Here is a 57671-nt window from a genome sequence, read left to right on the forward strand (position 1 = left end):
TGGTGAGAGAGACGAAATGGTCCGTTTTCTCGAGAATAAACAGTTTATTCCAATGAATGGACGGACTTCCTGCGATATACGTTTGAAACGCATCGGGCTTTGTTAGCAGCACCTGCAGCACGAAAAGCCCTCCGAGCGAATGGCCAAAGATTGTTTGTCTATTTTTATCAATCTGGTAATCTCGTTCTATCTCCGGTTTTAAATCCTCTTCAATAAATCTGAAAAAGCCCTCCGCTCCGCCATGCTCCGGCCATTCTCTGCCGTCGGGCCTTTCCGGCAGCTTCGATTGGGCTGTTGGCATTGTAAAATCCCGGTGGCGTGCTGAAGAGAAAGGCTCCGCTGTCTCATAGCCAATGCCGACGATCACTGCAGGGATCACCCCGGTTTTTTCGGGTCGGCGTCCCTGTAATCGAACGGCTTCCGTCATCGTTCCGAAGACAGAATTGGCATCCAGCAGATAAATCACAGGATAACCAGCGGGTGGCGGCGGCGTACTAGGTTTCGAGATAAAAATGTGATAGGTACGGTTTTCATTGCGTGAAGACATCATACGCACTTCCGTACCAGGAATCGTAAATGCGTTTGATGTCCCGCCATTTGTCCGGTCTGTTGTTTGCTCTTTCATGCAGTACGACATTCCTCTCCTTAAACTAAACCGCAATGTATGATAATGATTTTCACTATCAACTAGACACCTCAAATAATAGGTTTTCTTCCAAAGAAAGTCAACTTTTTCCCGAATAAAAAAGGCACCTTGATCAAATAAGGTACCTGAAGACTATCAATATGGAAGTAAAAACCTAATAAAGATGCAGATTGTCCTATTTGAAATAGAACCTTAATCCCATGTAAACCTTTGATTTTGCCAAGGATCGCCTCTCATGTGATAGCCATTCCGCTCCCAAAAGCCAGGGTGATTTTCTTTCGTAAATTGGATGCCGCGCAGCCACTTGGCGCTTTTCCAAAAATATAGATGCGGAAATACACCCCGCAGCGGAAAGCCGTGTTCAGGGGTTAAAGGTTCGCCATTATGCGCATAAGCCAGAAGGGAAGTTTCCGCTAAGAAATCATCAAGCGGCAGATTGGTCGTCCAGCCCTCTTCAGCATGTAAAATGACGTAGCCCGCTTCTTCTTTTACACCCGCTTTTTCCGCTATATCACAAGCCCGCACGCCTTGCCACACATTATCAAGCCTTGACCATCCCGTGACACAATGAATGTCATTTTTCGATTCATACCGTGGAAAGGCTTTGACATCTTCAAAGCTTAGCAGCATCGGATGGTCAACCAAACCGTACACTTGAAGATTCCATTTCGTCATATCTTCGTAATATGGGACATCTCCGGTATGAAGCACAGGAAATGAAGTGGTGACGTTTTGATTTGGCGGCACTCTTCCAGATTGATCGGACTGTCTTGTTTTTCCGAAATACATATGGGCCTCCTTTTTGTTAACCTAATTTAAAATCATGTTGACAATCTTTTTGTTCTTTATTACTCTATGATTGTGTATGTCAACCTAAGGGGGAACAACGATGAAACAACGTAAACTTCGTGCGGGAGATATGGCGCTGATTGGCATGTTCGCCGCACTTATGGCTGTCGGGGCCAACATTACATCAGTAGCACCCTTTTTACAAGTAGCCGGCATTCCGCTTTCGATGCAGCCGTTTTTCTGTCTCTTGGCTGCTTTGCTTCTTGGCAGCAAACGAGCAGCGATTGCCATGATTGTATATGCACTTGTCGGATTGGCCGGAGCGCCTGTGTTTGCTCAATTTTCAGCAGGCTTCGCACCGTTTGCAGGGAAAAGCGGCGGGTTTATTATCTCATACATCCCGGCAGCATTTGCAGCGGGATGGTTTTTAGAACGAAACATTCAGCCAAGTAAAATTCGATTTCTCATTGCTTCACTTATCGGAACGGCGATCATGTATCTCATCGGCACTACCTATATGTATCTTGCACTGAAGCTGTGGATTCATACGCCAGTGAGCTACGGCACGGCTTGGGGCTTTATGATTTGGTTTATGGTAAAAGATACAGCGCTGGCTGTGATACTGTCGTTTATCGCACCAGCAATCTACCGCTCTATTCATAAAGCAACCGGCTTTAACAGAAATCACATATCGTCCATGTAAAGCCGTTCTATTGGACGGTTTTTTTATCATAACGAGAAAAGGCTCCCCAGTAAAGGGGAGCCTTTTTCCTATAAAACAAGCGCTGCAATCCAGCCAAAGATGACAAGCGGAATATTATAAAATATAAACGTCGGCACACAAGTATCCCAAATGTGGTGATGCTGGCCGTCCGCACTCAAACCTGAAGTCGGTCCAAGCGTACTGTCACTGGCAGGTGAACCGGCATCGCCAAGCGCAGCAGCAGCCCCGATAATCGCAATCGTTGCCATCGGGCTGAATCCTAGCTGCATGCATAGAGGCACAAAGATGGTTGTGATAACAGGAATCGTCGCAAAAGAAGATCCGATTCCCATTGTAATTAATAAGCCGACAATGAGCATCAGCAATGCGCCCAAGGACTGACTGTGTCCGATAAAACCGGCTGACGTTTTGACCAGTGACTCGACATCTCCGGTTTTCGTTAATACGTTTGAAAACCCGGCTGCAACAAGCATGACAAAGCCGATAAAGGCCATTAAAACCATTCCATCAGTAATCAGTGAGTCCGCTTCATCACGCTTCATCACACCGCTGACAAACAGAACAATCAGACCAGCGAGCGCCCCCATAATCATTCCTTCCACTCCCAAAGTCTGAGATAAGTAAAGCTGGACGCCGAGTGACACAACAATGGCTAGAACCGCGATACCAATACTTTTTCTCGTATATGGCGATGCTTCTGCACCTGAAATGTCTTTTGTTTCATATTGTTTCGGTTTACGGTATACGATCACTGATAAAATAAGGCCGACAACCATACCTGCAACTGGAATAATCAGTGCGTACGGAATGTCAGCAAGCGGAACGTTTAACCCGGCATCCGCCATATTGTCCTTCAGCATACCTTGGAAGATTTGGCCGAAACCGACCGGAAGCAAAATATAAGGAGCCGTTAAGCCAAATGTAATTACACACGCGATCAGACGGCGGTCCATTTCAAGTTCATTAAAGATTTTCAAAAGCGGCGGAATCAGCACCGGGATAAACGCGATGTGAACCGGAACGACGTTTTGCGAAAAACAAGATACAATTAAAATAATCAGCACAATCAGCACCTTAGACAGTGCTTTTTTTCGAGAATCTTCTTTATTTCCGATTAATTTAACGGAGGCTTCCACCATTGCGTCCGGAAGACCTGTTTTCGTCAAAGCGGCGGCAAACGCGCCAAGCATGGCATAGCTGACTGCAACGGTGGCATTTCCGCCGAGACCGTCTGTAAAAGCTTTAACCGTTTCGCCAAGACCGAGCCCGCCTGTTAACCCGCCGGCCAAGGCGCCTATAATTAATGCGATAACAATATTGACACGCAGCAGGCTTAATACAAGCATAAGCAGGACTGCGATGACGACTGCATTCATGATGATACCCCTCCAAAAATCCTTTAGTTTGCTAATGTAGTAGATAAATAAAGTACGAACGTATCGTATCATAACCGATCCACTTTAGTCAACTAAAGATTTCGGAAGAAAAAATCCCTGCCGCATCATACAGCAGGGATTTTTCATTACTCGTTTTTATCTTCTTCCAATGTAAATCGCTCCGCAAGTGTAGCCAGTGTTCTTGCCATAACGCCAGTAGCCCCGGCCGGTCCGAAGCAGGTTGCTTTATTGGCAGTCGCTGTGCCTGCAATATCAAGGTGAACCCAAGGTGTTGACTCAGCGAATTCACCAAGAAACGTTCCCGCCATAATCGCATGTCCCTCGCGTCCCGGTGAATTGTTGAGATCCGCCATTTGGCTGCTTTTCACGCGTTTTTTATCCTTCTCTGTTATCGGCAGCTGCCAGATAGCCTCGCCGCACTCTTGTGCAGCATCAGCTACCTGCTGGTAAAAGCTTTGATCATTTGTCATTGCACCGGTTGTTTCTGTTCCTAATGCCACAACGACGCCGCCGGTAAGCGTAGCTACATCGACAAGAACTGACGCGCCATGCTGTTTCGCGTATGTAATGCCATCTGCAAGCACTAGCCTTCCTTCAGCATCCGTATTAAGGATTTCTATTGTTTTTCCGCTTAAAGATACGATCACGTCATCCGGCTTCATGGCCCCGCCGGAGATCATATTATCGGTTGATGGAATAACGCACAGCACGTTTTGCTCAGGACGAAGCTCTCCGATCGTTTCCATAGCCCCGAGAACCGCAGCTGCTCCTCCCATATCTGATTTCATGCCGACAATTCCAGATTTCGTTTTAATGGAGTAGCCGCCTGTGTCAAAGGTAATTCCTTTCCCGACTAGTCCGACGACGTCTTCCCATTCCTTTTTGCCCTGGTATTTCAACACAATCATTTTCGGCGGTTCGGTGGAGCCTTGGTTTACCGCAAGTATTCCGCCCATACCGAGCTCTTCCATCTCTGATTTCTCCAATATTTCACACTCAAAATCATATTTCGCCGCAAGCTCTTCAGCATACGAAGCGAGGTCAGTCGCTGTCAGCATGTTTCCCGGCATATTCACAAGCGTTCTAGCCGAATTTGTCCCTTGTCCGTATGCCTGGCCGACGCGAAGCCCGGCCTGCACTTCCTGTGTATCTTCATCTGTTACAACATACACGGCTTCAATTTGTTTGTCAGGCTCATTTGATTTGTGCTTATAATCCTGCACCTCATAGGAAGCAAGCAGGCAGCTCTCAGCTAAAGCATGCGCGGCATCGGCTGGAGGCACGTCTTCCGAAATAAACGTATCAAGCAGAACAGCAGTTTCTTGTTTTCGATCTTTATGAATGGCTTGAAAAACATGAGCAAAACGTTCCTTCGCCTGTTCAAACGAATAATTTGCTTCTCTCCCCAGACCAACGAAATAAATCCGTTTCATACCCGCAGAAGATGGAGGGAATACTTTTGATACTTGATTCGGTTTCGCAGAGACATCACCCTCTTTTAAAAGCTGTGTCAGATGGCCTTCGAGCATTTCATCAATTTCCAACGCTTTTCCTGTCAGCTGGCTTTTTTGAAAAAGCCCGACCACAAGGGTTTCTGTATGCTCTGATTGTTGAACCGCATAAAACATGAGGCTTACACTCCTAACGTAATGGGTATTTGTAATGAACAATGGTATAATAGGAAAAACATTCTTTCCACTATACTTATTTTAACAAACAACAGTCTAAGACTTGCTTTTTTCTTTTGAAACACGAAGGATTTTTCAAATAGAAAGGATGTCGCCGATGGAACTTTTAACGAATTTTCCTTTATTATCAAGCCTGGCCGCAATTATTTTTGCTCAGGTCATCAAAGTGCCCATACAGTTTATCGTGTCCAGAAAACTGGACTGGTCGCTGGTCACAAGCACAGGCGGCATGCCCAGCTCTCACTCCGCAGCGGTCACTGCACTTTCAACAGGCGTAGCCTTGGAGCATGGATTAGACTCCTCACTCTTTGCGGTTTCCGCCATTTTCGCCGTCATAACCATGTTTGACGCAACTGGCGTCAGACGTCACGCCGGTGAGCAGGCAACAGTCATTAATAAGCTTGTCATTGATTTTAACCGTTTCGTAAATGAAGCGAAGGACTTCCCTAAGGCTGCAGAGAAAGAAAAGCAAAAAAAGCTGAAAGAGCTTCTCGGACATCAGCCGATCGAAGTCTTTTTCGGAGGACTAACAGGTATTTTACTGACATTGGTACTCGCTTACTTTTTCATGTAAAAAAACGCTCCTGCTTTCGCTGGAGCGTTTTATTCTTTCACAGTTTTATATTGATTTCTGAACACTTGCAAAGATTTTGTTTCATTGAGCTTCTCAAGCTCATCCTCGGTAATTTTTCCCGTTCCCTTTTTAATCACATATACATCAAGGGTTTTTTTACCCCATTCATTGTATACATCTTTGACTGTCTCAAAGTACAGATCAAGGCGGTTACCCTTAATAGCCGATCCTGTGTCGGCAACAACTCCGAGACCGTAGTTCGGAATGAATAAAATTGTTCCGATCGGGAAAACGGACGGGTCAGCAGCAACCGTGGAATATAAATCCCGTTTCACTTTCACACCTGAATATGTAAGCCCGTATAATGGATCACCGGGATTTTTGCCCGTCGACTCAGCTCCTGCTGTGTAGCCTGTTGCTGTTACTCTTTGGACTGGATATTCATCCCAATCAAATGCCTCTTCTAACGGTTTTGTCTTATCCTCAGCCGCGGACGTGGTTTGTGTTTGTTTCTGCTGCAATGCTTTTAATGTCAGTCCTGCATGCTTCAAGTGCTTTTCCTGATGTTCCTGCACCCATTTTGACAAGTCCTTCGCTTCAATTCCTGACACTGATAAAAATGTCGTGCCAAATGCAAGCAGAAATAAACAGGTCATCAGCAAACGTCTGATCATATTCACATCATTCACCTCTCCTCCGAATCATTGTTCCCAAGTGGAGAGAGCATTATTCAAAATGATGAATGAGCTGAACGCATAAAAAAAGCTTTCTTTAGAAGAAAGCGGCATTTAAAACATTTGATATCCTCTTTTTCTGAGCATGTTGATCGCTATACCGGACACGATGGCGCCGGCCAAACCGCTGACTAAAATCAGCACATCAGCAGCCGCTAATGATAAGACACGATGAAACAGGCTGGCAAAGGATTCTCCCGGCGACTGGACATAGCTGATCAGCTTTTCTTTGCTGATAATGAAAAGGCATACAATCGGATAAATCACAGCCATAATCCAAGACATTCTCAGCAGCATGTTTAATAAGAAACCGATTCCAAAAAACAAGACAAAAAACAAAACAATCGAGATGATTACGACTGGCAGACTAATCAACCTATTCCACCCCCCTGCGTTGTTTTTAGTGTAACGCGGGGGTGGAAATAAAGTCAACGGCTGGAAAAAGAATGACTGTCTTTTCCTGTCCCCTGGCAAGACGGACAAGTCTCTGAACCGCCGAGAATCAATTGAAAATATCCTTTTCCTGAACAAAATGGGCATGCATGTGAAGCGGTTGTCGTTGCAGTTTTCATCTAATCATCACCCTTTTTCTTAATTTTCTGATAATATACCATATCAAGCTGTCAACAATAAAGTCAGATCATGTGACAAATCTTTTGATGTAAGCGGAAACATACTTATTTTCCTCTCGTTCTCTTTTTATTTTGGCGTTTTTTAATAAAGAAAACCCGCTTCCGCGGGTTTTTAGAAAAACTTGAACTTGCCTTTTTTCAATGTCAGTCCGAGTCCGCCAATCATAAACAGTGAGCGGTTATCAATGACTTTTTTCATAAACGAAGCAGGCGTGCCTTTCAGCTTTCTGCCATAAACAACCCCAACCGCGTTATGCTCGCCAAGAGAAGCCACTGTTCCCTTAATGTCCGGCTTGAATTCCTCAAGCTCTCCGCCTTTAATAAGCCTGCCAAGGTTTTTAGCGACCGTTATGCCCTGCTGCATTGCAATTTGCGCAGTCGGCGGATACGGGCGCTCTGTATCTTCATTCATAAACAGCGAGCTGTCGCCGAGAATAAAGACATTGTCATGTCCCGGGGCGCGGAGATCAGGGTTGACTTTGACTCGGCCGCGCATATTCTCAAAACCGGCTTCCTCCACAATCGGATGACCGCGGACACCTGCCGCCCATACAACGGTTTGCGATTTGATCTGCTCTGGTTCCTCATCTTTTTTGCCGACTCTGACTCCTTCCGGTGTACATTCTTGTACAGCCGTGCCGATCTTGAACTCAACTCCGTTTTCCTCAAGATAATGTACGGCATAGTCAACAAGTTCCGGATCAAAGCCCGGCAAAACGGTCGGCGCTGCTTCCACACAAATGATGCGGACAAGGCTTCTGTCAACGTCATATTCCTTACAGAGCTCCGGCACGCGAGCAGCCAGCTCGCCAAGAAATTCAATTCCCGTAAATCCGGCACCGCCAACAACGATCGTTAACCTGTCCGGCCGCTTTTCCGCTTCCGTATTGTAAGTCGCAAACTGCAGCTCAATATGTTCCCGCAGCAGGCGCGACGTGTTGATGTTGGCAATCGGAAACGCATATTCTTTTAAGCCTTTAATGCCGAACGTTTCAGGCACGGCGCCGAGCCCGATGACTAAATAATCGTACTGCAGTTCTCCATTCGCAAGCACAACTTTTTTCTCATCAATTTTGATTGCCTTTACGGTATCCTGTACAAAATTCACCCGTGACTGGTTGATTACATCTTTTATCTGATAACGGCAGCGGTCATGATGGAGCGTACCCGCGCTCGCTTCATGCATCCATGTCGTTTCATAATGATAATTGTGTTTATTTACAAGCGTAATGTCAGCATCATTCGGCCCGACATACTTCGTCAGCCTTGTCACCGTCATCAATCCGCCATATCCTGCACCTAAAATCACGATTTTGGGCTTATTCAATGCCATCACATCCACCTTCTCTTTTTTTGCTTTTGTTAGACCCATAATAAAATCATCATTTGTGTTAGCTTCAGCTTATTGGCGGGATTTTATGAAATATATTGAAAAGTTTTTTGTGAAGTCCTTACCCGTAGCACTATTATCATGTTTATCCGGCTGGCCCAAGAAACATTCAGAAAAAGATCATTTCATTTGGTTATTATCGTAGCGGCCTGCGGAAATATTTTCAAGAACGGATGGGCACGTTAGATCCTTACGATTTTTTCTGCTGACTCGTCAATTTGAACGGCAATATGGTATAATTAATAACAATTTTCATTTAGGAGGCAATTTTCGTATGCGAGAGGATACAAAGGTTTATGATATTACAATTATAGGCGGGGGACCGGTCGGCTTATTCACCGCTTTTTACGGCGGGATGAGACAGGCAAGCGTCAAAATTATCGAAAGCCTGCCTCAGCTCGGCGGACAGCTTAGCGCCCTATACCCTGAGAAGTATATATATGATGTAGCGGGATTCCCGAAAATCCGTGCGCAAGAGCTTATCAATAACCTAAAAGAGCAAATGGCAAAATTCGACCAAACCATTTGTCTGGAGCAAGCGGTTGAATCTGTTGAGAAACAAGCGGACGGCGTGTTTAAGCTTGTAACAAATGAAGAAACCCACTACTCTAAAACGGTCATCATCACTGCAGGAAACGGCGCATTCAAACCGAGAAAGCTGGAACTTGAAAATGCCGAGCAGTATGAAGGCAAAAACCTCCATTACTTCGTTGATGATCTGCAAAAATTTGCCGGCAGACGCGTTGCGATCCTTGGCGGTGGAGATTCCGCGGTTGACTGGGCGCTTATGCTTGAGCCGATCGCAAAAGAAGTATCGATCATTCACCGCCGCGACAAGTTCCGTGCGCACGAGCACAGTGTGGAAAACCTTCATGCGTCGAAGGTTAATGTCCTGACACCATTCGTCCCTGCGGAGCTGATCGGCGAAGACAAAATCGAACAGCTAGTGCTTGAAGAAGTGAAAGGCGACCGCAAAGAGATTTTAGAAATTGATGACTTAATCGTCAACTACGGTTTCGTTTCATCTCTTGGACCGATCAAAAACTGGGGTCTGGACATCGAGAAAAATTCCATTGTCGTAAAATCAACAATGGAAACAAATATCGAAGGCTTCTTTGCAGCAGGTGACATTTGTACATACGAAGGAAAAGTCAACCTGATTGCCAGCGGCTTCGGCGAGGCACCGACAGCAGTGAACAACGCCAAGGCTTACATGGACCCGAAAGCCCGCGTACAGCCTCTTCACTCAACAAGTCTTTTTGAAAATAAATAATAAAAAAGGAGCTTGTGTCTGCGACACAGCTCCTTTTTTATTTGAAGATATTTATATAATTCAATGCAGTTCCTACAACCAGCGCAATCACAAGGGCTGCGACTACCCAGATCATTGCCATAATAATGCGGTCCTGAATCTTTTGGGACTTCGGTATTTTTTCTTCGTTTTGGGCCATTTTATTCGCTCCTTTCCCATGTCCATGCCAAAAGAAAGCTTGGTGCTGAACGACCAAGCTTTGCTGAACGTATATCATTCGCGTTTTGATCCGCTCTCTAAGACCATTCGTTAAAACTATGATACCTAAACTCACCCTGCATGACAAGCTTCGGCACTTGCACCACACCTGCCAGCAAATCATAATGTTTGACATCCTAAATAAAACAGAGTACATTATAGAAGGCGAACATTTCATATATTATACTTTTAAATATTCGTTTTTAGGAGTGAAAAACATGGAAAACGTATTTGATTACGAAGATATTCAGCTAATTCCTGCAAAATGCATTGTAAATAGCCGTTCAGAATGTGATACATCCGTACGTTTAGGCGGACGTACATTTAAATTGCCCGTCGTCCCTGCCAATATGCAGACGATTATAGATGAAAAACTAGCGATTTCATTAGCCGAAAATGGCTACTTTTATGTGATGCACCGATTTGAACCTGAAAAACGGATTGATTTTATTAAAGATATGAACGCACGCGGGTTATTCTCTTCTATCAGCGTGGGCGTCAAAGATGAGGAATATGAATTTGTCCGCCAACTGGCAGAAGAAAATCTGACTCCTGAATACGTGACAATTGACATTGCTCACGGGCACTCAAATGCTGTCATTGAAATGATCCAGCACCTTAAAAAACATTTGCCGGACAGCTTTGTTATTGCTGGCAATGTCGGAACGCCGGAAGCGGTCAGAGAGCTTGAAAATGCGGGAGCGGATGCCACTAAAGTCGGCATCGGACCGGGAAAAGTATGTATTACGAAAATCAAAACCGGCTTCGGCACAGGCGGCTGGCAATTAGCAGCGCTGCGCTGGTGTGCCAAAGCAGCCAGCAAACCGATTATCGCGGATGGCGGCATCCGCACCCATGGCGACATCGCAAAATCAATCCGATTCGGCGCAACGATGGTCATGATCGGTTCACTATTTGCCGGACACGAAGAATCGCCAGGCCAAACGATCGAAAAAGACGGAAAGCTTTACAAGGAGTACTTCGGCTCAGCCTCTGAATTCCAAAAAGGCGAAAAGAAAAATGTCGAAGGCAAAAAAATGCATGTGGAGCATAAAGGCTCAATCAAGGATACACTGATTGAAATGGAGCAGGATCTTCAATCTTCTATTTCTTATGCAGGCGGAACAAAGCTTGACGCCATCCGCAATGTGGATTATGTGATTGTGAAGAATTCCATTTTTAATGGGGATAAATATTAATCATAAAAAAACGCCAAGTCAGCGGTTCTCCGCTTGAGTTGGCGTTTTCTGCTACTTCTTCAGCAAAGTAAGCTTATATTTGCTTTTTGAATTTATTTTCCATCAGTTCTGCCATTTGTTTTGCATTTGGATTTTCTTCATTTTGCAACTGTTCAATAATGTTCATATAATCCGTTTCATTTCGGTTCTGGCTTAATTTATATGCCGCTTGAATATCTTCCACCTTAATCTTAAATCCAACGATACCTTTCAATTCACGTTCTAAGAGTTTTGGAGAAAGCTTATCCCATAAAACAGGATTGTCACGATGTTTTTCGTATTTCTCCAGCATGATTGTTAATTCTTCTGCTAATTCATCTTTCTCTAACATACTTGCTTTTCCATACATGTGGACAGCCTGATAATTCCACGTCGGAACATTTTCGCGCGAATACCAGGAAGAAGAAATATAAGCGTGCGGTCCCTGAAACATCACAAGTACATCTTCACAGGCTTCAAACGTTCTCCACTGAGGATTTCCATAAGCGAAATGCCCCGTGATATAGTAATGATCGTCTTTTTTATTGAATCCTAACGGCAAATGTGTGGCAATTGGTTTTCCTTGTTCTGTTGTGACAACCGTACCAAAGGAGTTTTCTTGTACAAAATTCCAAATTTCTTCAGCATTTGTGACTTTAAAATATTTTGGAATATACATCATCATCCACCCTTCGAAAAATGTTATATGAGTGTTTTAGCCATGATTAAATCCGTTTGCTCTTCATCACCCATATAAAAAGAGTGGGCGCCGGTCTGAACAAACCCCATTTTCTTATAAAAGGCAATGGCATTTTCATTTTTTTCCCACACACCTAGCCAAATGTTCTTTTTATTACGTTCCAGCGCAATTTCTATCGCTTTATTCAGCAGATGTTTGCCAAGCCCATGTTTTTGAAAGCTGTTCTTTATATAAATTCTCTCGATTTCAAGTGATTCAGCACCCATTTCTTCAGACTGAGCATCATCGATATTGACCTTTACATATCCAGCGATTTCATGATCAAAGTAAACAAAAAAGAATTGCGAAGACATATTGGATAACTCTTTTTCCAGCTGCTCAGTGTTAAATGCGCTTTCTAAATAGGCTTTCATATTTTCAGGTGAGTTCTGTTCTTTAAAAGTGTCATTGAATGTTTCAATACTCAATTGTTGAAGTGTTTGTAAATCTTCCCGGCTGCATTTTTTGATTTTTACACTCATTGTTCGGATTCAGCCCCTTTATTTAAAATTCAATTGTCTTGTGTCCCTTTTTAATATATTTAAACACGGAACAGATACTGGCCTTGTTACCATTCCAAAAATCTTCTTCATCATCAACTCCCTATCGTGATTTTGTTGTAAATGCAATAAAATATACTCCGCATTAAATATAGCGTAACTTTGCTGTATTTACAACAAAAATCAAACAACAAAGCAGCGTTTCTCATGCCGAAGTTCCCGGAACTCTCTGCATCATTTCCCCATAATAAAAACGCCTCCCTTAACGATGATTTATCGCTAAGAAAAGCGTCAGTAATAGTTGCTATCCGTTTTTAGTGCCTAGCACTCTTCAGGCTTGCCTGCATTCGTTGCTGTTCTGAACGAAGAACCGCAGCCGCATGAAGCGATGGCGTTTGGATTGTCGATGGTGAAGCCGCCGCCGAGCATGGATTGTTTATAATCAATCACAGTGCCGTTCATGATGTCAAGGCTTTCTTTGTCAACTAGAACAGTGATGCCGTGCTGATCAAACACACTGTCTGATTCACTCTTTTCATGCTCAAAGCCCATGCCGTAAGAAAGTCCGCTGCAGCCGCCCCCTTTGACGCCTACACGCAGAAACGCGTTTTCTTCTTCATGCTCTTTCATCATATCTTTTATATGCAAAGCTGCTGCTTCTGTAATTGTTACCGGGTTGCTCATCATTGTGAACCTCCTTTTAAAAACCGGTTGCTGTCTTTTATTATAAACATGATCGTTCCAATTCTCAAACAAGGTGTTTTACAAGAAATAGACACCCTCACAAACGGTTTCAGCCGGCCCTGTCATCATTACATGGCCGTTATCTTTCCAGTTTATCACCAAATCCCCGCCTGCTAAATGCACCGTGATGTCTTGATTTCGCTTTGATACGCCGTTTAATACAGATGCGACCGCCGCTGCACATGCTCCTGTCCCGCATGCCTGAGTAATCCCAGATCCCCGTTCCCAGACGCGGAAATGCAATTCTTGTTCATTCACGGTTTCAACGAATTCCACATTGATGCCTTCCGGAAATCTCGGATCTTTCTCAATCACCGGCCCCAGTGTCGTTAAGGGTGCCTGTTCAATGTCTGCGATCGGAAAAACGATATGCGGATTTCCCATTGAAACGGCAGTGCCTGTTAGTTCTACTTCACCAAATGCCATCGTTTCATTGATTGTGTGCTCTTCCCCGCCGTCAAGCATCGGAAGCTCGGATTTTGTCAAGCGCGGTTCGCCCATATCGACAGTGACCACATTCACTTTTCCGTTTTCGACTTGAACCTCCGCTTTTACAAGCCCGGAGAGAGTTTCAATCAGAAAAGATGTTTCCTCAACCAGCTTATGCTCATATGCGTATTTTGCGACGCAGCGCAGGCCGTTGCCGCAGTTTTTCCCTTCAGACCCGTCATTATTAAAAATCCGCATTTTGACAGGCGCTTGGTCTGATGGGCATATCAGGATCATTCCGTCGGATCCGATCCCTGTATAAACAGAAGAAACCTGAATTGCAATCTCTGACAGTTTTTCTTCTGGAAGCTGTTCTTCAAATTGATTCACATAAATATAACTGTTTCCCAGGCCGTGCATTTTGGTAAATCGAAATGAGTTCATAGGTGCCTCCAACTTTTTTTCTTTTTCTTAGTATAAAAGCTATTATAAGCGGACACAATACAATTATCCCCCGTTTTTCATACATAAAAGCTCCTTGCACTGACGCAAGGAGCTTTTATCGTTTATATAAACATGCCGGCAATGGCTGCGCTGAGCAGATTGGCTAATGTTCCCGCAAGAACAGCCTTCAGGCCGAGACGCGCGATATCTGAACGGCGGCTGGGTGCTAATCCGCCCAGCGTACCAAGCATAATCGCAATTGATGAAAAATTGGCGAATCCGCATAACGCGAAACTGATAATGGTAGCAGTTTTCTTAGAAAACTCGCCGATGTGCGGACCGAAGTTAGAATAAGCGACAAACTCATTCAGCACCAATTTCTGGCCGATATAGCTTCCCGCCTGCAATGCTTCATGCCAGGGCACGCCAATCAAAAAGGCGATAGGAGAAAACACATAGCCGAGAATGGATTCTAATGTTACGCCTTTTAAACCGAACAAGCCGAAAGCCCCGCCGAGAATACCGTTTACTACAGCGATTAACGCAACAAACGCAAGCAGCATCGCCCCAACGTTTAACGCAATTTGCAGTCCTGTTGACGCTCCCTTTGCAGCTGCGTCAATGACATTGGCTGCGCCTTCGCCTTCATCCATTTTGAAATCGCTTTTTACGGTTTGCGTTTTTTCCGTTTCGGGTATAATCAATTTACCAAAGACTAGTCCAGCTGGAGCAGCCATAAAGCTGGCCGCCAGCAAGTATTCAATCGGAATACCGAGAAGCGCGTACCCAAACAAGGTAGATCCCGCTACTGCCGATAGACCGCTCGTCATAATCGTAAACAACTCAGAGCGCGTCAGCCCGGCAATCAGGGGTTTGATCACTAACGGAGATTCTGATTGTCCTACAAAAATATTGGCAGCAGCCGCCAGAGATTCCGTTTTGCTTGTTCCAAGGAGCTTCGACAATCCGCCGCCAATGACACGGAAAACGAGCTGCATGATTTTCAAATGATATAAAACTGCAATCAGTGCTGAGAAGAAAATGATAACGGGCAGTACACTTAATGCAAATGCCGGACTGTCTCCGACCTTTAGAAGCGGTCCAAAAATAAAACTGATGCCTTCATTCGCATAGTCAATCAGAAGCTGTACACGGCTTGAAAACCATAAAAAAACAGCGCGTCCCGCTTCCCATTTCAACACGATGTATCCAAACGCCACCTGTGTGCATAAACCAACGATGACGGTTCTTATCTTAATATTGCTTTTCTTTTCTGAAAATAAAAACGCGATAGCAATGATCGCAACTGCGCCCAGCAGCCCCCACAGAACATTCATGAATACTCGTACACCTCTTAAATTTTATTTAAAAAAATATCTTTTATACGATAACAATAATATTTTTTGATGTCTACACATTTTTTTAGTTCTTTTGTACGGCAAAATAAAAAAGGGCCTGTCCAGACCCTTTTCTTTAAAACATTGGATTTTCTTCAATAAAGGTATATATATTCTCAACAAGCTCAGCAGGCGTTTCACCCATGACGACTTCTCCGTTTACCAGAGCGAAAAGCGATTCCATGCATGTCCCGCAGTAGCTTAAGCAGCCATATTCAAGGACATCAAGGTTGGGATCCTTCTCCAAAATCGCCCGGGCTTCCTGAGAGCCGTGAGCCAGATTGCTGACACAAAATTCAATCATTGGATTCATGCGGTTTCACCTCACATATGTCCATTATCGCGAATTTTTCACTATTCGTCAAAGACAACGGATGATTCAAAATTTATTATCGTAACATATTATTTCTCAAATAACGTTTTACTAATTTGTGTTTTCAGGCTAAATTGTAGGTTATTTTGAAACTATTATTGTGATTTTAGATCAAATTCGATATAATTCTAGATGTTATTTTACATAGTTCGTATTTTCTTCAATGTATCTATCATACTCTTCGGATTAAAGGGGAATTCAAATGAAAAAATTGGTCTTGATCGGCGGAGGTTACGGGAACATGCGTGTTCTTCATCGCTTATTGCCAAACCAGCTGCCTGATGATGTTTCAATCACGTTAATTGACAGAAATCCTTATCACTGCTTGAAAACAGAATATTATGCCCTTGCCGCAGGCACAATTTCTGACCATCATATCAGAGTGTCATTCCCAGAGCACCCTCGCCTGGATGTCCAATACGGTGATATCACATCAATTGATATTGTACAAAAACAAGTGCTGTTCCAAGATCGTGAACCGATTTCTTACGATGACGCCGTAATCGGGCTCGGCTGTGAGGATAAATATCACAACGTGCCGGGAGCGCCTGAATTCACCTACAGTATTCAAACTATCGATCAGTCCCGCGAAACCTACCAAAAGCTGAATAATCTGAGCGCTAATGCCACCGTCGCCATTGTCGGAGCGGGCTTAAGCGGCGTTGAGCTTGCAAGTGAATTGAGAGAAAGCCGTGATGACCTGAACATTATTTTGTTCGACCGCGGTAATCTCATTTTATCAAGCTTTCCCGAGCGTTTAAGCAAATATGTGCAAAAATGGTTCGAAGAGCACGGTGTCCGCATTATTAACAGGGCAAATATCACAAAAGTAGAAGAAGGCGTTGTGTATAACCACGATGATCCGATTTCTGCAGACGCCATCGTGTGGACAGCCGGCATCCAGCCAAACAAAGTCGTCAGAGACTTAGATGTGGAGAAGGACGCACAAGGGCGTATTGTATTAACGCCTCATCACAATCTTCCAGGTGATGAACATCTGTACGTTGTCGGCGATTGCGCCAGCCTTCCTCATGCACCGAGCGCCCAGCTGGCAGAGGCTCAAGCAGAGCAGATTGTCCAAATCTTGCAAAAACGCTGGAATGGAGAAGCCCTGCCTGAATCAATGCCTCAGTTTAAGCTGAAAGGCGTGCTCGGTTCACTCGGAAAAAAAGCCGGCTTCGGGCTTGTTGCTGACCGTCCGCTGATCGGCCGTGTTCCGCGTATGCTGAAATCCGGCTTGCTGTGGATGTATAAACACCATAACGGTTAATGATAGAGAAGAACCGCTGATCAAGTCAGCGGTTTTCTGTATATCCATGCTTCTCCATTTCCTCATAAACGTCTTTTAATTTTGGATTGCCTTCACCGACAATTTTGTCTTCTACGAGCACAAGCGGATAAAAATACTCGTCATTTCTGATTTTTTCCGCAAGCTCTTTCACATGTTCATTGTCAGGCGGCTCATGAATATCGATGTATTGCATCTCAAAAGGCTGATTTGGATATTTTCTTTTCAGCGCAGCCTCAAGCCACTCGTATGTATCCTTGGCTGTCGGCATATTGACACAGCTCGCACAAACGGTTTCTGCCCCGTACACGCTTAGCATGACTGGTTTCATCACTTGTAAACGCCCCTTCTCCTATGTAAGTCCTTTCTTTTAAGTATACAGAGCCTAAGGGCGTTTTTATAGAAAAAAACCGTTTTTGTGTTGAAGTCTGAATGTGCTATAATAGGGAAAGCAACTTTGCAAACCAAACAATAGATTTTTATTGTTACACTGAATATAATGGTTTTATGACGACGAAAGGAGCGAATGTCATGACTGAAGTTGAAATGAAAGAACAGGTGCAGGAAGTACTGGACAAACTTCGTCCGTTTTTACTTCGTGACGGCGGTGACTGTGAGCTTGTAGACGTAGATGAAGGTATCGTTAAGCTTCGCCTTCTAGGCGCATGCGGCAGCTGCCCAAGTTCAACGATTACGTTGAAAGCCGGAATTGAGCGCGCTCTTCTTGAAGAAGTGCCGGGTGTCGTTGAAGTAGAACAAGTCTTTTAATAAAGCAGCCAGGCTGATATTTGATCAGCCTGGCTTTTTTATTAGAGATAGTTGTCAAACCATGAGCTGATATAATTCAGGCGCTTGATCCGCTGTCTTGGGTGTCCGGTGCGTGATAAATTGTGCGATGCATTCGGAAAACGGACAAGCTTGGTTTCCTTGCCCATTTTTTTCAGAGCGATAAACAGCTGCTCCGCCTGCTCGATCGGGCATCGGTCATCCCGCTCGCCATGCAGAATCAAAAGCGGTGTCTCCACGTTTGCTGTGTATTTTAAAGGTGACCGGTTCCAGAGCTTTTCTGTGTCCTCAAACATGTCATGCTCAAGCTGCCAGTCTGTAAAGAAAAAGCCGATATCACTGACGCCGTGAAAGCTGATCCAATTTGATATCGAGCGCTGGGTGACGGCAGCTTTAAAGCGGTTCGTCTGCCCGACGATCCAGTTGGTCATAAAACCTCCGTAGCTTCCGCCCGTGACACCAAGCCGCTTAGGATCAATATGCGGATCTCGCTTGATAGCCTCATCCACAGCTTGCATCACATCGTCATAATCCTTTCCTCCATAATCCCCTCTGACCGCATTCACAAATTCCTGCCCGTAGCCGTGGCTTCCTCTCGGATTGATATAAACGACCGCGTATCCTTTCGCCGCCAGCACCTGAAACTCATGAAAATATGTATGTCCGTACATCATATGCGGACCGCCGTGTATGTTGAGAATAAGTGGATATGTTGTCTCACCTTCCATTTGTGCAGGCTTCATCAGCCAGCCGTTCACCATCACGCCGTCTTCTGTAGCATATTGAATCTCTTCAGGTATTGATATCATATGCTCACTGACAAACTTGTCATTCGCGCCAGTCAGCTGTTTCTCTTCCTGTCCAAGCGGGATACCGTAAAGCTCACTCGGTCTGTCCGGCTTAGTCACACTGGCAATAAAGTGCTGTTCATCAGGTGAAAGAGAAAAGCTATTGATGTATTCTTTTTCCAGACGAATCGGATATACAAGGCCTTCAATCGAAATATAATAGATGCCCGTACTGCCTTGATCTGTGCCGATGACATAAAACCCTTGGCTGTCCTTTGTCCAAATCGGGCGCTGTTCAGCACCACCGATCAATGAATCTCCAATCAGCGCATCCGCTAAATGAACGTCCAGCATCTCAGTCAGACATGTGAGGCGGCCTTGTTCGATATCATAGAGCCACGCCTTTGAGAGCGTTGCATTCTGATATTCCTTTTCATTTCCAAGCAAAGCAAGATACCTTCCGTCTGGTGAAAATGAACTAGATCCGAATGAGCCGCGATGAGGTGTAACCTGCTTAAGATCTCCAGACTCCAGTGACATCATGTAAACATCATGCGGCTTGCTGGCATCATCTGTTTCAGTTAAATTAGCTGAGAAAACAAGCCATTTGCCGTCAGGAGAAAAAGCAGGATCACCATGATCAGCTTTGTGATTTGTCAGCTCCTTCATCTCACCCGACTTTACGCTGACAAGCACAAGCTGGGCATACGCGCCTCTCGTCAGCCCTTTGCCGTCCCGTTTGTAGGAGAGGCTTTGCACCTCAACAGGTTCATAGCTGTCTTGCTCTGTTTTTTCTCGGTCATCAATGCTTTCTCCCTCTCCTAAACTGACAGTGACCAGAATCGATTCGCCATCCGGGGACCATATTGGCTTTGACACGCCATATGGGATATCAGTCAGTTTTCTTGCTTCTCCGCCTTCAGCGCTCATGATATAAAGCTGTGCCGCATCGCCTTCTCGATCAGAAATAAAGGCTAGCGTACGCCCGTCCGGAGACCACCTTGGGTCGGTGCTTCGCTTTTCTCCATGTGTCCAAGGAACAGATCCACCCGTTTTCGTTTCATAGATCCATATATTTGATGTATACGAATCTTTCTCTTGATTTACTTGTGATTTTACATATGCGGCACGGGTGCCGTCTGGGGCGTATTGAGGATCGGTCACAGAGACAATCGCTGTGATGTCTTCTGCGGTTATCAGCTTTTTCATATTCATCTCCTCCTTTTTACATGTATTTCGTTTTTCTAAATAAAAACTCCTTTATCTCCAGCAAAAAAAGCGCCCTCCGCTGACGCTGAGGAACGCTTGGCATAATCTATACACTTTTTACTTGATATAAAGGATTTCGCTCTATTATACTTCCCTCTTTTGGGACGGTCAAAGCGTCTACTTCACAATGAGGGAAATGAAGCGCGAGCTGTTCTTTTAGCTCTTCTCCCTTTCCTTTTTCGGTCATGACGAGAATCGTTGGGCCTGCTCCGCTGAGAGCCGTTCCATATGCGCCCTTCATCTCGGCGACGTGCTCTACTTTTGACAGCTCAGGCACAAGCATCGCCCGGTACGGCTGATGGAACATATCCTTCTTCATGATTTTCCCGACGAGCGGCCAATCCTTGGACATGATCGCAGCAATGAGGATATTGCTGACAGCACTTGCTTTTACGGCATCGGCATATGGAAACTCCTTCGGAAGCACGTCTCTCGCGTCTCTTGTCAGCACTTCATAAAAAGGAATGACAACGACTACGTCAATGTCAGCATTCGGGACGCGGATCATTTGGGTCTCGTCATCCTCATGCAGGCCGATCACAAGTCCGCCGACGAGAGAAGCGCCAGCATTGTCCGGGTGTCCTTCTTCTAGACTCGCTAAATGCAGCTTGTCCGCTTCAGACAGCTTTAAGCCGCATAATTCATCAGCCAGTTCAATGGCCGCTACAATCGCCGCGGCGCTGCTGCCAAGGCCGCGTGCAAGCGGGATGTCGCTCCACACCTTCACATGGACAGGGGGCATTTCTTTTCCGTACAAATCTGCGGTCCGTTTAGCCACTTGATAGATCAGGTTATCTGTACCCGCCGGAATTCCGGCGACTGTTTCTGTTTCAGCCTCAAAAGACCATTTGTCGCTTTCAAAGACGGTCAGCTTCAAATATCTGCTGAGTGCCATTCCGACTGAATCAAAGCCGGGGCCTAGGTTAGCTGTGCTTCCGGGAACAGTGACAGAGAACAGCATGTCGGCTTCGTTCATACACGGGCCGCTCCTTTTACATATTCAAGGATGCTGTCTTCATCAGTCGGCAATGTGACAGGCTTGATTTCTGAAATGTCGACCGCTGTGTTCGGATCTTTCAGTCCGTTTCCTGTTAACACAGCTACGACCTTGCTGCCTTTCGGAATTTCTCCGGATTTCACCTGTTTCAGCACTCCTGCGATAGACGCGCAAGAACCTGGTTCTGCAAACACGCCTTCTACACGGGCGATCAACTGATATGCGTGAAGGATTTCATCATCAGTGACTTCGTCAATTTTCCCATTGGATTCCTCGGCTGCCTTTACAGCTTTGTCCCAGCTTGCCGGGTTTCCGATACGAATGGCTGTCGCTATTGTTTCCGGATTTTCAATCACTTCATTGCGCACGATTGCCGCCGCACCCTCAGCTTCAAAGCCGCGCAATTTCGGAAGGCCTGTGCCGTTTTTCTCATGATATTCCTTGAAGCCCTTCCAGTACGCAGTGATGTTTCCCGCGTTTCCGACCGGGATCGCTAAAACATCAGGCGCTTCCCCCAGCTGTTCGCACACTTCGAAGGCAGCAGTTTTTTGACCTTCAATGCGGTAAGGGTTGACTGAGTTGACAAGGGCAATCGGTGATTTCTCACAGATGGAACGGACAATTTTAAGCGCATCGTCAAAGTTTCCGTCAATTGCGATAATCTCGGCTCCGTACATGACAGCTTGAGCGAGTTTTCCAAATGCAATTTTTCCGTTCGGGATGATGACAATGCATTTCATGTTAGCACGGGCTGCATATGCTGCCGCAGCAGCGGAAGTGTTACCTGTTGACGCGCACATAATCGTGTCATTGCCTTCTTCTTTTGCCTTTGCCACAGCCATAACCATTCCGCGATCTTTAAATGATCCCGTAGGATTGACGCCTTCCGTTTTGACATGAAGCTCAATTCCGAGCTGCTCAGACAGCTTCGGCAGGTGAATAAGAGGTGTGTTTCCTTCATGTAAAGTTAGCGCCGGTGTTTGATCTGTTACAGGTAAAAATTCTTTATATTGCTGGATAAGTCCTTTCCACATTAGCTCCAACCGTTCCCTTCTACACGATATGTGCTTTTGACTTCTTGAACGACTTCCAAATCATTTAGGTTTTGCAAAATATCACTGAAATCAGCTTCTGATGTATGATGTGTGACAATTACGATTTCAGCTAACTCATCATGGCCTTTAATTGGCAGCTGAAGGATTTTTTCAAAGCTCACGCCCCGCTCTGAGAACACAGATGTAATTTTCGAGAATGAACCAACCTCATCTTTTACATGAATTCTTAAAAACTGCTGTGCATAAATGTCAGACGGCGATTTCATGTTTTTCTCATATTGCGGTCCGACAAAGCTGTTGCCGGTTACACCGAGGCGCATATTTTTCATGACAGCGACGAGGTCAGAAACAACGGATGTCGCTGTCGGCATGCTTCCGGCTCCCGGCCCGTAGAACATCGTCTCACCGACAGCCTCGCCGTATACATAAACAGCGTTAAACTCATTATGAACAGCAGAAAGCGGATGGTGGTCAGGAAGCAGTGTCGGCTGTACGCTGACCTCGATTTTGCTGCCGTCACGCTGAGCAATCCCGATCAGCTTCATTGTATAGCCGAGGCGTTTGCTGAAGCTGATGTCCTCGTCTGTAATTTGGGAGATCCCCTTTACTTTGACGTCTTCCAGATCCACGTTCATCGAGAAGCCGAGGCGCGCCAATATCGCCATTTTCCGTGCGGCGTCAAGCCCTTCCACGTCAGAAGTCGGATCAGCTTCGGCAAAACCGAGATCCTGCGCTTCCTTGAGCACTTCCTCGTATGGGCTTTTCTCTTTGATCATTTTGGTTAAGATAAAGTTTGTTGTGCCGTTCACAATTCCCATCATTTTTGTAATTCGATCAGATGAGAGGCCTTCCTCTAACGTGCGCAGAATCGGAATCCCGCCGGCAACACTGGCTTCAAAGTAGATATCGCATCCATTTTCCTTCGCTTCAGCAAGCAGCTCGGAGCCGTACACAGCCATTAAGTCCTTGTTTGCTGTGACAACATGCTTTTTCGATCTCAGCGCGTCGACCAAATATTGTTTTGTCTGCTCAACGCCGCCGATCACCTCGATGACGACATCAACATCTGGATCATCAATGACATCATACACTTCTGTTGTAAGCACTTCTTTCGGCAAATCTACTTCTCTCTTTTTCTCTACATCTTTTACAAGCACTTTTTTTATCGTAACCGGACAGCCGACCTGATGCATAAGCTTATCCTGATGGTCTTGAATAATTTTAACGACACCGCTTCCGACGGTACCTAAACCTAAAAGCCCTACACGAATCGCTTTCAAAAAAACTCCACCTTTCTTTTAATTGTCCTCTTGAAAAAGACAATTGTTAACTCAACACAGACATATAAGTTACAAACATTATATAAGCCCGCTCCTGTTTTGACAAGACAGCATTAGGGTGAATTTTGCGAATGTAAACGCTTAACGTATTGATATGACAAGATTCTTTATTTTCTAATTATTTTTGTCAGATTTTCTCCTCACCCTGAGCTGCCTTTGCCGAGCCAGCTGACGCGTGGAACAAACAGCTTCTGCGCCCTCATATTCATGAATTCCTGCGCTGTATTGAGAAATTGTTCATAACGCCCACAGTCATTAAGAATGAAGTCAAGCTGTTCTTCAAAATAATGCTTTTCTGATTCTGATGACATGTAATAGCTTTCCACGATTTCAAAATAATGAAGCGGGAAAAGCAGGCGGCTGTATAAAAGGCGTTTCGAAAATGAAGACAGCGGTGTGACTTGCTCGTATTCCTGTAAAAAGAGAAAGCCCTGCTGATTAAAATCTTGTCTGTGATGCAAAAACGTATGCCTCATATATTCAGCCAAATCACGGGAAGCGTGGTCAAACACCCAATCGGCCGGAATCCTGATCAATGATTCCGGTGACCATGTATGCCTTTCCATCCGCTGATGGCATATCGTTCCTGAATCAGCGGCTTGGGGCTTGTCATCCAGCTCAGTGTCCACTAAATATTGTATCGCGTTTTCTGACAGTCCTAAATAATAGGGAAATGATTCGATCATTTTTTTATCGAATGGCTCATGCGGAGGGGTCTGAACCTTTCTCTGCCAAAATGCTTCCAGCTGATCAATTCGTTTTCCCCACAGATCCTTCCACTGGCCGATTCTTCCGGCTGCCTTCACCTCATACGGATATCCTCGGCCTTTTCGGTGAAATTCCGCCAGCTCCGCTCCAATGGAGAACGCCCTGTTTGAATAAGGGGGGGCCGCCTTCAGCAGAGCGTACGTTTTTCCATCATGTTCAAATGTCAGCTCACCTTCTTTTGTAAAGATAAAAACCGAAACGTATGGGTCACTTTGTTCTTGTAAATACTGACTCATGTAATAAAGCTCCACCAGCTCTGTATCTGAGAATTGGGAAACGGGGACAATCAGAAAGTATGAATTAGGCGTCTGAAAGCATTGATATGTGTGCTGGTACATGGAAAGCTGCCTGATGTGAATGCCGTATTTTTCTTTTATTGTACCTTTCACCAAGATCACCTGCCTGTTGAATTAGGGCTCATCACATCGTAGTCATACACAGCCGGAATTATGAATACATATTTTAATCCGAAGAAGGCGCAAGAAAAAGTCGTAAACTTCTCAAGCATTTTGTATAAACTAGTAAAAAAGATTGGGTGAAGCTGATGTCAGAAAACGAACAATTCAGTCAGATGGAAGCTAAAGCAAGAGCACGGATGAAGGAGCGCGGCGTTGAGGTATCAGACATTGCCGAGCTTGTCTTTTTTCTGCAGAAAAAATATCATCCGGATTTAACCATTGATGAATGCACGCTGAACGTCAATCGTGTTCTCGCAAAACGCGAGGTGCAAAACGCGATTTTAACGGGCATTGAATTGGATGTTCTTGCTGAGCAGAAAAAACTGTCTGAACCGCTGCAAACGATGCTGGAAATAGATGAAAGCCTATATGGAGTAGATGAAGTTCTGGCATTTTCCATTGTGAACATTTACGGATCGATCGGGTTTACGAACTACGGTTACATCGACAAAGAAAAACCCGGAATCCTTAAACGATTGAATGATAAATCAACCGGTGAATGCCATACTTTTTTAGATGACATCGTCGGAGCGATTTCCGCTGCGGCTTCAAGCAGACTTGCACACCGCGCGCGGCATACAGAATAAGGGCACCCTTTTAGGGCGCCCTTTTTTCAAATGTATGGAATCCATTCAGTCAGAGAGTCAATGGCGTGAGTCGGTTTTTCCATATCGTCTGTCATATGTTCTCTTTTCGTTACGCCGGTGTGAACGAGCAGCGTATCCATACCCGCGTTAATGCCGGCCATAATATCAGTGGCGTAGTTGTCGCCGACCATGAGTGTTTCAGACACATCTGTGCCGAGAACGCGCATCGCCTGCTCCATAATAATTGATTCCGGCTTGCCGATAAATACAGGCTGTACACCTGTAGATACGGTTAACACCGATGTCAGTGAGCCGTTTCCCGGCAGAAGCCCTCTTTCAGTCGGAATCGCAATATCTCCGTTAGTGGAAATAAAGCGGGCGCCATTTCTGATTGCCAGGCAGCCGACAGCAAATTTTTCGTATGTAATGGAACGGTCGATGCCAACAACGACAAAGTCCGCGGTTTCTCCGCCAAATGTCAGGCCGTTTTCTTCAATCGCCTGGCGGATTCCTTCCTCCCCAATCACATACACAGACGCGTCTTTTTTCTGCTGTGCAATGTGCTGGGCAGTTGCCATGCTGGTCGTGAAGACCTGCTCTTCTGTTGCCGGAATATCAAAAGACACGAGCTTGTCCGCTACCTGCTTCGGTGTGCGCGAAGAGTTGTTTGTCACGAAAAGATAAGGAACGCCGCGATCTTTCAGCGTTCTGACAAATTCACACGCTTCCTCGATTTTTTCCGTGCCATTGTACATCGTTCCGTCTAAATCAATTAAATACCCTTTATATGTTTTCATATCCAACACTCCTGTGGCTTTCCAGTTGTTATTTAAACGCGGAAACAGGTCCTAGCTCTGTTTCCAAATAGCTTCTGATCCGTTTCGGGAAGTCCTGAAGAGCTGTTTGATGCGCCTTGATCAGCCTGTAAAGCTCACCGCTGTCAGCGAGCAGATACTGTTGAACCAACGTTTTGCGGTAGGCGATCAATTTCTTGAGCTCAGCACCCTCTTTTTCCGTGACAACTTTCTCATCAACCAGTATATCCATTATGTCGTCATAGCTGCCCGGGTCCCGCATAATAAAGCCGTCAATCATGTCATTGCCTGTATCCAAAATGCATTCGATTAACAGATGGCCTATACGCTGAAGTGCCAATTCCCCAATTTCAGACTGCCAGTCTGTTTGTGAGTCAAATAGCGCCAGCTGGTGCTCGAAGAACCCTAGTGTTTTCTCGATTTTGCTTCTGTCAACAAAATACATGACAGCATCCCCTTTGTGTATATTTATTTTCTGATCCGTTTCAAGACAAAATACGCACAGCCGAAATTGCAGTATTCGTAAATATATTCATCTAATGTGCTGATTTTCGTTTCGAAGGTTGCCTTTTGATTCTGGTCGTCAAAGAAGCCCTTGAGCCTTAGCTGACCGTATCCCCAGTCTCCCACAATATAATCGTATTTATTTAATATATCGGAGTAGCGGGCTTTAAAAGCCTCTTCGTTGAAGCCGTCTTTGAAATTGTGCACCAATTCAAATTCGGCATTTTGAATAAGAATCATGATCTCACCTCTTTTTCACTCATTCCTATCATAATTCATTGCCCCGTCCCCATCAATTGCTAAAGAATAAATCATGCGATTTGGCTACCCTACACATGAGGAGGGATTGATAAATGAAACGAACCGCTGTCAGCCTCTGCCTGCTGACCGGACTATTATCCGGGTGCGGAGGCGCAGGATTGGATAATGCCCAAAATGTCCGGAATCAGACGCAGAATCAAACCAAACCCATTCATGTGTCGGACCGCAACGAGGCTTTTAACAGGCATAATGAGAACGAACAATTTGGCTATGTCCGCTATCAAAAAGAACAATTTGACGGAGACCAGCAGAAAACGCCGGTGATGAACCGGGAAGAAACCGCTCACATGATATCAAGTTTAACGGTTCAGCTCCCCCATATTCAAGATGCTGCGACATTGGTGACTGACCGAGAAGCGCTTGTCGTATACAAAACCGATTCTAAAAACCGGGAGCTGACCGCCGATCAGGTGAAAAAAACAGCGGCTTCCGTGATACCGCGATACTATCACGTGTATATTTCCGATAATCCAAACCATATGCAGTCCGTCGAAAATTACAGCAATCTCGGCTCTGGTTCAAGGGATATCAGAGAGATCATGTCGGGGACGATTCAAGAAATGAAAACCTCCCCGCAAGGAAGCCCTGTCTCAGAGAATGAAAATGCCAATGGAGAAACGCGTCAGGACATGAAAATCGATAGGAATGACAAAAACGCCAGATGATCTGGCGTTTTGGCATTAAGCTTGGGCTTGACGCTTTTTAGATGCTTCGTTTACTTGTTCATCCGCATGGTAAGAGGAACGGACAAGCGGACCGGCTTCACAATGGCTGAAGCCTTTTTGCATCGCGATTTCTTTTAATTCTGCAAATTCATCAGGATGGTAGTATTTTTGGACTTTCAAGTGTTTCTTCGTCGGCTGCAGATATTGGCCGATTGCCATAATATCCACGTTGTTCGCCAAGAGGTCGTCCATTACTTCAATAATCTCTTCTTTTGTTTCGCCGAGCCCAATCATGATACTTGATTTTGTCGGAATGTCAGGCTGCATTTCCTTCGCACGGCGCAAAAATTCCAATGAACGGTCGTACGTCGCACGCGCGCGGACTCTTGGCGTCAGGCGGCGAACCGTTTCGATATTGTGATTCAGGATGTCTGGGCGTGTATCCATTAAGGTTTTTAGGTTATCGTAGTTTCCGCCCATATCAGACGGCAGCACCTCAATTGTTGTGAACGGGCTTTTTCTGCGGATCGCACGGACAGTTTCCGCGAAAATGCCTGCCCCTCCATCTTTCTGATCGTCACGCGCAACAGCCGTAATAACCGCGTGCTTCAGATTCATAAGCGCGACTGAATCCGCTACGCGTTCCGGCTCTTGCAGGTCAAGCTCAGTTGGAAGGCCTGTTTTGACAGCACAGAAACGGCATGCTCTTGTACAAACAGAACCTAAAATCATAAATGTCGCTGTACGTCTGACAGCCCAGCATTCATGAATATTCGGACATTTTGCTTCTTCGCATACGGTATGAAGGTTGTTTTCCCGCATGAGTTTTTTGAGCCCTGTATAGTTTTCATTTGTATTTAATTTAATTTTAAGCCATTCGGGCTTTCTGAGGTGTTCGTCTTTCTTTGCCAATTCCCATCATCTCCAATATCCAATATACTCAATTTCTGACACGAAACATTCTGAAAACGAGAAAGGTGCAGATTTTAGTTCTGCAACAAAAATAATGTTTTTCTAACTAAAGAAAGTCTTTTCTTTAGACACTTTAACATAGGAAAAATTTCTCGACAAGGGAAGATGATTACTGACATTTTTAAGCCGGGTTGCCGCAAACTATGTGTATTCAATATGAAAGGAGATTATTTTGTGAAAGTTTTGTTATCCGCTCTTCTTCTCCTTTTGTTTGCATTTGAGCCTTCTGCGTCTGGAAAAAAACTTTCAGATCCAGTGCTGTCGAAACGGATGGAATTATATCATAAAATCGAAGCTGTGACGCAGATCCCTTGGTATGCGCTCGCCGCTGTTGATCAATACGAAGAAAACGTGCGGAGCAACCGGAAAGATCTGCCTGAAAAGGCGGGAATCATCAGCATCTATATACCCGATGACATCTGGAGCGGGCCTGAAAACCCGAATCCGAAAGACGATGCGCCGTTAAGCATTAAAGTGTTTGACGGAATCGGAATGGATGGCGATGGAGACGGGAAAGCCGAGGTCAGCAACGATGAAGATATCTTGTATACGTTCAGCCAATACTTACTGTCGTATGGCACAGATGAAGACAACATCCGGATCGGGCTTTGGAATTATTACCGGCGTGATCAGACAGTGGGGATTATATCTGAATTCATGAAGCTGTTTAAAGCCTACGGCCATATTGATCTGGGCGAGCATGCATTCCCGCTTCCGATCAGAACCGATTACAGCTACCGAAGCACGTGGGGAGATGCCCGCGGCTTCGGTGGAAGGCGGATTCATGAAGGTACGGATATCTTTGCCCATTACGGCCTTCCTGTCAAATCCACATGTTACGGCGTAGTTGAAATGAAGGGCTGGAACCGCTTCGGAGGATGGAGAATCGGCATCAGGGACATTAACAATACGTATCATTATTTTGCCCATCTCAATGGGTTTGCCAAAGGGATTAAAACAGGACAAATCGTTGAGCCTGGCCAAGTGATCGGATCAGTCGGCAGCTCCGGATACGGCCCGCCGGGAACCGCTGGGAAGTTCCCGCCGCATCTGCACTATGGCATGTACAAAGATAACGGAAGAACCGAATGGTCATTTGATCCATACCCGCATTTGAGGGCGTGGGAGCGATATGAATACCAAAAAAAGAAGTAACAAAAAGCCGCCTCTTCGACAGGCGGCTTATTTGCTGCTTTTTTCTTTTTTTGAATCAGCACCGTCTTCTTCTTTGCTGCTCGGGAGCTGGACAGAAGGCGTGACACCCGAGTCGCCGCTTCCATTATAAAACTGCGGCACTTCGCCCTGCACTGCTTTAATCGATACAGGAACATTATTTGTGACGACAGCTGTTTTGCTGGCAAATGGAATGATGACCTTCACTTTAATTTCGACAAAGATGCTGATATCAATAAGTGCGTTATTTATGCCATACGGCTTGATTTTGGTTTTGACATCTGTAAAAGCGTCACCGATTAAATTGAACCGGACCGGGATTTTCGGCCCGAGGTTTCCAAGAAGGCTGTTGCCGGTTACCTGTCCCAGCGGAATGTTGATCATAATGTTTTCACTGGCGCCGCTGTGTCCGGTATGGGTTTCCATCTCTTTCAAATGAGCTTGAAGCTGCTTTGTCACTTTTGTTTTCACACTGTTTACAACCTGTGTATTAAAATCGATTGTCGTTAAGTTTCCGTTTTCATCAGAATTCATTTGAAACATATCTTTCATATTTTCACTGTCAGACATATAGTCCTCAATCGAATCCTGGATCACCTCTGTCGCTATACGCTTCGTTTCCATCTCGCCGATGTCCATTAAAACAGGTTTGATCGAGCCATTGATCATCCAAAGGCTGACCGTTGTTGACAGGATAAAAAAGACAACGGACAGGAGCATCACGTAACGGAAAGGCAAAGGTCCTCTCTTGCGAAAAGGGCCGCGATATCTTGGCAAGAAAATCCCCCCTTACATATCACAATGTATGCTTGTAAGAGGGGACATAGTAATAGCCGGAGCCAATTTATTTTATTTCACCATTTTTAAAAGCGCTTCTCTGCCGCTCATACCGACTTTGATGCCAAGATCTTCCGCAGCGTACGTGACGGATTCTAAAGGTGCGTCTAACAGCTGGTCAATGGTGCGGACACCAACTGCGCGTCCCGCCACAATGCCGCGCTCCTTTAATTTTTCATTCAGCAGCGCCACATCCAGCGCACCGCACATAATATATCCGTGATCATTGGCGACGGCCATAAAATTCGTTTTTGGAAGTTTCACTGTCACAGCTGTAAAAGGCTGTCCTTCTATCATGATCGGTGTCAGGTTTACCACGTCAACCACTCCCTTCATTCATCACTTTATGATGAAGGGCACAGCTTGTTGTGGGCTGACTGCCTTATTGCGCAAGCTTCCAAGCAAGCAGATCACGCAAAAATTCCGGCATAAAATATTCTTTTTCTGCAGCGTCGCGAATCAACGGAAACAGTTTGCCGAGCGTAAACATATCAAGCACCGCAACGGAGTATTGTTTATGTTTTTCAATATCTTCCCCGTTCAGTGTGATCCGGGTGACGTGGGTGATCCCGTCATCGAGCCGTTTCGTTTCTACCTCAACGCCGGCATACACCATTTTCCCCATCACTTCTCCGCGGAAGCCAAGTCCTTTGATCCGGAGCTGCTCCATTTGTTCGGAAGCGGCATGGACAATGGTTTCCTTCAATTCTTCTCCCGTCAGGCGGACAGCCACCGGGTTGATCGGATGCGGACAGATGCGGTGCAGATCCAGCTTTGTCACAGGACCTGCTTTTAGCGGACCGAGAATGACACCTGAATTGACCATACTGATGTCCGTCTCGCACCATTCCTTTAAGGCGTATGCCAAAAGCAAAGGCAGCTCTGATTCTTCAAACCACTTCACCTCAGCATCTTGTGCAAGCTCTGCAACGGCATCGGACAGTTTCTCCTCGGCTTCACGTTCTTTTTCATTGAGAAACGCTTTTGTTTCTGCGGATTCTCCTGTCCATTCCGCCATGTTCTGCACAGAAGCCGTTTTGCTGATGATGCTTTGCTGTACGCTGTCCACCGTGATTTCTACACAGCCGACATAATGCCCGTATTTCTCGGCGCTGGCCAGCAGTACCCCATTCACCACTTGTCCATCTTCAAGCAAATGATGGGTATGTGATTCGAGGATTACATCAATCTCAGGCACCGCTTCAGCCACTGCCTGATCATCAAGAATGCCTAAATGTGACAGCAGAACGATAATATCAGCCTGCCCTTTCACATCCAGAATGGTTTCCTTTATGCTTTCAAGAGCATCCGTTACTGTCCATCCCAGCTTGTCATATACAGGATAATACGGCACAGTTACACCTAAGAAAGCAATGGACATACCGTTTTTCAATGATTTGATATGGTAAGGCACCGCCCAGGACGGACGGTTTCCGTTTTTATCAAACAGGTTAGAGACGATGACAGGAAATTCAGCATGATCATATAAGGCAGCAAGCTCTTCATGCGGAAGCGTAATCCCTTCGTTATTGCCGATCGCCGCTCCATCAATGTGAAGGCGGTTTAAGAGATCGACATTCGCTTTTCCGAATGTCGCCTCTGTCACGAATTGAAAACGATCAAGATGATCGCCAATATCAAAAACGAGCGTCTCTTCGCCGTCTGACTGATGCTCTTTTCTTTTCTGCTCGATATAATCTACAATTTTCGGCCAATTTTCAAAATGGCTGTGCAAATCATTTGTATGATATAAGCGGAGCTTCTCCTTCATAATATCTCTCCCTAATCGTTCAGCTGAAAATGCCTTCATAAATGAGCTGGCAGCCGATCAAAATCAATACGATCCGCATGATCATAACGATCGTTTTCGTCTGCATTTTTCTGTTGATGGCGGCGCCAAGCTTTCCGCCGAACCAAGCGCCGGGCACAAGCGCGAGGGCGTACAGCCAATTGACGTGCCCGGAAATCATATGTGAAACAGACCCTGTCATAGAAGACAGGAAAATAATAAACATGGACGTTGCCACCGCAACCTTCGGCGGAAACAGAAATAACAGCATCATCGCCGGAACCATCAGTGATCCGCCGCCTATACCGAAAAGTCCGCCTAAAAAACCGACAACAAAGGCAATGGCAATACCCACAGAGGCCTGATATGAGTACGTATAAGGCTCACCGGCATCATCCTGAAATGTCCGGATAATTCCTTTGTGCGCTTTGTTGATTGGCCGGGCTTTCGCTTTCAGCATTAAGGATAATGAAATCAGAATCATAAAAATGCCAAACCAAACGGAAAACGAGTTTGAATTGAACAGCTTTGACACGTAAGCCCCGATCATGCTGCCGGGACCTGAACCGATAAAGAAAATGAGCCCGCTCTTATAATCAACTGTTTTATATTTAATATAAGCCAAAGTTGAAGAAAGGCCCGTAAAAATAATGACCAAAAGCGAAGTTCCAATCGCAACCTGCGGCGTCACATCCTGAAACAGCTGCGTCACTGTGCTTAAAAACATCAGAGACGGCACAATGACAATTCCGCCGCCAAGCCCGATCAGACTTCCTACCGTACCTGCGATTAATCCCAGTACGACCAAAATCACAAACGACATCAATAAAAACCTCTTTTCTAAAATAAATCGAGCTGTCTCGGAGCAAGTCCGCTGTACTCGATATCAAGCAGTTCAAGCATCTGCTTGCCATTATCCGCAGCGTCACCGCCGGAATTATTGTTGAACAGGACAAAAACATCCTTACATTGCTGCTGCAATTCATTCAGGTGCTTTTTCCAATCCTCCAGCTCCTGTTGGTTGTAGCGGTATAAGTACCTGACCTCCCGCCAGTTTTTCCCGCCATCAGGCTTCATCCAGCCCTGCTTGTTGCGTCCGTGAAACCTGACGAGCGTTTTGTTTTCATCGGTCGCGCGCAGCACGGTCGGAACGCTGCCTTCTCCGATTTGCGGTTCATCACAGACACTGTGAATCCAGCCTTCCGCTTTCATAAATGAAAGCGTCTGCTCATAAAATGGCGGCGAGAACCAGGAACGGTTTCTGAATTCAAGCGCGCAAGGAATATCTCCCATTTGGTGCTTGCACCATCTCAAATAGGCGACATTCTCCTTCTTGCAGTCAAACCACGGCGGAAATTGAAACAGCACCATGGCGAGCTTATTGCTATGTAAATATGGCGTTAAAGACACCTTAAACGCATCAAACATCTCCTCTTTTGAGTCAAAGGGAATTTCGCCGCGCTGATGCCCTGTCATGCCCTGATATGCTTTCACGATAAATTGGAAGGTTTCGGGCGTTTCCTTCACCCACTTTTCATTATTGCGCGCCGGCTGAATCGCGTAAAAGCTCGCGTCTAATTCCACGATCGGAAAATGGGAGGAATAGGCCTGCAATTTTTTCTGGCTGGCCGTTTTCGGCGGATAGATGCTGTCATGATCCCCCCACCCCGTCAGTCCGATATAAATCACACTCATTCACCTCTCTTCCAGTTTATCACACGTGTTTTCAGGTTTCCTTGGAAATGCTGTTCATATGGCGGGAAAATGCAGAACGAAGATGCTGATATTGTTCCTCATTCGTATCTAAAAACGCCTCTTCTCTTGAGGAAGGAATATGCTGATATTCAATAGGCGCCTGAAACTGCTCACTCGTAAAATCGTACATCACACCATTGATGCTGTTGTAAAAATGCCAGCTCTCACCGACTTTTGTTTTGAAAATCGTGCCGCCGAAATGGTCTTGAATCACCAATGCCGTCACGCCGCATTGGCCGCATGACGGGCATTCTTCCGTCCATTTAGAGCTCGAATGACGCGACCAGGATTGCTTAAGTATGTATTTGACATGCTCCATTGCCTCCGCCTCCTTTAAAAAAAGATACCACGTTGATGAGATTTTAAAAACTAGAACGGAGGAAATCAAAAAACCCGGCGGTAAAATCCGCCGGGCTTACGAAGGAACGACCAGAGCTCCGTCAATTTCAGTGACTTTTTCCCCATCATTGTACACGCACCGGCCTTTGCTGTAAGTGGCCGAAATGCTGCAGGGAAATGTATGTCCTTCGTAAATGCTTTTTTTATGCTTTGCAAACATCGATTCTCTTGTAACAGTGTACGGCTCCATGCTGACGAGCACGAAATCTGCATCACACCCCGCCTCAAGCCGCCCTTTTTTCTGAAGGCCGAATCGTTTTGCAGGGGCCGCCGCTGTCCATTCTGCGATGGTTTCAAACGGAATCTGATGCTCAAGCGCCAGTTCCAGCATTCCTAATAAAGTGAACTGCCCGCCGCTGATTCCACCCCATGATAAAAACATGTTATCCTCCCGCTTCAAGGATGGACGGCAGGGGGAATGGTCTGAGGAAACCATGTCAATGTCCCCGGCAATGAGCGTCTCGATCAGCGTCTCTTTTGATTGCCGCGACCGGAGCGGAGGCGCGCATTTTGCGACAGAGCCCCTTTGCCGTAAATCGTCATGGCTGAACAAGACATAATGCGGGCATGTTTCAACCGAAACATCAAGACCTTCCTGTTTCGCCTCTCTGATCAGCCGGACCGCTTTCGCCGTGCTGATATGGACAAAATGAACCGGACAGCCTGTCACCTTCGCATACTGAATCGTGCGATACACCGCTTCAACTTCTGCTTCCTCCGGGCGGGAGGCGGCGTACGCATCCGCATCCACCTTTCCTTTATTGGCCAAAACCATCTGCAAGTAGCTTGTGATCGCGTCGCTTTCCGCGTGGAGAGCGAGGATTTTTCCTGCAGCCGCGATTTCTGCCATGCCTTTGAGCAATGTCCGTTCATCAACAGAGCGGAACTCATCAGTGCCTGACTTTGATAAAAACGCTTTAAACCCGATCGCTCCCGCTTCAGCCATCGGACGGATGTCCTCGATATGGCCTGGCACAAGGCCGCCCCATAGCGCAAAATCCACGGCAGATTTTTGCCTGCCTAGCTCAGCTTTTGCGAGAAGATGCTCTGCCGTCACGGTTGATGGAATACAGTTGAGCGGCATATCAAAATAGGTGGTGCAGCCGCCTGCGGCCATCATTTGAGAACCTGTTTCAAACCCCTCCCAATCCTCCCTGCCCGGTTCATTAAAATGAACATGGCAGTCTATCACACCAGGAAACACGTATTTCCCGTCTGCCTGGATGATTTCCGTCCCGCTTGCTTCAATGTCAGAACCTATCTCGGCAATGACACCGTTTTGAACTGCAATCTCAGCTTCTATAACGCCATCTGGCGTAACTGCCTTCGCACCTTTTATCACCATATCGTAAGCCATATTGATCCCCCCATGTCCGGATGACGATTTTTCATGTCAGTTTATGTAACACAACCAGTTCTATTTTCAACAGTTTACTGCTACTATGATCGTATTACATCAGCAAAACCGCTAGAATTCCTATTGAAAATTATTCACCTTAACCAATGTTTTTATAGAAAAGGAGAATGCGCTATGAATATTTTTGATGTGATGAAAATACCGGCTTTTGAAAACGCCAATTTAATCGCTGGAAAAGCAGGAGGGGAAAGAGAGGTTCAGCATGTCAATATGATGGACGCTCCGGATATCGCAGACTTTTTGCATAAGAATGAATTGCTCGTCACCACCGCCTATCACCTGAAGGATCACCCGCATCAATTATCTGAACTGATTCGGCAAATGGCAAAACGCGGCTGCGCGGGCCTCGGCATTAAAACAAAGCGCTATCTGGAAGATATCCCGAAGGAAATCATCGAACTGGCCGATTCATATGCGTTTCCGATCATTGAACTTCCAGAACACATCCGCCTCGGCGATATTGTAAATGCCACACTCAGCCACATTCTCGATATGCGTTCTAACGAGCTGCAGCAAGCCATTTACGCGCACAAAAAATTCACAAACCACATTATGAGCGGCAAGGGGCTGCAATCCCTCCTTAAAAAGGTGTCAGACCTCCTTCAGCTTCCCGTGCTGCTGCTTGACCAGCATGCCAAAATGCTGTCCGCGTCTCATCAGATTTCAGTTGAGACTGAAAAGCTGAAAGGCACCCTGAATACCGTATCCGGGCCGTTTTTCACTTGTTTCTCTACAATCTCAGATCAGAAAACATATTCTGTCCTGCCTATTTATAATCACGAAAAAAACTGCGGATACCTGCTGATACCGGACATGGTCCAGGCCGGCGATAAAGGATTGATCCTCACGATTGAACAAGCGGCCAACGTCATTTCCTTTGAACTGCTGAAGGAAAATGCGCTGAAGCAGTTCAGCCGGCGGGCTCGCAATGAGTTTTTCAACAATTTTATTGAACGGTCCTTTTCTTCAGATGACGAAATCAAAAACCGGGCGAAAGAATTCAAGCTGCGCTGGGATCAAAAATACATGTGCATTGCCGGCAAACTCGATCGGAATGATGAATCAATCAGTTTTACAGAAAATCAGCTCGCTTCCGACAGCGTATTCGAATTTCTTGAAGGTGAACTATCAGCCTTCCCGTTTCCGCCTCACTTCTTTATGAAAGGAAATGTCGGCATTATTCTAATCGAGGCGACAGACAGCTGGAGTGAAATGCACGCCTCGGTGATCAGCTTTTTAGAACAGTTTCAAACACAGGTCAGCGCTCAATTTAAACGAACCGTGTCCTTTGGCATCAGCAATATATGCCAAAAGCTCATTGATGTTCCCGACGCTTTCACAGAAGCTTCTGATGCTCTGCAATCGGGGCATTTGTCAAGAAGCACAGCATTTATCCAGGTGTATCACGCCAAAGATGTGCCTGAGCTTCTGCGCTTGCTCCCAGTTGAGGATTTGAAGAAATTTTACAACTCCACGCTTCAGAGCCTCGCTGAAAAACAGCAGGAGGATCAAAGCCTGCTTCATACGCTTTCCGTCTATTTAGAGACACACTGCCAAATTTCAGAGACGGCAAAGCGTCTGTACGTTCATCGCAATACGGTCATATACCGCCTTGAAAAATGCGAAGAGCTTCTGGGTAAAAGCTTAAAAGATCCTGAAACAACGATGCGTTTGCGGCTTGCCTTACGTATGCAGCGGCTGATCAGCTAACGTTTGTCACATTTTCCTACAAAATGAATCATTTTTCGTCACTTTCAGCAATCACACCTGTCTTTTTCAGCTACTGTATCCAATGACACCCCTCGGCCGGCACGATATCATGTTACTAAAGTTCACATACAGGGAGGGACTATGGTGAAAAAAAGATCGTTTAAGGTGTTTACGCTTGGCCTGCAGCATGTGCTCGCCATGTATGCAGGTGCGATTTTGGTGCCCCTGCTTGTCGGCAGGGCGCTGAATGTAACAACTGAACAGCTGTCCTACCTATTGGCGATTGACCTGTTAACGTGCGGCGTCGCGACGCTTTTGCAAACCTTGCGCGGAGCATACATCGGCATCGGGCTTCCCGTCATGCTTGGCAGTTCATTTGTGGCCGTCACCCCGATGATTGCAATCGGCAGCAATTACGGCATTCACGCGATTTACGGTTCCATCATCGCGGCCGGTGTGTTCATCTTTTTGTTTGCGCGTTTTTTCGGCAAGCTGACTGTGTTATTTCCTCCTGTCGTAACAGGTACCGTTGTGACCTTGATCGGCCTTTCACTTGTTCCGACAGGTGTGAAAAATATGGCTGGCGGCGAAAAAATAAACGGCAGCGCCAACCCGGAATACGGTTCGCTCGAAAACCTTCTTCTCTCTGTCGGTGTCCTTGTTCTGATCTTAGTCCTCAACCGCTTTCTCAAAGGATTTGCCCGAACACTGTCCGTTCTGATCGGCATCGCCGCCGGAACAGCCGCAGCAGCGATCATGGGCAAAGTCAGCTTTTCTTCTGTTACAGAAGCACCGTTCTTCCAAATCCCGAAGCCTTTTTACTTCGGAGCCCCCACGTTTGAAATCGGTCCGATCTTAACGATGCTGATCGTCGGAATCGTCATTATTGTGGAATCAACCGGCGTTTTTTACGCAATCGGAAAGATATGCGGCAGACCTTTAACTGAAAAAGATCTCGTCAAAGGCTATCGAGCGGAAGGAATCGCCATTCTCATCGGCGGGCTGTTCAATGCCTTTCCTTATAATACCTTTGCGCAAAACGCCGGCTTATTGCAGCTGACCAAAGTGAAAACAAGAAACATCGTCGTTACCGCAGGCTGTATCCTTGTCTGTCTCGGGCTGATTCCGAAGATTGCCGCCCTTGCATCTGCCGTTCCTGCTGCTGTACTTGGCGGCGCGACCCTCGTCATGTTCGGCATGGTGATTGCCTCTGGCGTCAAAATGCTGAGCACAGCGGATCTCAAAAATCAATACCACCTCCTGACCATCGCATGCTCAATCGCACTCGGCATCGGCGCCAGCACGGTCCCCGGGATTTTTGCTGAATTCCCCGCTCCGATTAGAATTCTGGTCAGTGACGGCACCATCACCGGAAGCCTGACCGCCATCTTTTTGAATCTTTTTTTCAGCTTGCGCGGCAAAAAAGAATTAACAGCACAGCAAACAGAACTTCCGGTATTAGAACGTACACTCGTATTAGAAAAAGAGGTGTAAAAAAGATGAAGGAACAGCACAATGCCTTACAGCTGATGATGCTGGGGCTTCAGCACATGCTTGCCATGTATGCGGGAGCCATTCTCGTTCCGTTGATCGTCGGAGCGGCGATCGGGCTGAATGCGGGGCAGCTGACGTATTTAATCGCGATTGATTTGTTTATGTGCGGGGCGGCAACTCTTTTGCAGCTCTGGAGAAACCGATATTTCGGCATCGGCCTTCCCGTTGTGCTCGGATGTACGTATACCGCAGTCGGCCCGATGATTTCCATCGGCAGCACTTACGGTGTCCCAGCGATATATGGTGCCATTATCGCCGCAGGACTGATTGTCGTCTTAGCCGCGGGCTTCTTCGGGAAGCTTGTCCGTTTTTTTCCGCCTGTCGTAACCGGATCAGTCGTCATGATCATCGGCATCAGCCTGATTCCAACGGCAATGAATAACCTGGCCGGAGGTGAAGGAAGCAAAGAATTCGGCTCACTCGACAACGTGCTCCTCGGGTTTGGCGTCACAGCTTTTATCTTATTGCTATTTTATTTCTTTAAAGGCTTTATCCGCTCCATAGCGATTTTACTCGGTCTTATCGCAGGAACAGCGGCTGCATATTTGATGGGAAAGGTCGATTTTTCTGAGGTCTTGGAAGCGTCTTGGCTTCATGTTCCGTCTCTGTTTTATTTCGGACCGCCAACCTTTGAGCTGCCGGCTGTTGTCACGATGCTTCTCGTTGCGATTGTCAGCCTCGTTGAATCGACAGGCGTTTATTTTGCCCTCGCTGATATCACAAACCGCAGGCTGTCGGAGAAGGATCTGGAAAAGGGCTACCGGGCAGAAGGCCTTGCGATTTTGCTGGGCGGCTTATTTAACGCGTTTCCCTATACAGGTTTCTCGCAGAATGTCGGCATCGTTCAGCTTTCAAAGATGAAAAGTGTCAACGTCATCGCCATCACAGGAATCATACTGGTCGCGATCGGGCTGGTTCCAAAAGCAGCGGCCCTGACAACAGTGATCCCCACCCCAGTTCTCGGCGGCGCAATGATCGTCATGTTCGGCATGGTCATTTCTTACGGGATCAAAATGCTATCCAGCGTTGACCTTGATTCGCAAGGCAACTTGCTGATTATCGCCTCTTCCGTCAGCTTGGGGCTTGGCGCTACAACAGTTCCCGCGTTGTTTTCATCTCTTCCGGGCGCGGCCTCTGTCTTGGCAGGAAGCGGAATTGTGATCGGCAGTTTGACGGCCATTGCACTGCACGCTTTTTTTCAAACCAAACAGCCGAATGGCGCAGACATAAAAACGTAAAGGAAGATGCCAATGTTCACAATGGATGACCTGAACCAAATGGACACACAAACACTGACAGGCACACTTGGTTCTATTTTTGAACACTCTTCATGGATTGCGGAGAGATCCGCAGCACTACGGCCGTTTTCGTCCCTTTCTGATCTTCACCGCAAAATGACTGGCATAGTAAAAGCCGCGGATCGCGAGACACAGCTTGATTTAATCAAAAAGCATCCCCGGCTCGGAACAAAGAAAACAATGAGCGATGACTCGGTACGAGAGCAGCAGAACGCGGGGCTCAGCAAATTAGAACAGCAGGAATACGAGGAGTTTCTCATGCTGAATGAACACTATTATGATCGCTTCGGCTTTCCTTTTATTTTAGCGGTGAAGGGAAAGACGAAACAGGACATTCACCAAGCCCTGCTGGCAAGGCTTGAGAGCGAACGAGAAACGGAGTTCCAGCAGGCCCTTATAGAAATTTACCGAATCGCCCGCTTTCGTCTAGCTGACATCATCACTGAAAAAGGAGAGACGCAAATGAAAAGAACTATGTCTTATGGCAAAGGAAATGTATTTGCATACCGAACGTTTTTAAAACCGCTCACTGGAGTGAAGCAAATCCCAGAATCATCTTTTGCCGGGAGAAGCAATACCGTTGTCGGCGTTGATGTGACATGCGAAATTGGCGGAGAAGCCTTCCTGCCATCATTTACAGACGGAGACAACACTCTCGTCGTGGCAACGGATTCAATGAAAAACTTTATCCAGCGCCATCTCGCATCCTATGAAGGAACGACAACCGAGGGGTTCCTACACTATGTAGCTCACCGATTTTTAGATACCTATTCTCATATGGACAAGATCACTCTGACTGGCGAAGACATTCCGTTTGAAGCAATGCCTGCATACGAGGAGAAAGAGCTCAGCACAAGCCGCCTCGTCTTCAGAAGATCGCGTAATGAACGAAGCCGCTCTGTGCTGAAAGCAGAACGAAGCGGGAATATCATAACGATTACAGAGCAATACAGCGAAATCATGGATCTTCAGCTCGTCAAGGTGAGCGGCAACTCCTTCGTCGGCTTCATCCGGGACGAATATACGACTCTCCCGGAAGACGGCAACCGCCCGCTGTTTGTCTATTTAAACATCAGCTGGCAATATGAAAATACCAATGACGCATACGCTTTTGATCCATCCCGCTACGTTGCGGCTGAACAAGTCCGCGACTTAGCGAGCACCGTTTTTCACGAGCTCGAAACCCCTTCAATCCAAAACTTAATCTATCATATCGGCTGCAGAATATTAGCGAGGTTCCCGCAGCTCACTGATGTCAGCTTCCAATCTCAAAATCACACGTGGGATACGGTTGTCGAAGAAATCCCGGGCTCAAAAGGAAAAGTCTACACCGAACCGCGCCCGCCATACGGTTTCCAACATTTTACCGTGACAAGAGAAGACGCCGAGAAAGAAAAACAGAAAGCCGCTGAAAAATGTCGGAGCCTGAAAGCCTGATGGGAAAACTGACAACCCATATTTTAGATTTAACCAGCGGCAAACCAGCGGCGAACGTAAAAATTGAAGTGAAGCGGCTGGGCGAAAGTATTTTGAAAGAGGTTTACACTAACAATGACGGCAGAGCCAATGTCGCTCTGCTGGCTGGTGAAGAGCTGGTGTCCGGAGAGTATGTGATGGAATTTCATGCAGGAGACTATTTTGCGAATAAAAACGTGAATACGATCGACCAGCCGTTTTTAACCATCGTCACCGTCCGTTTTCAGCTTGCAGATCCAGATGCACATTATCATATCCCGCTCTTGCTGTCGCCGTTTGGTTATCAGGTGTATAGGGGGAGTTAAGAAGGAAGCCCGCCGGTGAGGCGGGCTTCTATTTGCACTTCAATAAACTTTTGATCCTAGGACAGTACTTGCAGTGATCCCACGCTTAGTGAAACAACAGCTTGAATAAACATTCACCAATATTTTTCAGGATAATTGCCTACGAGAAAAATATCCTGTAGTCCTTTCATTTATAAATCGGGGTTTCAAACTAATAAGTCAGCTCTTAGAAGCCGAGCTCCCTTTTCCAATCCTATAAACAGACCGCGTTTTTTCTCGAAAAATTACTCTGAAAACAATTGCTGCGGTTTTAATAGTTTTGATAATGCGTTCTCTCTTACACCTTTAGACAAAATATTCATTTTTTCTTTTTTAGACTTAAATCTATGTCGAAAATGATCGTTTGGCATATCTTATACTATCTCCACTAAAGGAGGTGACATTATGGGATTCTACAATTCTGGTGGATACAGTGGAAACTCTGGTTACTCAAACGGTTTCGGGAGCTCCTTCGCTTTGATCGTGGTGCTATTCATTTTGTTGATCATTGTTGGAGCAGCTATCTTTAATTATTAAGTTTAACTTTCCTTGCCTCCGCCGTATCCAACACCTCCCTGTCCGACAGACGCCATAAGAAGTTTTTATGGCGTCTTTGCTATGTGATTCACTAATCATTTTCTAATCCAGAAGCTGTCAAGTTCTGCGAGATTTATCGTGTGTTTTCCCACAACGCTTCTGCGTCTTGATCGCGCTGTCTGACTGAGGCTAAAAAAGTCCGGCTCTTAAAAGCCGGACTCCAGACTACCCCCGTTCAACTCTCTTCTAATCCTGCAAGCTGACCGCATAATCCCGCCATACCCGGTACACCGGCACAAGTTCCCCGCCAGCCCTTCTTCTATATCTTTGTCAGAAGGTTGAGGGGTTTCCCGAAACAGTGCTTTAAGCGCAATTATCATTCCTGGGGTACAGTAGCCGCATTGGAAGCCTCCTTCTTCCAGAAAAGCGGTTTGGCAGATATCCAGTTCCTCTTGTTGTACGCCCTCGATTGTTGTAATGGAGTGGCCGTCCACTTGATAAGCCATGGTCATACACGCATTGGCCAGTTTTCCGTCGATTAAAATAGAGCAGGCTCCGCAGCGGCCGATTCCGCAGGACACCTTTGTCCCGGTCAGCTGAAATTCCTTTCTAAGCAAGTCACTCAGATGTGTCGTAGGAATGGCAGCAACCTCCCACTCCTGCCCATTCACGGTCATCCGGAACTGTTCCTTTTTTACAGGAAATGGCCCGGCCTCTTTTACGTCCATTGCTTCAGCCCCTTTCTGTCTATCGCTTCAAGCAGCTCTTCTCTTGAAATTGGCAGCTTGTTTATCCAGCATCCGACCGCATCATGTACTGCCTTTACAATCGCCGGAGTGATGGCGATTGTTCCAATTTCGCCAACACCGCGTGGTCCATATGCATCACCCTTCATTAGTTCTTCTATTGCGATCACCTTCATGTCAGGAACGTCTTTGACTCCAGGGATCAAATAGTGATCTAGATTTTCTGCGGCATAACGGCCGTCCGTCATTTTCGCTTCCTCCATCAGCGTATAGCCGAGTGCCATGGCAGCGCCGCCTTCAATTTGACCTCGATATCCCTGCGGACTGACAACCGGACCTGCCGCAATAGCGTGCTCACAATCTATCAATTTGACATCGCCTGTTAACAGATCTACCCCCACCTCAACGGCAGCCGCTCCAAATGAGTAGAGGAAATGGCCGCCCACCACAGGATCAGGCGTTGTTGGAAAGTCAAAGGCCGTTTCCTCTGCCAAAGGGCCTTTTTCAGCCAGCTCCTTATACGTCACCACGAGCGCCTTTGTGTTTTTGTCACGCAAGCCTGCAGCGCCGGGAATAAGGTTTTCCGCTGAACAGCCGCTCCATTCTGCCGCCCGTTTTTTCAACTGAGATAGAAACGGCTTCTTCAAACGCTGGATCGCGTGCCACACCATGCTTGTGCCGCGGGATGCTGTGGAGGAGCCTGACTTCGGCACTTTTGCGGTATCCCCAATAACAATGGAAATATCCTCTGCGGCACAACCCAGCTCCTCCATGACAATCTGTTCAATCGCTGCTAGAATCCCCTGTCCGCATTCTTCAAATCCAAATGATGCTGTGATTTTGCCTTCACTCGAAAGAGACAAACGGCCTCCTGCCGCATCCATTCGGCCAAACCCCAGCCCGCCGCCGTGCATTGTAATTGCCGCTCCCGTGCCTCTTTGCAGATACCCGCAGTTCCGGCTTGTTTTTTTAAGAATGGGAGATTTAGATATGGCATTCAACACCTGTGCCGCTCCGTCAGTCGATGCAATCCGATGCTCCAGCGGCCCCAAGTCATGCGGTTTTCTGATATTTTTTCTTCTCAGCTCCAGCGGGTCGATGCCGAGCATGCCGCTGAGACGATCGAGATGGGTTTCGAGTGCAAATGTGATTTGGTTGCCGCCAAAGCCCCGAAATTCCCCCGCCACCCCGTTGTTCGTAAATACTGATATTCCTTCAGTCCGGATATTCGGAATACGGTACGGCCCCGCGGCATGCTCGACAGAAAAATCTAGAACGGCAGGCCCAAGCGTGGCGTAAGCGCCTGTGTCCGCCACAATTTTCACGTCGTGCGCCAATAGATTTCCCGAATGATCTGCACCCGTTTTTATCGTAATCTTCATCGGATGGCGCTTAATGCCAGAACGTACAGATTCCTTTCGTGTCTGATGGATTTTGACAGGGCGTCCGCTTTTCAGGGCCAAAAGCGCAGCATACGGCTGAATATTCAGCTCATCCTTCCCTCCGAACGAGCCGCCCATCGGACTTGACACAATTCTGATCTTCTCTTCAGGAATATCAAAAATACGGGCAAGCTGGAAACGGTCTTTATAGCCGTGCTGGGTTCCTGCATACATCGTAAAACCCCCGTCGTCTTCCGGAACGGCTACGCCTCCCTCCGTTTCCATATACGTATGCATCTGCCGCGGCAGCTCATAGGTTTCTTCAAGGACTGTATCAGATGCTTGAAACCCTTCTTCCACATCGCCGTTTGAAAAAAATGCGCGGTGCAGGATATTCCCGTCCTCATGCAGTCTTTGCGCATTCGGCCGAAGCGCTTTTTCTGGTGAATCTATGACTTCCAGCTCTTTATACTCAACTCGAATCAGCTCCAGCGCCGCTTCCGCGATTTCCTCCGTTTCCGCAGCAACCGCGGCGATCGCATCCCCGACATACCGCACCCTGTCCTCACATAAAACCGGCTGATCAGGGATGACAATGCCAAATCGGTTTAAGCCGGGAACGTCTTTATGCGTGACGATGGCTTGCACGCCTTCCATTTTCTCAGCTTTTATGGTGCAAACCGACACAATCTCTGCATGAGGATAAGCACTTCTCAGCACCTTGCCATACAGCATTCCCGGAAAGCTGAGATCGGTCATATATTTCAATTCCCCTGTGACCTTATCCCTTCCATCCGGCCTGACTCTTGACGGTTTGTTGATGATCATTTATTCCCCTCCCTCAGCCATCAGCTCTGCCATGATGACGTTGGCAGCGGCTTTTTTTCTGTATGCCGCTGACATAAAAGCATCTGAGGAAAACGGCAGCTCATGGATAAGTGTTTTGTACAGCTCATGCGAGTCCCACCCTGGTGCCATCCATTTCGCTTCGCTGTCCAATAATCTCCTAGGAGTGATATCGGCATGGCCAGCGGCGAGACGAATGCTGCCGTCTTTCAAAAAACGTCCAGCTGCAACAGCAGCCGCTCCTGTAAAAGCCTGGCGCCTTCCAAGCTTGTGATAAAATACACGCTCTCCCTCCGCCCGCGGGATGATGACACGCGTGACGATAGCCGTTCTAAAGTCTTCCTCACTGAGCCAAGCGCCAAGCGGCAGCCTGATTAGCTCCTTTTGATATACGATAAGCTCAGCACCAAGCACAAGCAGAAGCGGAATGAAATCACCAATTTTACTCGCTATGTTGCCGCCAATCGTGGCACGGCTGCGAATCCCCGGTGCAGCGACAGCGGAAGCAGCGTCACTGAAACAGCCAAGCGCTCTCTTGATCAAAGGGTTCTTTCTGCATTCATTCAGTGATGTGAGCGCCCCGATCGACACGTGGGTGTCACTGGCGCTGATCCCTCGCATCTCGTCAATCCCTTCAAGGCTGACAAGGTGCTGTTTCGGCAGAGTTCCTTTGTCCCACTGAAGCTGAAGCAGCGTGCTTCCCGATGCGGCACACACATCCGGAGCAAGCTTCTCTAAAAGCGAATAGGCCTCATCAAGCGCTGTCGGCCTCCATAATTGAATATTCATCCTTGCTTTTGTCACTTGGCCGTTCAAGCCATCGCCCTCCTTACCATGTCATATTCCTCGGGTGTATCAATATCGTCCAACTCGCCGCTATCCTTTGCCTCCAAAACCGCTCCTGCTCCAAGCTGTCCGCTTTTCAGGAGCCTGCGAGCCCCTTCATCTCCCGTTAACCCCTTTACATAAGGAAAACAAGCCGACGAGAAGTAGATTGGCGGGGTGAACGCCCCTAAAAACGATGACACGGCAAATGACTCAGGAGCCAGAACCACAAGGGCATTGAGATGATCGACGGAAAGCTGAGGCTGGTCGGCTAACAAAATGACAACGCCGTCCGCCCCCATGCTTTCTGCTTTTCTCACCCCGCTGCTGACTGAATGCCCCTGACCCTTTTCTGCATCTTGGCAAACGTGCAGGCTCCAGCGTTTTTGAAAAGGCGGAGCGTGATACGGCGCTCCTATCCACTCAAGGGAGGCATGTTCTGTCCGCTCGACGACCAGCACGTGATCAAGGCGGGACGACAGAGCAGTTTTCAAAGAAAGTGAGCCGATGTTTTCTCCTTTTAGCGGCAAAGCCAGCTTGTTTTGGCCCATTCTTCTGCTTTTGCCGGCAGCGAGAAACACGCCGATCAGATAGGGGCTTCTCATACAACCGCTATCCGTTTTCTTGTTTGAATGATTTCTGCAACTACACTTACCGCAATTTCCTCTGGACCTTCCGCACCGATTTTCAGCCCGACCGGACTGTAAAAGTGAGACGGAGGATGTTTTCCGTTCAGCAGCCGTTTCGTGCGGTTTGCCGAACCCAACAGTCCAATATAATGGAGGTTTTGAGAAAATAAGAAGTTGATGATCGTTTGATCGTGCTGATAATGATGGGTTGCCACAACAGCTGCATCATGCGGAAAAAATTGAAATTTGCTAAGCATTTGTTCCGGAAAAGCGGTAATCAGCTGATCCGCTTTTGGAAAAAGAGAGGATGTACAATAAGCGGGCCGCCAATCCGTCACGATAACAGAAAACCCTGTGTCAGCCGCCAAATTGGCCAGCGGTACAGTATCCGGACCCGCCCCAAACAGAATGAGGCGCGGCTTCGGTTCAATTCGCTGAATAAACATGTTAGTGGGTGGATCGAAATGCGGTAAATGAAGCGTTGAAAGAGTACGTTGAATATCTTGCAGAGGCGCGTCCGGCCAGTTGCCAAAATGCCCGTTCTCCGTCAGAAATAAATAATGGGAGGATCCAATCTTTGTAACGGAAGTGACAGCTTTGCCTGAATGAAGGCAATCCCTCACTTTCTCATAGTGCCGCCTTTTTTCCTGAGTGATTCGCTCTGCATGAACATGAATAATGCCATTGCACCCGGCTCCCATGCCCCAAGAAAGATCGTCCTCCGACCGCATGTCGTAGGGAATCAGCGTTGGTGTGAGCTGATCGCCCAGCGCACTGATTCTTTGGAATACATCTTCTTCCACACACCCGCCGCTCAGCAAGCCAATCCGTCTGCCATTTTTCTTAAAGAGCATAGAGGCGCCTGCTTTTCGATACGCGGAGCCTTCCACTTGAACAAGTGTCGCCAGTACAGCCTCCTCCTGGTCTTCCAGGAGCGCATCTAACATCGTGTGAAAATTCCCCAATGCCGCATCCTCCTCTCGAAAATTGCCGTGAGAAACAACTAGTTCAGCGTGATTTTATAGGTAACTTGTATAAAGAATAGACGATGGAAGAAAAAATGACTCATGATTTGTCAGAAAATGAAACACATAGAAAGAGGATTTGTAAAAAGAGTCAAACGAAGAAAATTAGATTGGAGAAAACACGAAATCATATCTAAAAAGCTTGCGGAGTTCCGCAAGCTTTTCTTTACACCGCTGCCTGGCGGTCAGCGTTTTCATACACATCCAGCGCTGCTTGGAGCGCTTTTCCTGCTTCGATTCCTGCGTTATGTCTAAGAAGCACAGCCTCTAACCCGGCAAGCACGAATAGCACGTTTTCTTTTCTGCAGCTGTACCCCATCGTGCCGATTCTCCAGATCTTCCCTGCGAGCGGGCCGAATGAGCTGGCGATTTCAATACCGAATTGTGCCAGCAGCATGTCACGGACAGAATCGCCGTCAATGCCGCCGGGAATTTCGACACAGGTGACAACAGGCATTTTGCAGCTATCATCTCCAAACAATCTTAGCCCCATTGCCTTTATCCCTGCTGCTAATGCGGCTTCATGGTGCCGATGCCGCTCAAAACGCGCCTCAAGGCCTTCTTCAAGCACCAGTCTGACTCCCTCACGTAAGGCGTACAGCATCGTCGTCGCTTCTGTATGATGATTGAGCCGTCTTTCGCTCCAATAATCCTCAAGCTGGCTCAAATCAAAGTAGTTGCTTGTGATTGGCCGATTTCCCGAAAGCGCTTCCCTGTCAGCTTGTGACGCAATCCCCCGCTCCACCTTTTTACGAGCTGCAATCACGTCCGCCACCCGCTCATTATATGTAATCGGCGCCATTCCTGAGGGCACAGACAAACACTTTTGCGTTCCGCCGATGGCAGCATCAATCTTCCATTCATCGACTTTAACCTCGCAGCCCCCAATCGTTGCGACTGCATCGACGATAAACAATGCATCCTCGGTGCGGCAGGCTTCGCCGATGGCTTTCAGCGGGTGAATCCGTCCTGTCGATGTTTCTCCATGCACCATTGCCACAATTTTCGGCTTTACTTTTTTTATCTCCCGTATGATGTCCTCCGGGTCAAAAACCGTTCCCCATTCGCACTCAAGCATATGAACATTTGCCCCATATCGCTCTGCGATTTCAGTCAGCAAATAACCGAAACGGCCGTAAATGGGAATGAGCACATCATCTTCCGGCTCTATCACACTAGCCAGCACTGCTTCAATTCCCGCCCTTGAAGTGCCGTCAATCGGGTATGCCCAGCGGTTTTTTGTTTGGAACAGCTCCCGAAGCATCTCCATCGTTTCATTCATAATACCTGTAAACGCCGGATCAAATTGGCCGACAACCGGGGTGCTCATTACTCTTAATACACGCGGATCAACCTCAACAGGCCCTGGCGTCATAATCGTTCTTAACGGGGTGCATAATTCTCTTCTGCCTGACACAGCCATTCCTCCTTTATCAGTAAGCCAGTTTGTATAATAAATCAGTCAGTGCGCGGACGCCGATCTCGAGCTGTCTGGCTGACGTATATTCCTTCGGTGAGTGGCTGACGCCGCCTCGGCTCGGCACAAACAGCATACAAGCAGGATAGCGCCTTCCGATCATTTGCGCGTCATGCCCTGCTCCGCTCACCATTTCCTCACAGCTGAAGCCGTTTTCTAATGCTGTTTCAAAAGCCGCAGCCTTCAGCCTTTCGTCCATCGGCACAGGCTCTATCCGCATATATTCATCAATCACGGCGCGAATTCCTTTTTGTAGGCAAATGCCGTTGATCAAAGCAACCATGTCTTGATGAAACTGCTCCAGCACATGCTGATGCTGATGGCGAATATCGATTGAAAACTGGACGCGGCCCGGTATGACATTGGCTACATTGGGCTCTGCCGTTATTTTTCCGCATGTCAGACGGAGCTCCTCCGGCAACTCCTCCGACCGCAGCAGCAGCTCATGAATGATACGGCTGCTGGCTGCGAGCGGGTCCTTGCGCCATTTCATGGAGGTGGTTCCCGCATGATTGCATTCCCCCTCCAGCGTGACGAGATATCGCCTCTGACCCGCAATGCTTGTCACAATCCCGAGATCCCGTCCTGACATTTCCAATGTCTGTCCCTGTTCAATATGGAGCTCAACAAAAGCGCTGATATCTGTCCGATATGCTGCCTGAAACACACCTTTGCCAAAACCGTTCTCATGCATCGCATGTTGCAGTGAGACTCCTGATTCGTCTCTTGGCTCTGCTCCATCCTGTAATGAAAAAACACCCGTCATATTCCCTGATCCCCAATAGGTCATTGGAAAACGGCTGCCCTCCTCCTCACATAAAGATACCGCTTCGAGTGTTTTTTTCGGCGCTCCATATGTCTCTTTGAGCCGCTTTATCGCAAGCATTGCCGCCAGAACACCATAGGCGCCGTCGTATTTTCCCCCATTGATGACAGTATCGATATGTGAACCGGTTACAATGACTTCATCCGGAGACTGGGTGCCCGAAAGCCTTCCAAACACATTGCCGACATCGTCGAATCTTGTTTCAAGCCCGAAAGAAGACATTTCCGTTTTCACAGCAAGCTGTGCGTCCATCCACTCTTTTGTGTATAAAAGCCTCGTTACGCCGCCATCCGCAGACGCACCGTATTGGGCGAGCCATTCAATATAATCTGTGATGCTGTTTTTTACTGAAAGCTTCTGCTTTTCCATGTACTCCCCCCTCTGGCCGCTATGGTGACTTCATTATAGAAGGAGCAACATGATAGTTCATTGACAGATTAACCAAAAAAACGTTTATTTTTTAGTCACAGTATCCATCCAGCAACCAGATTCACCCTACATGTCACAACTATTTTGATGTAAAGGTCAAAAGAAAACACGGTAAGGAAGAGAGCCAGCAAGAGCGAAAGAGAGGGTCAAAATGCCTTTCATATGATCAAGCTAAGCTTGCCGGAGAGGCGATGTTTGCGGAACAGATGAAAACGGAAATGCCGGCAGCTCGCAAAAACAGGACCTAAAGATATGGGAACAGTAGATCTTTCCGCCTCCTCCAAAGGGACTAATTTACAATTTTAATGAAAAATATACAAAATGACACTTCTATCCTTTATTTCAATTTTAGATAATAGACATGATCTGATAAAAGGAGGGCAAGTGATGACAAAAAAAGCATGGTTTCTGCCACTCGTCTGTGTATTACTGATTTCCGGATGGCTTGCACCGGCAGCTTCAGCAAGCGCGCAAACCGCATTAAGCCTTAATGACCGATTGGCGTCTTCCCCTTCAGGAACAGGAAGCCTTCTCTCATTAGCCGCCCCCGCTGCACCCTATGCTGACACAGATACCTATTATGAAGGGGCTGAAGGTAAAACAGGAGACTCGCTAAAAAGCACCCTGCACCGTATTATCAGCGGACACACGATGCTGTCCTACAGCGAAGTGTGGAACGCGCTGAAAGAAACGGATGAAGATCCGAGAAATCCGAATAACGTCATCCTGCTCTATACGAAAGAATCGCGGTCCAAAAACCTGAACGGCGGGAATGTCGGCGATTGGAACCGCGAGCATGTCTGGGCGAAATCCCATGGCGATTTTGGCACGAGCAAGGGACCTGGTACTGATATTCATCATTTGCGCCCGGCTGATGTTCAAGTTAACAGCGCAAGAGGAAATATGGATTTTGACAATGGCGGCACTGAATATGCGAAGGCACCCGGAAATTATTATGACGGCGATTCATGGGAGCCCCGCGATGATGTGAAAGGCGATGTTGCCCGCATGCTGTTTTACATGGCTGTCCGTTACGAGGGTGATGACGGCTATCCTGATCTTGAGCTTAATGATAAGACAGGCAACGGCTCAGCTCCTTATCATGGCAAACAATCTGTCCTGCTCGAATGGAATAAGCAGGATCCGGTTGACGACCGCGAGCGGAAAAGAAATGAAATCATTTATGAAAAATATCAGCACAACCGCAATCCATTTATCGACCACCCTGAATGGGCGGATGAGATTTGGCCGTAAGAAAAAGGTGCTCCTTTTTAGGAGCACCTTTTTCTAATACACAGCCTCTTCCGTTTCCACATCGAAAAAGACTACGTGGTCCATTTTCACTGAGAGCTGGATTGAATCGCCTGCATCGATTCGCGTGTTTCCGTCCAGGCGGACCTTGAGCCGCTCGTCCCCAGCCATGACATGCACTATGAGCTCCGAGCCCAAATTTTCATTCACTTCCACGTTCGCTTGAAACACTGAATCAAACAACTGGTCATTTCCTGTCATTTGTGTGATGTGCTCCGGCCGTACACCGGCAATCATCTGTTCTCCGGCATATCCCTTTTCCTTCAGCCGCTTTGCTTTTTCTTCAGGAATATGAAGCCGGATCGAAGAATTTGTGAAAAACAGCTCGCCATGCTGCTGTTCTATGATGCCTTTCAAAAAGTTCATCCCAGGAGAGCCAATGAAACCTGCGACAAACAAATTGGCCGGGTAATGATAAATGTCATGAGGTTTCGCCACTTGCTGAATTTCCCCTTCATTCATGACGACAATCCGATCTCCCATTGTCATTGCTTCGGTCTGGTCATGCGTGACATAAATGATCGTTGCCTCTAATCGCTGGTGCAGCTTGCTGATTTCTGTCCGCATCGTCACTCTTAGTTTTGCATCCAGATTAGAAAGCGGCTCGTCCATTAAAAAGACCTTCGGCTCCCTCACAATCGACCTGCCAAGCGCCACCCTTTGCCGCTGCCCGCCGGAGAGCGCCTTCGGTTTTCTCTTCAGCAAATGTTCAATTTCTAAAATTCTAGCTGCCGCATGAACCCGCTCGGCAATTTCCTGTTTCGCCATCTTTCTGAGCTTTAATCCAAACGCCATATTATCAAAAACCGTCATATGCGGATAAAGCGCATAGTTCTGGAATACCATCGCAATATCACGTTCTTTCGGCGGAAGATCATTGACCCGCTCCCCATCAATAAGAAGATTTCCTTCAGAAATGCTTTCTAATCCAGCCACCATCCGCAGCGTTGTCGATTTTCCGCATCCTGACGGCCCCACCAGCACCAAAAGCTCCTTATCCTTTACATCTAAATCAAAGTCCTTCACGGTTAATTGTGAGTGATATGATTTTTTGACGTGTTCAAATGTTAATGAAGCCATCAGAAAAGTCCCCCTATCTTTTGACCCGTTATTTCGTCACTGGAAACAACTTGGTCTTTCTGTTATTTTTAGAGTAATCGATTCCCATTTTTGCTATATTTCTAAAATAAAAAATGTAAATTTGTATTATAACGTCATAATACATTATAATATAAATAATAGGTTAAAAGGAGGCTACCCTTTGTTAAACAACGGAAGTTCTACACCTTTATACATTCAGCTAAAACAAATCATCACTGATGACATCAAAAAGGGCGTGTATTCCCCAACCGCCAAGCTGCCTACCGAAAACGAGCTTTGCACCAAGTATAACGTCAGCCGCATCACCGTCAGGAAAGCCATTCTCGATTTAGTCGAAGAAGGCTATCTGATCAGGCAGCAGGGAAAGGGAACGTTCGTTAAAAGCCCTAAATTAAAACGAGAGCTGATCGCTGTAAACGGCTACTCGGAATTTATGGAATCAACCGGCAAAAAACCGAAGCATCATGTGCTGTCCCATGACATCATTCCAGCGTCAAAACCCATCGCTGAAAAGCTTCAAATCCATCCCGAGAGCCCTGTCGTTGAATTAAAACGGATTTTATATAATGATGATCAGCCTCTCACCTTTGAAGTGACGCATTATCCGCTTGATTTGTTTCCCGGCATTGATACCTTTATTGCTGACGGCGTCTCCATGCATGATATTTTGAAACAGCAATACAAAGTTGTACCCACGCACAATACGAAGCTATTAAACGTTGTATATGCCCAACAGGAGGAAAGCAAATACCTGGATTGTGATATCGGGGATGCGCTGTTTGAAATTGATAAAACGGCTTTTACATCAAACGACCAGCCAATCTATTGCTCATTGTTTTTGATGCACACAAACCGTGTCACTTTTACCATCAACAGCCCCTACACATAACAGGCATAAAAAACGAGACACTGCTTATAGTATTCTCGTTTTTTCACTGCTTCCCCCGTCCTCCAAGCGATAAGGATAGCCATAGCCGAAAGCTCCGTACACACCGCATGTTTTCGCAGCCGTTTCAGCAGCCTGGCGCAAAGCATACGTTATATCCTGCTTCACGCAAAAGGCAGTCAAAAAGCCTGCTATAAAAGAATCTCCCGCTCCAAGTGTATCTATTATATCAGCTTCCACAATCGGCTGATGATAGACTCGATCACCCGCAGACAGGATTGCTCCTTGGCCCCCTCGGGTCATACAAACCATTTTGGCTCCGTACCCATGAGCTGTTTTGGCAAGCTCACCGCATTCCGACTCACTCAAATCGCTTCCTGAAAAAAACGCATACGTCACATAAGGACAGACCCTCCTCAAATAATCATCCTCCCGATTGGTTGAAAAATCAAATGAGACAGGGACCAGCCCGCACAGCTGCGGAAGATCGTTCTCAAGCCTGCTGTACACGCTCGTATGCAGCAGATCATGCCCGCTGATAAAAGATACATCTTTCTCCTGAAACGCGAGGCGAAGCCGGGACTGAATGCCGCCTTTATTTGATCTGACAAAAATGCGGTCCCCCTGTCCATCAAGGGTGACAATCGCCATCCCGTTTTCTCCGTGCGCCTGGCGGATATAATCTGCATTGACCTGCTCCAGCTTGAGAACGTTCAACAGATGCGCCGCGGCTTCGTCATTGCCGACGATTCCGATATAGGAAGACTCATGCCCGAGCCGCTTGGCAAGCACAGCAACGTTTAAGGCATTTCCTCCCGGGTAGAATGTTTCTTGATCCTGGTAATAATCTACAACATTATCTCCAACCGCAATCAATTTCATAGCGCTTCCTCCTTTATCCTTTTACACTGCCGCTTGCAATCCCGCGGACAAAATATTTCTGCATCAATAAAAATAGAATAATAATCGGCGCGGCTGAAATCGTTAACCCCGCCAGCAGGACGCCCCAGTCTGTCTGCAGCGCGTCTCTGAACTGCATCAGCCCAGCTGGAATGGTCCGCAAATTCTCATCATCTATGAAAATAATCGCAAACATAAACTCATTCCATGTATGGTAAGCCGTCAAAATGCCGGATGTCACCAAAATTGGCACGCTCATTGGTAAGAAAATTCTGAAAAATACTCCAAAACTTGTACACCCATCCAAATAGGCCGCCTCCTCCAATTCTTTGGAAATAGAAAGAAAATAAGAGCGGATCAAAATGATGGTGAATGGGATCCGATAAGCCGCATACGGCAGGATTAACGCCCAATACGTATTGTACAGGCCAAGCGACTGAATAATAGAATAAAGCGGCACAAGACTGACCTGCGGCGTCAGCATCAATCCGCCAAGACATAGCACCAAAAAGAATCCTTTTCCTTTAAACTCAAACCGGGAAAGGCCATACGCTGCCCATGCACTGATAAAGACAGTGATCACACACGTCAGCGCCGTAACGATGACACTGTTCATAAAATAAGAAGAAATCCCCTGGTTCCAGGCGGAAACAAAATTTTCCGGATGCCACGAAGACGGCAGCGACCAGCTGTGCTCAAAAATATCGTCAGAGTTTTTAAAGGCGCTCATCACCATCCAGAGAAGCGGATAGGCAATCGCAATCAAATATAGAAACAGAAAAACCCACACAGACGTTTCTCCGATATACCATTTTCGTCTAGGCTTATCTTTAACCTCAATGTGCTGGTCAGGCACAGGCTCCAACCTGAACGAATCTGTCTTCTTCTGAGGCAGCATCAGTTACTCCTCCTTTCCGGTTTTAAAGAACTTCATTTGCATGAGCGATAATGCAAGCGTAATGATTAACACGACAGTGGCAATCGCTGAGGCGTAGCCCATCATATCCTTTGTAAAGGCGCTTTTATATAAAAACGTGCTCAAGACTTCTGACGCGTTTCCCGGCCCGCCGCCTGTCAAAATGTACGGCTCATTAAAGACCGTAAAGGCCCCGGTCAGCGTCATGACCACCGCAACAAAAGACATCTCTTTCGTCTGGGGAACAGTAATATGAAAAAACTGCTGAATTTTACCCGCGCCGTCAAGCCGGGCCGCTTCATACAGTTCATCCGGTATTTTTTGAATCGACACAATGTACAGCATCGCAATATAACCGACAGATTGCCACTGGGACACAAAAATGACAGAAAGCATAGCTGTGCTGTCATCCCCGAGCCAGGCCCTCGTCAGCTGATCAAGACCGATGGCCTGAAGCAGCTGATTCAAAAGCCCTGTCTCCGGATTGTAAATAAAATCAAACAAAAGCGCGATCACAGTCATTGAGATGACAACCGGCAAAAAGAAAACGGTACGAAAAAACGGCGACCATTTTCTGACCAGCTTATCCTCAAGCACCGCCGCCAAAATCAAACCGCCAAATACCTGGCATACAATTGAGATCACTGCGTAAAGCACGTTATTGGTCAGTGCCTGATAAAAGACAGGATCATGAAATAATTCAACATAGTTTTTTAAGCCGATAAACGTTTTTTCCGGAGAAAATGAGCTCCACTGAAACAGGCTGAGGAATACATTCTCAAAAATCGGGATATAAACGAAAAGTAAAAAAACGAGAGCAGGCACCAAAAACAAATAGGGGATTATTTTATTTTGATTGACCAAGGGTATCTCATCTCCTTTATAAAAAGAAAAGGTGTGAAGCTTCACCTTTTCTTTGATTTATTCAGCTGACGCCCTCACCTGCTTTGCTGCCTTTTGAACGGCTTTCATCACCTGCTGCGGTGTCATGTCGCCGCCAAGCATTTGCTGGACGCCTGTTAGGTACGCATCTGCGACTTCAACATCGACATCCATATCAAACCATGGAACCATTGATTTGGCATCAACGATATGCTGAACGGCTTCACGCTGAATAGCTGTTGCATTTTCTTCAGTAGCCGTACCTTGCACTGCACTGTATTTCCCGACATCTTTCACGAGCTTTTCGCCCATTTTTTTCGACGTCAAGAACTGCAAAAATTCCATCGCTTCCTTCGGATGTTTTGTTCTTGAGGAAATCATGAATCCTTCCGGCGCTCCCGTTAACGCTTCTGAAGATCCTTTTTGCCCGCTGATTTTAGGAAATGGGAACATCCCGAGATTAACCGGTTCAACCAGCTTGATTTCCGCTGTTTCCGCATATATCATCGCCGACTTTTCGCTCTTAAATTGCTGTCTCACATATTCGTGGTCGACGGAGTTTACATGTTTATTAAAATAAGGCATCAGCTCCTGAAGCTTTTCAAGGGCTTTTACATAGCCTTCATCAGTAAATTCACCCGTTTTGGCGTTATAGTCCTTGTCTCGCGTTTTTTCATCGACC

General features: G+C 46.6%; 61 protein-coding genes and 1 pseudogene (2 of these 62 running past the window's edge). 18 read left to right on the forward strand and 44 right to left on the reverse strand.

The window, feature by feature from the left end; genetic code table 11:
* Positions 1–625 carry the 5' portion of a ferri-bacillibactin esterase BesA gene (gene besA / locus NYE20_RS17460; protein ID WP_161621279.1) on the reverse strand. It extends 245 nt beyond the left edge of the window, so only the first 625 of its 870 coding nucleotides appear in the window; it begins with the start codon at positions 623–625; its stop codon lies beyond the left edge, outside the window.
* A gap of 213 nt (positions 626–838) precedes the next feature.
* Positions 839–1435, reverse strand: a complete 597-nt coding sequence (locus NYE20_RS17465; RefSeq protein ID WP_003228739.1) for a sulfite oxidase-like oxidoreductase — start codon at positions 1433–1435, stop codon at positions 839–841.
* A 100-nt stretch (positions 1436–1535) separates the two neighbouring features.
* Between NYE20_RS17465 and NYE20_RS17470 the strand changes: the two genes are divergently transcribed.
* Positions 1536–2138 (forward strand): biotin transporter BioY, encoded by a 603-nt coding sequence (locus NYE20_RS17470; protein WP_029318475.1) that lies wholly within the window; start codon positions 1536–1538, stop codon positions 2136–2138.
* A 68-nt stretch (positions 2139–2206) separates the two neighbouring features.
* Here NYE20_RS17470 and NYE20_RS17475 read toward each other — a convergent pair whose 3' ends face one another.
* Together NYE20_RS17475 and NYE20_RS17480 are read right to left on the reverse strand one after the other, a co-directional pair.
* Positions 2207–3535 (reverse strand): Na+/H+ antiporter family protein, encoded by a 1329-nt coding sequence (locus tag NYE20_RS17475; RefSeq protein WP_003228736.1) that lies wholly within the window; start codon positions 3533–3535, stop codon positions 2207–2209.
* Between the two features lie 146 nt (positions 3536–3681).
* Positions 3682–5184, reverse strand: coding sequence for a leucyl aminopeptidase (locus tag NYE20_RS17480; protein WP_015251314.1), 1503 nt, complete (start codon positions 5182–5184; stop codon positions 3682–3684).
* A gap of 157 nt (positions 5185–5341) precedes the next feature.
* Between NYE20_RS17480 and NYE20_RS17485 the strand changes: the two genes are divergently transcribed.
* Entirely contained in the window at positions 5342–5818 is a 477-nt protein-coding gene (locus tag NYE20_RS17485) for a divergent PAP2 family protein (protein WP_003244337.1), read from the forward strand.
* 29 nt (positions 5819–5847) lie between these two features.
* Here NYE20_RS17485 and spsC read toward each other — a convergent pair whose 3' ends face one another.
* The 4 genes from spsC to NYE20_RS17505 form a co-directional block, all read right to left on the reverse strand.
* Entirely contained in the window at positions 5848–6492 is a 645-nt protein-coding gene (gene spsC, locus NYE20_RS17490) for a stationary phase survival protein SpsC (protein ID WP_041850620.1), read from the reverse strand.
* A gap of 114 nt (positions 6493–6606) precedes the next feature.
* On the reverse strand, positions 6607–6927 hold the full coding sequence (locus NYE20_RS17495) for a YuiB family protein (protein WP_003243877.1): 321 nt from the start codon (positions 6925–6927) through the stop codon (positions 6607–6609).
* A 53-nt stretch (positions 6928–6980) separates the two neighbouring features.
* Positions 6981–7124, reverse strand: coding sequence for a YuiA family protein (locus NYE20_RS17500; protein WP_003243733.1), 144 nt, complete (start codon positions 7122–7124; stop codon positions 6981–6983).
* A 172-nt stretch (positions 7125–7296) separates the two neighbouring features.
* Positions 7297–8517 (reverse strand): NAD(P)/FAD-dependent oxidoreductase, encoded by a 1221-nt coding sequence (locus NYE20_RS17505; RefSeq protein ID WP_010886605.1) that lies wholly within the window; start codon positions 8515–8517, stop codon positions 7297–7299.
* A 331-nt stretch (positions 8518–8848) separates the two neighbouring features.
* Here NYE20_RS17505 and yumC point away from each other — a divergent pair, with 331 nt between their 5' ends.
* Positions 8849–9847: a ferredoxin--NADP reductase 2 gene (gene yumC, locus NYE20_RS17510; protein WP_003220618.1), complete on the forward strand. Its 999-nt coding sequence runs from the start codon at positions 8849–8851 to the stop codon at positions 9845–9847.
* A gap of 37 nt (positions 9848–9884) precedes the next feature.
* Here yumC and NYE20_RS17515 read toward each other — a convergent pair whose 3' ends face one another.
* Positions 9885–10025 (reverse strand): hypothetical protein, encoded by a 141-nt coding sequence (locus NYE20_RS17515; protein ID WP_161621278.1) that lies wholly within the window; start codon positions 10023–10025, stop codon positions 9885–9887.
* Positions 10026–10302: 277 nt separating this feature from the next.
* Between NYE20_RS17515 and guaC the strand changes: the two genes are divergently transcribed.
* Positions 10303–11283, forward strand: coding sequence for a GMP reductase (guaC, locus tag NYE20_RS17520; protein WP_085185922.1), 981 nt, complete (start codon positions 10303–10305; stop codon positions 11281–11283).
* 73 nt (positions 11284–11356) lie between these two features.
* Here guaC and paiB read toward each other — a convergent pair whose 3' ends face one another.
* The 6 genes from paiB to NYE20_RS17550 all read right to left on the reverse strand — a co-directional run bounded on the left by paiB (position 11357) and on the right by NYE20_RS17550 (position 15867).
* Positions 11357–11980, reverse strand: coding sequence for a protease synthase/sporulation negative transcriptional regulator PaiB (gene paiB / locus NYE20_RS17525; RefSeq protein WP_014480733.1), 624 nt, complete (start codon positions 11978–11980; stop codon positions 11357–11359).
* Between the two features lie 23 nt (positions 11981–12003).
* The gene (gene paiA / locus NYE20_RS17530; protein ID WP_042974570.1) at positions 12004–12522 is read right to left on the reverse strand and encodes a spermidine/spermine N(1)-acetyltransferase; all 519 of its coding nucleotides are present in this window, start codon (positions 12520–12522) and stop codon (positions 12004–12006) included.
* Between the two features lie 339 nt (positions 12523–12861).
* Positions 12862–13224 (reverse strand): iron-sulfur cluster assembly accessory protein, encoded by a 363-nt coding sequence (locus NYE20_RS17535; protein WP_003244166.1) that lies wholly within the window; start codon positions 13222–13224, stop codon positions 12862–12864.
* Positions 13225–13302: 78 nt separating this feature from the next.
* Positions 13303–14157, reverse strand: a complete 855-nt coding sequence (dapF, locus tag NYE20_RS17540) for a diaminopimelate epimerase (RefSeq protein WP_003243745.1) — start codon at positions 14155–14157, stop codon at positions 13303–13305.
* Between the two features lie 122 nt (positions 14158–14279).
* Complete coding sequence (locus NYE20_RS17545) at positions 14280–15494, reverse strand: NupC/NupG family nucleoside CNT transporter (protein WP_003228710.1); 1215 nt, start codon at positions 15492–15494, stop codon at positions 14280–14282.
* Positions 15495–15630: 136 nt separating this feature from the next.
* The gene (locus NYE20_RS17550; protein ID WP_003222913.1) at positions 15631–15867 is read right to left on the reverse strand and encodes a YuzB family protein; all 237 of its coding nucleotides are present in this window, start codon (positions 15865–15867) and stop codon (positions 15631–15633) included.
* 262 nt (positions 15868–16129) lie between these two features.
* Here NYE20_RS17550 and NYE20_RS17555 point away from each other — a divergent pair, with 262 nt between their 5' ends.
* Positions 16130–17197 carry an NAD(P)/FAD-dependent oxidoreductase gene (locus NYE20_RS17555; RefSeq protein WP_003228707.1) on the forward strand — a complete coding sequence of 356 codons (1068 nt, stop codon included), beginning with the start codon at positions 16130–16132 and terminating at the stop codon, positions 17195–17197.
* Positions 17198–17222: 25 nt separating this feature from the next.
* Here NYE20_RS17555 and NYE20_RS17560 read toward each other — a convergent pair whose 3' ends face one another.
* Positions 17223–17549 (reverse strand): YuzD family protein, encoded by a 327-nt coding sequence (locus NYE20_RS17560; protein WP_032726809.1) that lies wholly within the window; start codon positions 17547–17549, stop codon positions 17223–17225.
* 98 nt (positions 17550–17647) lie between these two features.
* On the opposite strand from NYE20_RS17560, the gene NYE20_RS17565 reads away from it, so the two are divergent.
* On the forward strand, positions 17648–17983 hold the full coding sequence (locus tag NYE20_RS17565; RefSeq protein WP_010886606.1) for a NifU family protein: 336 nt from the start codon (positions 17648–17650) through the stop codon (positions 17981–17983).
* A gap of 41 nt (positions 17984–18024) precedes the next feature.
* Here the strand turns inward: NYE20_RS17565 and NYE20_RS17570 are convergent, their stop codons facing one another.
* The 5 genes from NYE20_RS17570 to cotNH all read right to left on the reverse strand — a co-directional run bounded on the left by NYE20_RS17570 (position 18025) and on the right by cotNH (position 24610).
* Positions 18025–19998 (reverse strand): S9 family peptidase, encoded by a 1974-nt coding sequence (locus tag NYE20_RS17570; RefSeq protein WP_161621277.1) that lies wholly within the window; start codon positions 19996–19998, stop codon positions 18025–18027.
* Positions 19999–20104: 106 nt separating this feature from the next.
* Positions 20105–21034: a homoserine kinase gene (gene thrB, locus NYE20_RS17575; RefSeq protein WP_003228699.1), complete on the reverse strand. Its 930-nt coding sequence runs from the start codon at positions 21032–21034 to the stop codon at positions 20105–20107.
* Entirely contained in the window at positions 21031–22089 is a 1059-nt protein-coding gene (gene thrC / locus NYE20_RS17580) for a threonine synthase (protein WP_031315326.1), read from the reverse strand. The genes thrB and thrC overlap by 4 nt, the downstream gene beginning before the upstream one ends.
* On the reverse strand, positions 22089–23390 hold the full coding sequence (locus NYE20_RS17585; RefSeq protein ID WP_014665242.1) for a homoserine dehydrogenase: 1302 nt from the start codon (positions 23388–23390) through the stop codon (positions 22089–22091). Before NYE20_RS17585 ends, thrC begins: the two co-directional genes overlap by 1 nt.
* 200 nt (positions 23391–23590) lie before the next feature.
* Positions 23591–24610: a spore coat-associated protein CotNH gene (cotNH, locus tag NYE20_RS17590; protein WP_161621276.1), complete on the reverse strand. Its 1020-nt coding sequence runs from the start codon at positions 24608–24610 to the stop codon at positions 23591–23593.
* A 152-nt stretch (positions 24611–24762) separates the two neighbouring features.
* Here cotNH and NYE20_RS17595 point away from each other — a divergent pair, with 152 nt between their 5' ends.
* Positions 24763–25263 carry a phosphatidylglycerophosphatase A gene (locus NYE20_RS17595; protein ID WP_003243814.1) on the forward strand — a complete coding sequence of 167 codons (501 nt, stop codon included), beginning with the start codon at positions 24763–24765 and terminating at the stop codon, positions 25261–25263.
* Between the two features lie 26 nt (positions 25264–25289).
* On the opposite strand, the gene nucF is transcribed toward NYE20_RS17595, so the two are convergent.
* Genes nucF through NYE20_RS17610 form a run of 3 tightly spaced genes read right to left on the reverse strand, consistent with a single transcriptional unit; the run spans position 25290 to position 26822 of the window.
* Positions 25290–26060 carry a 5' nucleotidase NucF gene (gene nucF, locus NYE20_RS17600; RefSeq protein WP_064671615.1) on the reverse strand — a complete coding sequence of 257 codons (771 nt, stop codon included), beginning with the start codon at positions 26058–26060 and terminating at the stop codon, positions 25290–25292.
* Positions 26061–26088: 28 nt separating this feature from the next.
* Entirely contained in the window at positions 26089–26523 is a 435-nt protein-coding gene (locus tag NYE20_RS17605; protein ID WP_015251303.1) for a DUF86 domain-containing protein, read from the reverse strand.
* 23 nt (positions 26524–26546) lie between these two features.
* Complete coding sequence (locus NYE20_RS17610) at positions 26547–26822, reverse strand: YutD family protein (RefSeq protein ID WP_003228682.1); 276 nt, start codon at positions 26820–26822, stop codon at positions 26547–26549.
* A 113-nt stretch (positions 26823–26935) separates the two neighbouring features.
* On the opposite strand from NYE20_RS17610, the gene NYE20_RS17615 reads away from it, so the two are divergent.
* Complete coding sequence (locus NYE20_RS17615; protein WP_021480537.1) at positions 26936–27568, forward strand: YhcN/YlaJ family sporulation lipoprotein; 633 nt, start codon at positions 26936–26938, stop codon at positions 27566–27568.
* Positions 27569–27583: 15 nt separating this feature from the next.
* On the opposite strand, the gene lipA is transcribed toward NYE20_RS17615, so the two are convergent.
* Positions 27584–28480, reverse strand: coding sequence for a lipoyl synthase (gene lipA / locus NYE20_RS17620; protein ID WP_003222888.1), 897 nt, complete (start codon positions 28478–28480; stop codon positions 27584–27586).
* A gap of 234 nt (positions 28481–28714) precedes the next feature.
* On the opposite strand from lipA, the gene lytH reads away from it, so the two are divergent.
* Complete coding sequence (gene lytH / locus NYE20_RS17625; protein WP_003243462.1) at positions 28715–29695, forward strand: L-Ala--D-Glu endopeptidase; 981 nt, start codon at positions 28715–28717, stop codon at positions 29693–29695.
* A gap of 27 nt (positions 29696–29722) precedes the next feature.
* Here lytH and yunB read toward each other — a convergent pair whose 3' ends face one another.
* From yunB to NYE20_RS17660, 7 genes are all read right to left on the reverse strand, one after another.
* Positions 29723–30490, reverse strand: coding sequence for a sporulation protein YunB (gene yunB, locus NYE20_RS17630; protein WP_161621275.1), 768 nt, complete (start codon positions 30488–30490; stop codon positions 29723–29725).
* A gap of 72 nt (positions 30491–30562) precedes the next feature.
* Positions 30563–30868 carry a YunC family protein gene (locus tag NYE20_RS17635; protein WP_019712942.1) on the reverse strand — a complete coding sequence of 102 codons (306 nt, stop codon included), beginning with the start codon at positions 30866–30868 and terminating at the stop codon, positions 30563–30565.
* Between the two features lie 64 nt (positions 30869–30932).
* A complete protein-coding gene (locus tag NYE20_RS17640) occupies positions 30933–32321 on the reverse strand; it encodes a bifunctional UDP-sugar hydrolase/5'-nucleotidase (RefSeq protein WP_021480539.1) in 1389 nt (462 codons plus the stop codon).
* A 19-nt stretch (positions 32322–32340) separates the two neighbouring features.
* Positions 32341–33162, reverse strand: a complete 822-nt coding sequence (locus NYE20_RS17645) for a sulfite exporter TauE/SafE family protein (protein ID WP_003228670.1) — start codon at positions 33160–33162, stop codon at positions 32341–32343.
* 17 nt (positions 33163–33179) lie between these two features.
* Positions 33180–34028, reverse strand: a complete 849-nt coding sequence (locus NYE20_RS17650; RefSeq protein WP_003243895.1) for a DUF72 domain-containing protein — start codon at positions 34026–34028, stop codon at positions 33180–33182.
* 37 nt (positions 34029–34065) lie between these two features.
* Entirely contained in the window at positions 34066–34413 is a 348-nt protein-coding gene (locus tag NYE20_RS17655; RefSeq protein WP_014480757.1) for a hypothetical protein, read from the reverse strand.
* A gap of 96 nt (positions 34414–34509) precedes the next feature.
* On the reverse strand, positions 34510–35850 hold the full coding sequence (locus tag NYE20_RS17660) for an allantoinase (RefSeq protein WP_015483655.1): 1341 nt from the start codon (positions 35848–35850) through the stop codon (positions 34510–34512).
* 174 nt (positions 35851–36024) lie between these two features.
* Between NYE20_RS17660 and pucR the strand changes: the two genes are divergently transcribed.
* The 6 genes from pucR to yuzJ all read left to right on the forward strand — a co-directional run bounded on the left by pucR (position 36025) and on the right by yuzJ (position 42808).
* Positions 36025–37620 (forward strand): purine catabolism transcriptional regulator PucR, encoded by a 1596-nt coding sequence (pucR, locus tag NYE20_RS17665; RefSeq protein WP_014477890.1) that lies wholly within the window; start codon positions 36025–36027, stop codon positions 37618–37620.
* Positions 37621–37764: 144 nt separating this feature from the next.
* Positions 37765–39114: a uric acid permease PucJ gene (gene pucJ, locus NYE20_RS17670; protein WP_032727095.1), complete on the forward strand. Its 1350-nt coding sequence runs from the start codon at positions 37765–37767 to the stop codon at positions 39112–39114.
* A 5-nt stretch (positions 39115–39119) separates the two neighbouring features.
* The gene (pucK, locus tag NYE20_RS17675; protein WP_032726813.1) at positions 39120–40412 is read left to right on the forward strand and encodes a uric acid permease PucK; all 1293 of its coding nucleotides are present in this window, start codon (positions 39120–39122) and stop codon (positions 40410–40412) included.
* 12 nt (positions 40413–40424) lie between these two features.
* Positions 40425–41909 (forward strand): factor-independent urate hydroxylase, encoded by a 1485-nt coding sequence (gene pucL, locus NYE20_RS17680; protein WP_161621274.1) that lies wholly within the window; start codon positions 40425–40427, stop codon positions 41907–41909.
* Positions 41909–42253, forward strand: coding sequence for a hydroxyisourate hydrolase (gene uraH, locus NYE20_RS17685; protein WP_339183616.1), 345 nt, complete (start codon positions 41909–41911; stop codon positions 42251–42253). The genes pucL and uraH overlap by 1 nt, the downstream gene beginning before the upstream one ends.
* 423 nt (positions 42254–42676) lie before the next feature.
* A complete protein-coding gene (gene yuzJ / locus NYE20_RS17690; RefSeq protein WP_009968115.1) occupies positions 42677–42808 on the forward strand; it encodes a YhzE/YjcZ family sporulation protein YuzJ in 132 nt (43 codons plus the stop codon).
* A 206-nt stretch (positions 42809–43014) separates the two neighbouring features.
* Here the strand turns inward: yuzJ and pucE are convergent, their stop codons facing one another.
* From pucE to allC, 7 genes are all read right to left on the reverse strand, one after another.
* Positions 43015–43536 (reverse strand): xanthine dehydrogenase subunit E, encoded by a 522-nt coding sequence (pucE, locus tag NYE20_RS17695; RefSeq protein ID WP_049139625.1) that lies wholly within the window; start codon positions 43534–43536, stop codon positions 43015–43017.
* On the reverse strand, positions 43527–45764 hold the full coding sequence (gene pucD / locus NYE20_RS17700) for a xanthine dehydrogenase subunit D (protein WP_339183620.1): 2238 nt from the start codon (positions 45762–45764) through the stop codon (positions 43527–43529). Before pucD ends, pucE begins: the two co-directional genes overlap by 10 nt.
* The gene (pucC, locus tag NYE20_RS17705; protein WP_021480547.1) at positions 45765–46598 is read right to left on the reverse strand and encodes a xanthine dehydrogenase subunit C; all 834 of its coding nucleotides are present in this window, start codon (positions 46596–46598) and stop codon (positions 45765–45767) included.
* The gene (pucB, locus tag NYE20_RS17710; protein WP_161621273.1) at positions 46595–47212 is read right to left on the reverse strand and encodes a xanthine dehydrogenase accessory protein PucB; all 618 of its coding nucleotides are present in this window, start codon (positions 47210–47212) and stop codon (positions 46595–46597) included. Before pucB ends, pucC begins: the two co-directional genes overlap by 4 nt.
* Positions 47209–48201: an XdhC family protein gene (locus NYE20_RS17715; protein ID WP_161621272.1), complete on the reverse strand. Its 993-nt coding sequence runs from the start codon at positions 48199–48201 to the stop codon at positions 47209–47211. Before NYE20_RS17715 ends, pucB begins: the two co-directional genes overlap by 4 nt.
* A gap of 226 nt (positions 48202–48427) precedes the next feature.
* Positions 48428–49678, reverse strand: a complete 1251-nt coding sequence (gene pucG / locus NYE20_RS17720) for a (S)-ureidoglycine--glyoxylate transaminase (protein WP_161621271.1) — start codon at positions 49676–49678, stop codon at positions 48428–48430.
* A gap of 16 nt (positions 49679–49694) precedes the next feature.
* The gene (gene allC / locus NYE20_RS17725) at positions 49695–50933 is read right to left on the reverse strand and encodes an allantoate deiminase (RefSeq protein ID WP_049139632.1); all 1239 of its coding nucleotides are present in this window, start codon (positions 50931–50933) and stop codon (positions 49695–49697) included.
* Positions 50934–51177: 244 nt separating this feature from the next.
* Here allC and NYE20_RS17730 point away from each other — a divergent pair.
* Together NYE20_RS17730 and NYE20_RS17735 are read left to right on the forward strand one after the other, a co-directional pair.
* Positions 51178–51299: pseudogene (locus tag NYE20_RS17730) on the forward strand (hypothetical protein); the annotation flags it as partial.
* Between the two features lie 81 nt (positions 51300–51380).
* Complete coding sequence (locus NYE20_RS17735; RefSeq protein ID WP_042974677.1) at positions 51381–52247, forward strand: endonuclease I family protein; 867 nt, start codon at positions 51381–51383, stop codon at positions 52245–52247.
* A 33-nt stretch (positions 52248–52280) separates the two neighbouring features.
* On the opposite strand, the gene ugpC is transcribed toward NYE20_RS17735, so the two are convergent.
* Positions 52281–53384: a sn-glycerol-3-phosphate ABC transporter ATP-binding protein UgpC gene (gene ugpC / locus NYE20_RS17740; RefSeq protein WP_120028550.1), complete on the reverse strand. Its 1104-nt coding sequence runs from the start codon at positions 53382–53384 to the stop codon at positions 52281–52283.
* Between the two features lie 181 nt (positions 53385–53565).
* On the opposite strand from ugpC, the gene frlR reads away from it, so the two are divergent.
* Complete coding sequence (frlR, locus tag NYE20_RS17745) at positions 53566–54294, forward strand: transcriptional regulator FrlR (protein WP_014480777.1); 729 nt, start codon at positions 53566–53568, stop codon at positions 54292–54294.
* Positions 54295–54318: 24 nt separating this feature from the next.
* Here the strand turns inward: frlR and frlD are convergent, their stop codons facing one another.
* The 4 genes in view from frlD to NYE20_RS17765 are tightly spaced (at most 57 nt apart) and all read right to left on the reverse strand, a layout consistent with a single transcriptional unit that may run on beyond the window.
* A complete protein-coding gene (gene frlD / locus NYE20_RS17750) occupies positions 54319–55173 on the reverse strand; it encodes a fructosamine kinase FrlD (RefSeq protein ID WP_021480552.1) in 855 nt (284 codons plus the stop codon).
* A gap of 13 nt (positions 55174–55186) precedes the next feature.
* Positions 55187–56089, reverse strand: coding sequence for a carbohydrate ABC transporter permease (locus NYE20_RS17755; RefSeq protein WP_003228625.1), 903 nt, complete (start codon positions 56087–56089; stop codon positions 55187–55189).
* 3 nt (positions 56090–56092) lie between these two features.
* Positions 56093–56971: a sugar ABC transporter permease gene (locus tag NYE20_RS17760; protein WP_014477910.1), complete on the reverse strand. Its 879-nt coding sequence runs from the start codon at positions 56969–56971 to the stop codon at positions 56093–56095.
* Between the two features lie 57 nt (positions 56972–57028).
* Positions 57029–57671, reverse strand: the 3' portion of a protein-coding gene (locus tag NYE20_RS17765) for an ABC transporter substrate-binding protein (protein ID WP_038827818.1). Its footprint extends 626 nt past the window's final position; 643 of the gene's 1269 nt are visible here — the last part of the coding sequence; its start codon lies beyond the right edge, outside the window; the stop codon is at positions 57029–57031.

The sequence above is a fragment of the Bacillus sp. FSL R5-0416 genome (assembly GCF_037975425.1).
GTDB classification, from domain to species: domain Bacteria; phylum Bacillota; class Bacilli; order Bacillales; family Bacillaceae; genus Bacillus; species Bacillus subtilis.

What these genes read in the sequence shown, in the direction of transcription:
- pucB (WP_161621273.1), bottom strand. Translation starts at nt 47,212, where the DNA reads ATGAGAAGCCCCTATCTGATCGGCGTGTTTCTCGCTGCCGGCAAAAGC.
- pucL (WP_161621274.1), top strand. Translation starts at nt 40,425, where the DNA reads ATGTTCACAATGGATGACCTGAACCAAATGGACACACAAACACTGACA.
- NYE20_RS17485 (WP_003244337.1), top strand. Translation starts at nt 5,342, where the DNA reads ATGGAACTTTTAACGAATTTTCCTTTATTATCAAGCCTGGCCGCAATT.
- NYE20_RS17515 (WP_161621278.1), bottom strand. Translation starts at nt 10,025, where the DNA reads ATGGCCCAAAACGAAGAAAAAATACCGAAGTCCCAAAAGATTCAGGAC.
- NYE20_RS17615 (WP_021480537.1), top strand. Translation starts at nt 26,936, where the DNA reads ATGAAACGAACCGCTGTCAGCCTCTGCCTGCTGACCGGACTATTATCC.
- NYE20_RS17640 (WP_021480539.1), bottom strand. Translation starts at nt 32,321, where the DNA reads ATGAAGGAGAAGCTCCGCTTATATCATACAAATGATTTGCACAGCCAT.
- dapF (WP_003243745.1), bottom strand. Translation starts at nt 14,157, where the DNA reads ATGAACTCATTTCGATTTACCAAAATGCACGGCCTGGGAAACAGTTAT.
- NYE20_RS17465 (WP_003228739.1), bottom strand. Translation starts at nt 1,435, where the DNA reads ATGTATTTCGGAAAAACAAGACAGTCCGATCAATCTGGAAGAGTGCCG.
- NYE20_RS17500 (WP_003243733.1), bottom strand. Translation starts at nt 7,124, where the DNA reads ATGAAAACTGCAACGACAACCGCTTCACATGCATGCCCATTTTGTTCA.
- paiB (WP_014480733.1), bottom strand. Translation starts at nt 11,980, where the DNA reads ATGTATATTCCAAAATATTTTAAAGTCACAAATGCTGAAGAAATTTGG.
- uraH (WP_339183616.1), top strand. Translation starts at nt 41,909, where the DNA reads ATGGGAAAACTGACAACCCATATTTTAGATTTAACCAGCGGCAAACCA.
- pucD (WP_339183620.1), bottom strand. Translation starts at nt 45,764, where the DNA reads ATGATCATCAACAAACCGTCAAGAGTCAGGCCGGATGGAAGGGATAAG.
- NYE20_RS17475 (WP_003228736.1), bottom strand. Translation starts at nt 3,535, where the DNA reads ATGAATGCAGTCGTCATCGCAGTCCTGCTTATGCTTGTATTAAGCCTG.
- NYE20_RS17550 (WP_003222913.1), bottom strand. Translation starts at nt 15,867, where the DNA reads ATGAATCCAATGATTGAATTTTGTGTCAGCAATCTGGCTCACGGCTCT.
- NYE20_RS17735 (WP_042974677.1), top strand. Translation starts at nt 51,381, where the DNA reads ATGACAAAAAAAGCATGGTTTCTGCCACTCGTCTGTGTATTACTGATT.
- NYE20_RS17645 (WP_003228670.1), bottom strand. Translation starts at nt 33,162, where the DNA reads ATGTCGTTTGTGATTTTGGTCGTACTGGGATTAATCGCAGGTACGGTA.
- allC (WP_049139632.1), bottom strand. Translation starts at nt 50,933, where the DNA reads ATGGAAAAGCAGAAGCTTTCAGTAAAAAACAGCATCACAGATTATATT.
- pucR (WP_014477890.1), top strand. Translation starts at nt 36,025, where the DNA reads ATGAATATTTTTGATGTGATGAAAATACCGGCTTTTGAAAACGCCAAT.
- thrC (WP_031315326.1), bottom strand. Translation starts at nt 22,089, where the DNA reads ATGTGGAAAGGACTTATCCAGCAATATAAAGAATTTTTACCTGTAACA.
- NYE20_RS17480 (WP_015251314.1), bottom strand. Translation starts at nt 5,184, where the DNA reads ATGTTTTATGCGGTTCAACAATCAGAGCATACAGAAACCCTTGTGGTC.
- NYE20_RS17565 (WP_010886606.1), top strand. Translation starts at nt 17,648, where the DNA reads ATGTGCTATAATAGGGAAAGCAACTTTGCAAACCAAACAATAGATTTT.
- ugpC (WP_120028550.1), bottom strand. Translation starts at nt 53,384, where the DNA reads ATGGCTTCATTAACATTTGAACACGTCAAAAAATCATATCACTCACAA.
- paiA (WP_042974570.1), bottom strand. Translation starts at nt 12,522, where the DNA reads ATGAGTGTAAAAATCAAAAAATGCAGCCGGGAAGATTTACAAACACTT.
- NYE20_RS17660 (WP_015483655.1), bottom strand. Translation starts at nt 35,850, where the DNA reads ATGGCTTACGATATGGTGATAAAAGGTGCGAAGGCAGTTACGCCAGAT.
- NYE20_RS17655 (WP_014480757.1), bottom strand. Translation starts at nt 34,413, where the DNA reads ATGGAGCATGTCAAATACATACTTAAGCAATCCTGGTCGCGTCATTCG.
- pucE (WP_049139625.1), bottom strand. Translation starts at nt 43,536, where the DNA reads ATGGACGTAAAAGAGGCCGGGCCATTTCCTGTAAAAAAGGAACAGTTC.
- nucF (WP_064671615.1), bottom strand. Translation starts at nt 26,060, where the DNA reads ATGAAAACATATAAAGGGTATTTAATTGATTTAGACGGAACGATGTAC.
- NYE20_RS17545 (WP_003228710.1), bottom strand. Translation starts at nt 15,494, where the DNA reads ATGAATGTTCTGTGGGGGCTGCTGGGCGCAGTTGCGATCATTGCTATC.
- NYE20_RS17595 (WP_003243814.1), top strand. Translation starts at nt 24,763, where the DNA reads ATGTCAGAAAACGAACAATTCAGTCAGATGGAAGCTAAAGCAAGAGCA.
- thrB (WP_003228699.1), bottom strand. Translation starts at nt 21,034, where the DNA reads ATGAACGAAGCCGACATGCTGTTCTCTGTCACTGTTCCCGGAAGCACA.
- yuzJ (WP_009968115.1), top strand. Translation starts at nt 42,677, where the DNA reads ATGGGATTCTACAATTCTGGTGGATACAGTGGAAACTCTGGTTACTCA.
- NYE20_RS17470 (WP_029318475.1), top strand. Translation starts at nt 1,536, where the DNA reads ATGAAACAACGTAAACTTCGTGCGGGAGATATGGCGCTGATTGGCATG.
- NYE20_RS17755 (WP_003228625.1), bottom strand. Translation starts at nt 56,089, where the DNA reads ATGCTGCCTCAGAAGAAGACAGATTCGTTCAGGTTGGAGCCTGTGCCT.
- NYE20_RS17505 (WP_010886605.1), bottom strand. Translation starts at nt 8,517, where the DNA reads ATGGCATTGAATAAGCCCAAAATCGTGATTTTAGGTGCAGGATATGGC.
- spsC (WP_041850620.1), bottom strand. Translation starts at nt 6,492, where the DNA reads ATGATCAGACGTTTGCTGATGACCTGTTTATTTCTGCTTGCATTTGGC.
- yumC (WP_003220618.1), top strand. Translation starts at nt 8,849, where the DNA reads ATGCGAGAGGATACAAAGGTTTATGATATTACAATTATAGGCGGGGGA.
- frlD (WP_021480552.1), bottom strand. Translation starts at nt 55,173, where the DNA reads ATGAAATTGATTGCGGTTGGAGATAATGTTGTAGATTATTACCAGGAT.
- NYE20_RS17610 (WP_003228682.1), bottom strand. Translation starts at nt 26,822, where the DNA reads ATGATTCTTATTCAAAATGCCGAATTTGAATTGGTGCACAATTTCAAA.
- pucK (WP_032726813.1), top strand. Translation starts at nt 39,120, where the DNA reads ATGAAGGAACAGCACAATGCCTTACAGCTGATGATGCTGGGGCTTCAG.
- NYE20_RS17570 (WP_161621277.1), bottom strand. Translation starts at nt 19,998, where the DNA reads ATGAAAAAGCTGATAACCGCAGAAGACATCACAGCGATTGTCTCTGTG.
- NYE20_RS17555 (WP_003228707.1), top strand. Translation starts at nt 16,130, where the DNA reads ATGAAAAAATTGGTCTTGATCGGCGGAGGTTACGGGAACATGCGTGTT.
- guaC (WP_085185922.1), top strand. Translation starts at nt 10,303, where the DNA reads ATGGAAAACGTATTTGATTACGAAGATATTCAGCTAATTCCTGCAAAA.
- NYE20_RS17605 (WP_015251303.1), bottom strand. Translation starts at nt 26,523, where the DNA reads ATGTATTTTGTTGACAGAAGCAAAATCGAGAAAACACTAGGGTTCTTC.
- NYE20_RS17535 (WP_003244166.1), bottom strand. Translation starts at nt 13,224, where the DNA reads ATGAGCAACCCGGTAACAATTACAGAAGCAGCAGCTTTGCATATAAAA.